Annotated in this window: 32 protein-coding genes and 3 pseudogenes (1 of these 35 running past the window's edge); 15 read left to right on the forward strand and 20 right to left on the reverse strand. The window is 43.3% G+C overall.

What is annotated here, in order from left to right; translation table 11 throughout:
* Window positions 1-134: 134 nt before the first annotated feature.
* Together AACQ83_RS05465 and AACQ83_RS05470 are read left to right on the forward strand one after the other, a co-directional pair.
* The gene (locus AACQ83_RS05465) at window positions 135-404 is read left to right on the forward strand and encodes a contact-dependent growth inhibition system immunity protein (RefSeq protein ID WP_112876778.1); all 270 of its coding nucleotides are present in this window, start codon (window positions 135-137) and stop codon (window positions 402-404) included.
* A gap of 45 nt (window positions 405-449) precedes the next feature.
* Complete coding sequence (locus AACQ83_RS05470) at window positions 450-722, forward strand: hypothetical protein (RefSeq protein WP_112876779.1); 273 nt, start codon at window positions 450-452, stop codon at window positions 720-722.
* Window positions 723-939: 217 nt separating this feature from the next.
* Here AACQ83_RS05470 and AACQ83_RS05475 read toward each other — a convergent pair.
* A pseudogene (locus tag AACQ83_RS05475) lies at window positions 940-1215 on the reverse strand (IS30 family transposase); the annotation flags it as partial.
* 185 nt (window positions 1216-1400) lie between these two features.
* Here AACQ83_RS05475 and phoA point away from each other — a divergent pair.
* On the forward strand, window positions 1401-2837 hold the full coding sequence (gene phoA / locus AACQ83_RS05480) for an alkaline phosphatase (protein ID WP_240000702.1): 1437 nt from the start codon (window positions 1401-1403) through the stop codon (window positions 2835-2837).
* Between the two features lie 69 nt (window positions 2838-2906).
* Here the strand turns inward: phoA and AACQ83_RS05485 are convergent, their stop codons facing one another.
* The 17 genes and pseudogenes from AACQ83_RS05485 to AACQ83_RS05565 form a co-directional block, all read right to left on the reverse strand.
* Window positions 2907-3695, reverse strand: a complete 789-nt coding sequence (locus AACQ83_RS05485; RefSeq protein WP_158537754.1) for an ABC transporter permease — start codon at window positions 3693-3695, stop codon at window positions 2907-2909.
* Complete coding sequence (locus AACQ83_RS05490) at window positions 3695-4468, reverse strand: ABC transporter permease (RefSeq protein WP_112876781.1); 774 nt, start codon at window positions 4466-4468, stop codon at window positions 3695-3697. The genes AACQ83_RS05485 and AACQ83_RS05490 overlap by 1 nt, the downstream gene beginning before the upstream one ends.
* A 12-nt stretch (window positions 4469-4480) precedes the next feature.
* Window positions 4481-5485 (reverse strand): ABC transporter ATP-binding protein, encoded by a 1005-nt coding sequence (locus AACQ83_RS05495; RefSeq protein ID WP_112876782.1) that lies wholly within the window; start codon window positions 5483-5485, stop codon window positions 4481-4483.
* Window positions 5486-5487: 2 nt separating this feature from the next.
* The gene (locus AACQ83_RS05500; protein ID WP_158537755.1) at window positions 5488-7035 is read right to left on the reverse strand and encodes a GMC oxidoreductase; all 1548 of its coding nucleotides are present in this window, start codon (window positions 7033-7035) and stop codon (window positions 5488-5490) included.
* 70 nt (window positions 7036-7105) lie between these two features.
* A complete protein-coding gene (locus AACQ83_RS05505) occupies window positions 7106-8128 on the reverse strand; it encodes a glycosyltransferase family 1 protein (protein WP_112876784.1) in 1023 nt (340 codons plus the stop codon).
* Window positions 8118-8825, reverse strand: a complete 708-nt coding sequence (locus AACQ83_RS05510) for a radical SAM/SPASM domain-containing protein (RefSeq protein WP_112876785.1) — start codon at window positions 8823-8825, stop codon at window positions 8118-8120. Before AACQ83_RS05510 ends, AACQ83_RS05505 begins: the two co-directional genes overlap by 11 nt.
* A gap of 37 nt (window positions 8826-8862) precedes the next feature.
* Window positions 8863-10092, reverse strand: a complete 1230-nt coding sequence (locus AACQ83_RS05515; protein ID WP_112876786.1) for a glycosyltransferase — start codon at window positions 10090-10092, stop codon at window positions 8863-8865.
* Between the two features lie 16 nt (window positions 10093-10108).
* Window positions 10109-11020 (reverse strand): radical SAM protein, encoded by a 912-nt coding sequence (locus AACQ83_RS05520; protein ID WP_112876787.1) that lies wholly within the window; start codon window positions 11018-11020, stop codon window positions 10109-10111.
* Between the two features lie 157 nt (window positions 11021-11177).
* Window positions 11178-12410 (reverse strand): 2-deoxy-scyllo-inosose synthase, encoded by a 1233-nt coding sequence (locus tag AACQ83_RS05525; RefSeq protein WP_112876788.1) that lies wholly within the window; start codon window positions 12408-12410, stop codon window positions 11178-11180.
* 14 nt (window positions 12411-12424) lie between these two features.
* Window positions 12425-12700, reverse strand: coding sequence for a DUF6137 domain-containing protein (locus tag AACQ83_RS05530; RefSeq protein WP_112876789.1), 276 nt, complete (start codon window positions 12698-12700; stop codon window positions 12425-12427).
* Window positions 12685-13458, reverse strand: a complete 774-nt coding sequence (locus tag AACQ83_RS05535) for a PIG-L deacetylase family protein (protein WP_112876790.1) — start codon at window positions 13456-13458, stop codon at window positions 12685-12687. The genes AACQ83_RS05530 and AACQ83_RS05535 overlap by 16 nt, the downstream gene beginning before the upstream one ends.
* The gene (locus AACQ83_RS05540) at window positions 13455-14705 is read right to left on the reverse strand and encodes an aminotransferase class III-fold pyridoxal phosphate-dependent enzyme (RefSeq protein ID WP_112876791.1); all 1251 of its coding nucleotides are present in this window, start codon (window positions 14703-14705) and stop codon (window positions 13455-13457) included. Before AACQ83_RS05540 ends, AACQ83_RS05535 begins: the two co-directional genes overlap by 4 nt.
* Window positions 14698-16611: a hypothetical protein gene (locus AACQ83_RS05545; protein ID WP_112876792.1), complete on the reverse strand. Its 1914-nt coding sequence runs from the start codon at window positions 16609-16611 to the stop codon at window positions 14698-14700. The genes AACQ83_RS05540 and AACQ83_RS05545 overlap by 8 nt, the downstream gene beginning before the upstream one ends.
* Before the next feature lie 7 nt (window positions 16612-16618).
* Window positions 16619-20299, reverse strand: a complete 3681-nt coding sequence (locus AACQ83_RS05550) for a hypothetical protein (protein ID WP_112876793.1) — start codon at window positions 20297-20299, stop codon at window positions 16619-16621.
* A gap of 19 nt (window positions 20300-20318) precedes the next feature.
* Window positions 20319-20972 (reverse strand): histidine phosphatase family protein, encoded by a 654-nt coding sequence (locus tag AACQ83_RS05555; RefSeq protein ID WP_146747887.1) that lies wholly within the window; start codon window positions 20970-20972, stop codon window positions 20319-20321.
* Between the two features lie 23 nt (window positions 20973-20995).
* Complete coding sequence (locus tag AACQ83_RS05560; protein ID WP_205068645.1) at window positions 20996-22261, reverse strand: DegT/DnrJ/EryC1/StrS aminotransferase family protein; 1266 nt, start codon at window positions 22259-22261, stop codon at window positions 20996-20998.
* A gap of 607 nt (window positions 22262-22868) precedes the next feature.
* Window positions 22869-22962: pseudogene (locus tag AACQ83_RS05565) on the reverse strand (IS1 family transposase); the annotation flags it as partial.
* A gap of 894 nt (window positions 22963-23856) precedes the next feature.
* On the opposite strand from AACQ83_RS05565, the gene AACQ83_RS05570 reads away from it, so the two are divergent.
* From AACQ83_RS05570 to AACQ83_RS05600, 7 genes and pseudogenes are all read left to right on the forward strand, one after another.
* On the forward strand, window positions 23857-24603 hold the full coding sequence (locus AACQ83_RS05570; protein WP_112876795.1) for an SDR family oxidoreductase: 747 nt from the start codon (window positions 23857-23859) through the stop codon (window positions 24601-24603).
* Window positions 24604-24852: 249 nt separating this feature from the next.
* Window positions 24853-27303, forward strand: coding sequence for an RHS repeat protein (locus AACQ83_RS05575; RefSeq protein WP_240000703.1), 2451 nt, complete (start codon window positions 24853-24855; stop codon window positions 27301-27303).
* Window positions 27304-27350: 47 nt separating this feature from the next.
* Window positions 27351-27812: a hypothetical protein gene (locus AACQ83_RS05580; RefSeq protein WP_112876796.1), complete on the forward strand. Its 462-nt coding sequence runs from the start codon at window positions 27351-27353 to the stop codon at window positions 27810-27812.
* A 360-nt stretch (window positions 27813-28172) separates the two neighbouring features.
* Window positions 28173-29735 (forward strand): 4-hydroxyphenylacetate 3-monooxygenase, oxygenase component, encoded by a 1563-nt coding sequence (gene hpaB / locus AACQ83_RS05585; RefSeq protein ID WP_112876797.1) that lies wholly within the window; start codon window positions 28173-28175, stop codon window positions 29733-29735.
* Between the two features lie 19 nt (window positions 29736-29754).
* The gene (hpaC, locus tag AACQ83_RS05590; protein WP_112876798.1) at window positions 29755-30273 is read left to right on the forward strand and encodes a 4-hydroxyphenylacetate 3-monooxygenase, reductase component; all 519 of its coding nucleotides are present in this window, start codon (window positions 29755-29757) and stop codon (window positions 30271-30273) included.
* A 325-nt stretch (window positions 30274-30598) separates the two neighbouring features.
* Window positions 30599-32068, forward strand: a complete 1470-nt coding sequence (dtpB, locus tag AACQ83_RS05595; RefSeq protein ID WP_112876799.1) for a dipeptide/tripeptide permease DtpB — start codon at window positions 30599-30601, stop codon at window positions 32066-32068.
* A gap of 423 nt (window positions 32069-32491) precedes the next feature.
* Window positions 32492-33281 (forward strand): annotated as a pseudogene (locus AACQ83_RS05600) (type VI immunity family protein).
* A gap of 340 nt (window positions 33282-33621) precedes the next feature.
* Here the strand turns inward: AACQ83_RS05600 and AACQ83_RS05605 are convergent.
* Complete coding sequence (locus AACQ83_RS05605) at window positions 33622-34341, reverse strand: class I SAM-dependent methyltransferase (protein WP_112876800.1); 720 nt, start codon at window positions 34339-34341, stop codon at window positions 33622-33624.
* Between the two features lie 969 nt (window positions 34342-35310).
* Here AACQ83_RS05605 and AACQ83_RS05610 point away from each other — a divergent pair.
* The 5 genes from AACQ83_RS05610 to AACQ83_RS05630 all read left to right on the forward strand — a co-directional run bounded on the left by AACQ83_RS05610 (window position 35311) and on the right by AACQ83_RS05630 (window position 57486).
* The gene (locus AACQ83_RS05610) at window positions 35311-41946 is read left to right on the forward strand and encodes a Tc toxin subunit A-related protein (RefSeq protein WP_112876801.1); all 6636 of its coding nucleotides are present in this window, start codon (window positions 35311-35313) and stop codon (window positions 41944-41946) included.
* Window positions 41947-42515: 569 nt separating this feature from the next.
* Window positions 42516-49583 (forward strand): Tc toxin subunit A-related protein, encoded by a 7068-nt coding sequence (locus AACQ83_RS05615; RefSeq protein WP_112876803.1) that lies wholly within the window; start codon window positions 42516-42518, stop codon window positions 49581-49583.
* Window positions 49584-49639: 56 nt separating this feature from the next.
* Window positions 49640-54064 (forward strand): SpvB/TcaC N-terminal domain-containing protein, encoded by a 4425-nt coding sequence (locus AACQ83_RS05620; protein ID WP_112876804.1) that lies wholly within the window; start codon window positions 49640-49642, stop codon window positions 54062-54064.
* Window positions 54065-54116: 52 nt separating this feature from the next.
* Complete coding sequence (locus AACQ83_RS05625) at window positions 54117-54437, forward strand: phage holin family protein (RefSeq protein WP_112876805.1); 321 nt, start codon at window positions 54117-54119, stop codon at window positions 54435-54437.
* Between the two features lie 136 nt (window positions 54438-54573).
* Complete coding sequence (locus AACQ83_RS05630) at window positions 54574-57486, forward strand: RHS repeat protein (RefSeq protein WP_112876806.1); 2913 nt, start codon at window positions 54574-54576, stop codon at window positions 57484-57486.
* 116 nt (window positions 57487-57602) lie between these two features.
* On the opposite strand, the gene AACQ83_RS05635 is transcribed toward AACQ83_RS05630, so the two are convergent.
* A protein-coding gene (locus tag AACQ83_RS05635) for a helix-turn-helix domain-containing protein (protein ID WP_112876807.1) crosses the window boundary here: on the reverse strand, window positions 57603-57671 show its 3' end. It continues 843 nt past the right edge of the window; the window shows 69 of its 912 coding nt (coding positions 844-912); the start codon falls outside the window, past its right edge; it ends in the stop codon at window positions 57603-57605.

The following is a 57671-nucleotide window of genomic DNA, read 5'->3' on the forward strand; positions in this document are numbered from 1 at the left end:
AATCTGGTATCTTTCTGTTTCGGTCAGTTGTGTATAGGCCATAGTGCATTTTCCTTTGGCGAGAAAGATGCCTACTATAGCAACTGACCGCCCTTCTGAAAAATTGCACTTATTAGTCGAATCTGCCTGATTTAATGATTACTTATTTTCATCAAGATTGTCAGTTATTTGGCGAAACAATAGATGAAATAATAACTGACTATCTAAACCATCAATATCCAATAACCATAATAAGTTTAATAAGAAAAATTAATATTTTCATCCGTAATTCTGATCATGTAGAAAAAGACTTTCATAATTTTAATTACCACGAATTTGTTCCTGAATTATGGGAAACCACTGCGTTAGACTTTTTAAATCATGTATCAAAATTAGCACAAGAATATTTGGATAAAGATGACTAATCATAGTCATTTTTAATGTGATAGTAAATAAAGAGGTAAAATATAATGGAAATGAGAGAAAAATTGCAGTACATAGATAAGATTACAAATGCTGTTGATAGGAATGATTTTGAATCATTTCACAAAATACTCAATGAGCTGCAAGGAAATTATCTTAATGTCGCACCGCTAATGTTATTAGAAAATATTAATCATCTTATCTATGCCGCCCAAAATATAAAAGGATGTTTTAGCATCCGTCATTCTGATGAAGCTGATCCAAAGTTATGGGAAACTATTTCCGCCGTATTAGAACATCTGAATCAGTCATCAAAATAATGCAAAGTTATATAAATAAACAACATGAAAAGGACAAATAAATCAACTTTGTATCCATGAAATTTTCAAGTAAAAAACACTTTTGAAGGTAATTAATTATATATTACATTTCAAAAGCGTCATTTAATGATAACCCACGCCATTTATTAGCCAAACTTTAAAAACATTAATTACATATAAACAAGTTAAACTGTTTCGCATAGCAAGCACAACATAATTATGCTGCGAGTAAACAAATTCGTATTCCTTTAAATAATTCATTGGGATCTTTTCCATTCCGAATCTTTCAGTAGGAAATTATTTAATCGGTTTACGACAAAATTTATCTCTCGATTAGAAACTTTATTGAAGCCTGTTCCTTTGGAAAGTATTGTCTGATTAGCCCACTAATATCCTCATTTACCTCTCTTTCCCTGAGAGCATAAGGAGCCGCAAAGCGGATATTTGTTTCTAATTTTTTCCCGATAATTCAATGACTCGCAAATTCTAAACCATATAGCTGTAGTTCTCGATGATACGGAATATCTACAAATGTAGCAAAACCAAGGTCATGATATAGTAAAATTAAAAGCAGTTATTTAGCTTTTTCAGCTTTATTTTCATTTATCTAAGTAAAGTGTGATAAATTCTTCGCTATCAAACCCTCAAATAAAATTAAATTTTTATAGGAAAAACACGATGACTAATAAAAGATTTAAGAAATTCATTATGTTTCTTGTGACATTATTAACACTAGGAACATGCTTACCTACATTGGCTATCAATAGTAAAGAACAATTCCCGTCTGAATATCGTATATCAAGAGGTGACATAACAAAATTTGGTGGGGCACGCAGATTTACACAAGAACAAACTACAGCGCTTAGAGATTCATTAGATAATAAGAAAGTCAAGAACGTCATCTTGTTTATTGGTGATGGAATGGGAGATTCTGCAATTACATTAGCTCGTAACTACGCAGAAGGTGCAGGAGGATTTTTCAAGGGAATTGATGCAATGCCATTAGTTGGACAATATACACATTACTCATTAAATAAAGACACCAAGAAACCCAATTATGTTTCGGATTCAGCATCTTCAGCCACTGCCTGGGCTACTGGAGTAAAAACTTACAACGGGGCATTATCCATTGATGTTTTTAACCAACCTCATCAAACCTTATTGGAGCTAGCAAAAAAGAACAAAAAAGCAACCGGTAATGTCACTACGGCTGAAGTTCAGGATGCAACATCGGCAGCACTGTATGCGCATGTCACGCAGCGTGAATGCTATGGCCCAACAGAAACGTCGGAAATGTGTCCCACTGATGCCCTCGAAAAGGGGGGAAAAGGTTCTATCACGGAACAACTTCTGGCGGCACGTGCAGATGTCACGTTAGGGGGAGGAATCGATATCTTTTCCCAGCAATCAGTGGCAGGTGTCAATACAGGAAAAACGCTGAAGCAGCAGGCGTTGGAGCAAGGGTATCAATGGGTAACAGATATAACATCATTGAATGCGGTGAAAAAAGCGAATCAAAAAAAACCGCTATTAGGATTATTTAATGAAGAAGTTTTACACGGAATGTGGGAGGGACCGAAAGCGATTTATCATGGAAATCTTAACGAAGCCCCGGTGAAATGCAAATTGAACACCAAACGGAGTTCACAGCAGCCGACATTAGTACAGATGACCGAAAAAGCCATTGATCTACTGAAAGTCAATAAAAATGGCTTCTTCCTGCAAGTGGAAAGTGCGTTGACTGATGATTATGAGCACTCCGCCAATCCTTGCGCACAAATCGGTGAAGTGGTTGCTTTGGATGAAGCAGTACAAGCCGGTTTGAGATTCGCTAAACAACATGGAGATACACTAGTAATTGTTACTGCGGATCATGGACATTCCAGCCAGATTATTGAACCTGATGTTAAAGCCCCCGGTTTGACCCGCTCACTGATTACCAAAGACGGGGCCGTTATCACAGTCAGTTATGGTAATTCAGAAACAACTTCTCAGAAACATACTGGTACACAATTACGTGTAGCAGCTTATGGCCCACACGCCGCAAATATTGTTGGATTAACCGACCAGACCGATCTATTTTTTACCATACGGGATGCGATGGGTTTGAAATAATAGAGATGGAACAGCTTGTTATATGATCAAACTCGCACAGCATAATGTTGCGCGAGTGATCTTATTTATTCAGCTAGAAGCCGAACGATATCCACGCAATGCACGCTTCCAAACTAATCGTGCCACGATAAAGAAAAAGATGGCTATTCCCAGCGATCCCATTGCTAAAGGCAAAGTCAACATCCCTAACAACGCCATAACCGGGGAACTGGTCATGACACCAATGGGGATCAGAAAACTAAAGATTAACCGCCAAGGCATACCAAATAGATGAATAGGCCAGCGAGCAAAACCCAATAACGAAGAGAGAACGTTGGTCAAATTTTGTACCCTGACTAATGCAAAAGAGGTCGCAATAGCGAGAACGAACAACGCGTAAGCCGTGGCAAGCCCACCAAGCGATAAGATGACTGTCATCATGATATCCATGAACGAAGGTTGAATATCAAGCTGTATAAAAGCGTAAATAGCCAAGCCAAGTCCGAAGAAAAAATCAATACTTTTCCATAACCTGATATCGACGAGTGAACAGAGAAAAAGTGAATCGACGGGCCGCATTAAAATATAATCAAATAAACCTGTTCGAATACCTGAAACAGCGGCGGCAAGACTGGGAGCAATCAGACCTTCAACAATAGCATATAGCATCATATACCAGCCCATTAATACCAGCATTTGCTCGAATGACCAGCCGGCGACGGCACCACGTTCATTAAACAAAATGAAAAGCGGTAACAGTTGTAGTATCGCCATGATGAATGAAAGTAAACCATCTACCATGAAGTCCCAACGGTATTGTATCGAGCGTTTTATACTCAAGATAAACGCCATACGAATGACTACAAGAGAGTGCATCATTATCCAAACGCCAAGTAACAGCGGACACCTCGCCGCCAGACAAAAAATGCGGCAGCAAACAACAAAGCCACCAGTGCGAACTGACAGGCCACCCATTGAGCAGCGACAAGCAGGGAATGCTTTCCGATTAATATTTCTACTGGCAGTGAAATCACAAACCGGAATGGCAGCCAGTTTGCTATCTGACCTGCCCAATCTGGTAATAAGGCCAACGGAAACATATATCCTGATAGTACACTACTGGCAGCAACATATATTTTATGTACAACTAATGAGCGCTCGATCCAGAAGGTCAGACTCCCGATCAGCAAGTGGATGCTTTGATTAATAAGGAAGGCACCTGATAACGCCAGCGCCAGCAAACCTAGTTGCGGTAAATTTAGCGGCTGGCTCTGTAAGCTCATGATCAGTGCCAATATAAAAATAGGTAAGGCAACAATTAGGCTTAATCCCAGTTCGGCAATAGTAATTGCCAAGTAGTTGATAAAAGGATGAATGGGGCGCATTAACCAAAAAGAAAGTTCACCAAGGCGGATATTTTCGTTAATTTCCCAGACGTTGTTACAGCTGGTTAATATGGTGGTCACGAGAACGGCAACATAGTAAAGATTAAAATCCTCTGCGGTATAACCTTGAAAAGAGCCATCTTGAGTTACCGAACGCCAAAAAACCAGCATGATTAACGGCATACTGAGTGTGACAAGCCAAAGCAGAAATTCGGCTCGGAATGAGAATGTTTCAAATAATCGGACTTTTATAAGAGCGAAAAACATGTCGGTTCGCCTCTATTCAGGAATTTGTTTTAGTTCGGTTTTATTCTGGTTGGGATGACCAAAAATCTGGCGCAGTATTTCCTCCAATGGAAGATCTTCTATGGTGAGGTCAACTACCAATTGTTGTTCAACCAGAAAATGTACGAGTCTAGGGACATGATCGCGGTGAACTCGAATTTGGGAACGTTCTTCGGTTTGTGAAATGAGCGCGCCAAAGCGTGAAAAATCGGGAATATTGATCTGGCGATTCATCGAGAACGAGACGATTTTTTCAGGGTTTTGTTTCGCCGTGAAGGTTCGCAGATCGCCGTCATAGAAAATCGTTCCACGGTCAACAATGATAATGCGTTGACACAATACCCGCACATCTTCCATATAGTGTGATGTCAGCAGAATAGTAGCATTGTGGCGGCGATTATATTCAGCAACAAAATCACGCAGAGCAGCTTGCATGGCAACATCAAGCCCAATCGTCGGCTCATCAAGAAAGAGAACCTTGGGTTGATGGATCAGCGAGGCAGCCACTTCACACCGCATACGTTCCCCTAATGAGAGCTGGCGGGTGGGTTTGGTCATGATGGTGTTCAGTTGCAGTAAGTCGCCCAACTCCTTCAGAGTCTGTTTATGTACGGCCAAGGGAATCTCGAACAGGACCCGGATCATTTCAAACGTATCAATTGGGGGCAAATCCCAGATCAATTGCCCCTTATTACCCATTACAAGACCAACACTGTGTAAAAAAGTTTTTTCGCGCAGATAGGGCGTATATCTTTCGACGGTGATTCGGCCACTACTGGGATGCAATAACCCACTAAGTAACTTGACCAATGTGGTTTTGCCGGCACCATTGGGGCCGAGTATCCCTACCCTTTCACCATTTTCTATCTGGAAGCTGACATTTTTTAGTGCGACGACGGTTTCATACTTCCTTTTCCAGAGTGAATTGAGCGCGGAACGGAAACTTTCGTTACGTTGATGCACCTGATAAATTCTGGAAACTTCTTCTGCTCGGATCATGCTCAGTCAACTCCAACAACATGTTGTGCTACACGTAATGCATTTGCCTGAATGGTGAGTGTGGGATTGAGCCCACCGGGGAAAGGCATAAAGCTACCATCTACAATATAAAGGTTTTCGAGTTCGTGAACCCGGCAGTTAGGATCTAAAACAGAACGTACCGGATCTGTACCACTGCGGCATGTGCCATGCAGGTGAGTACTCCCTTCTTCAGAACGTGTACGCTTAGAATGAATTTGTGTGGCACCTGCGGCGTGAAGAATATCGACAGCGCGTTCAGCCATATAGGACAGGCGTGCCAAATCATGGGGAGCTGTCTGATAGTCGATCATGATTTTAGGTATCCCCCAGACATCACGACGGGAAGAGAGTTTCACCCGGTTTTCATAGGCAGGGGTATCTGCAATGATGGTTTCTAATTCTAAGGGTAGTAGTTCAGGGAACTCATCGGGGACAGGGATAGTACGAGCTTCGTAAATTAATCCTCCCATTCCACTAGGGCAACGAGCATCAAGATAGTGGTCCAAAATCGCCAACGTAGAGAAAGGGCCACGAAGCCCAACGGCATGATTACGCATGGCATCAGTTACTGGCACTACACCACGTATACGCTGGCTGAGTTTCATACATAGCCCACGACCGACGAGATCATGCCGATTACCAATACCATTGGGTGCAAAAGGGGTGACTGATCGCAATAAAAGCGCCGCACTCTGTATTGCGTTACAGGCAACGAAAAAATACCGTGCTTTCACATGGCGAATACTGCCATCTTCCAGATCCAGACAGCGCAGCGTACTGATTTGCCCTGAGCGTTCTTGTTCCAGCGCCACGCCACGGATACCTGAAAGGAGGGTAAAATTGCAGTGGTTGACCAAATGCTTGATATAGATATTCAGGACATCACTTTTAGCACCGCTGGGGCATTGAAAATCAATACAGCGTTTTTCCTGTGTGCAGAGTTTAGGATCAATCGCCATCGGCGTTGTGAACGGATAATAACCGAGCTGTTTTGCCGCCGCTGCCATGATATCCGCAGGCAGCGACCTTGGGAGGGCATTGCCTCCCTCTTTTGCGGGTGCTGTGTGTGGCCCACCACTGACACGCAATTGTTTCTCAACAATAGCATAGTATTTTTCTAAATCAGTCAGATGAATTGGCCAAGCAATATCAAGCCCAATACCTGATAACCAGGAGCGAGCATCAAAATCGCAATCCTGATAACGGAAAGATGCACCGCCATAAAAGAGTGTCCCCCCGCCTACATTTCGCGTACTCCAAGACCATCCCCGCTCTTCCCAGCCATTTTCCCCTTTAATTTCTGCCATGGGAGACGAACTATCCACCTCTTCTTGTGTTACTTTAGGCGCAAGTAGGTCTCCTTCTTCAACCATAATGACCGACCAACCACATGCTTGCAGGGCATTCGCAACTACCGCACCACTAGCACCGCTACCTATCACACAAGCGTCGGCAACTAACTCAGCAGGCGCCTGTTTTAATCCATGAAAATGACGTGCACCTAACTGTAATTTTTCTTGAATTAACATCTTATGATTTTCTCCAGGGTCCATTATCACCACTTCTTTTCATCACTAAAAAGGTCTAAGGAGGTTGTTTTCATCGGTGGCGCACTGCCATGTGGTGTAACAATTGGCTATAAGCGGCTCCCACGTCATTCCATGACCAATGAGATCGGGGAACTGGGGTCAGCCCCGCAATACCCTCTTCTTTCAACCAATCAAGTAAGGCGTTGTTATCTTCAACAAGATGAGCGGCAAAACGGCGTGTAGCACCCGAATGGGCATAAGCCACAACCGGTATACCCAGTTGTACGGCTTCAGCGGACAGAAAGTTAAATGTCTCATGATAATCACTTAATACTAGTGCAGCACTGGCTCCGCCAAAAATCAGCTCGTGATCGTGTTCCAGATCGTAATAATCGAAAACCTTATGTCGTTCACCCAAATTTAAGCCATTAAAATAGTGCCTGGCTTCTTTGCTCCGTTTCGACCAGTTGTTAAACAGGATATGCAGATGCAATCCCTTCTCCAGACAAGCCTCGACAACCGGAGAGAGCTTCTCAAGCGTTACTTTACCCGCTAATAAGACCACCGGACCGTTGGGGGAATGGTAATCACGGGCGGGGATATGATCCGCCGCCCAGGGAATGTAATGTCGTTTGGGAAAACAATATGTCCATGGCGCCTCATAAAAAAAGACATCGGCAGCATAGGCGTCTGGCGCAGCAGCAATGGCGACGCAATCAGCGGCATTTGCTCCGGGCTGATGAGCATGGCAGGCAGACAAATTAGTATGGGAGTCGGTGAGCAACGAGACATCATGCCAGACCCGGATAGTACGCTGTCTCAGCGATTCTGGCACTTGTTGGCCTGCGCGAAATAACTCGCTTTCCATTAAAGGAATGATAGCCGTGATATTTTGGGATGAGACTCGCTCTGCTAAATTATCAAAGGTTGGGTATTCCTGCGCAGAATACCAGATGACCTCAACGTCATAGCTGGGCAGGATATGCGCAAGATTCCAATAGGCCGTTTCTATTCCCCCCCACCCCCGACGATCAAAATTGTCTGGATACCGTTCTATCAATACCACATATTGTGACGTTTTTTTAAAGGACATAATCGAACGCCTCACTTTTTTGATGTGAACGATTATTGCAACGACGGCAAATGTCCGTTGCATTTCGATTTCCACATGAGAGTGCTTCACGGGCCCGACGAAACTGAGGTGAATTCCAGATTCCCATGATAGGCGTGTCAAAGACGTTGCCAAGAACCACTTCTTCTTTGTTATCCTCATAGCAAAGCACTACATTCCCTGTGATCGTGATAATCAACATGTCTGATGGCGCAAAACAGGGAAGATTCGAGACGATTTCTGGGCCGGCGATCACATTGCCTGCACGATTGGTCAACTGTAACTGATCAGGAATAAGCCAGATAAGATCAGGCTTGGGCGCTCCAGGTTTGCTGTCGTGCTGAGTGATAATAAACTGTTTAATGCCATTTTTATGTAACAGTTGATATTTTCCATCCGTCAGATAATCGCCATTGCTATACAGTATTTGTCTGACTTCCGGCAGCCGTTCAGTGACCCGGGCGACAAATTGCGGTAACTTAGGATGCAGCAGCGGTTCATTATAAAAATGATAAGAAAGTCTCCCGGTAAAATTTGCTTCTTCCAATCTGTCGATAATACGCTCAAATTGCTCAGGCTTCATTCTGTTAGGGGCATCGCGTGGCGCTATTACATTAGGACAATACACACAACGTCGATTGCATCGTGAATTGATTTCAATCTCTACCATAGAAAACATATACGTTATCCTTATAGTGTTATCTGGTTGGATACTGTTATTTGGTAACAGATTGCTCGACTAGCTCGTGATAGATACTCTTTAATCGAGGCAATACAGCGTCTGGTGCAAAGATTTCTATCGGATTTTTGTTGTTATCACTCTCTTCTACGATGGGAGACTGTTGAGGCTGGGTCAGAGCACGGTTAATGCAGTTAACCAATTGGTTCATGTCTCCAGCAGGAGCGAGCAGTTCAGGCGAAATTTTCCCCAGTATTTCGTTAATACCGCCAACGGCATAGGCAGCCACCGGCACTCCTACCGCAGTAGCTTCAATGGATACACCACCAAACTCTTCATGTTCTGACGGCATGACAATGACATGACAGGCCGCAATCGCGGTTGCCACCTGATCATTGGGGATAAATCCCGTGATAGTAAATTGGGACTCTAGCTGATATTGAGCAATAGTCTCTTCGAGCCTATGCCGTTGCGGGCCATCTCCCACGACTAAAAAATGCAGGTCAAGATGACGCAGACGATCAGCCACAGCAACAAAATGTGTCCAGCCTTTTTCTTTTGCTATACGCCCAATAAAGCCAATGTTTTTTGTTTTTAATCCATATTTCTGTCGAAAAGCCTGAATTGCTGATTCACCGGGATGCCGGAATTGTTTGGGATCGACAACATCAGGAACGATTTCCACACGACGAGCATATGGACGAATAACAGAGGCGGTACGTTCGGTCAGTGCGATGGTTGTTGCGGCAATATTTACCGCCTTACGCTCCAGATAGCGAGCCAGTTTATGTGTCATACGATCCCAAATTGACATCGGCTGATAAACTGACAGTCGTGAACAGTGGATAGTGAGTATCAATGGACAAGACAGCAACTTAGGAACCAGATAAGCGACTAACAGCGCAGGGATTTGCCCATCAAGATGGAGATGAATCAGATCAAAAGGTTCCTGTCGCATTTTTGGGCGGATAGCTAACAACGTTGCCAGTGCCCAGGACTGGGTTAATCCTTTTAATCCAGTCAACTCCGAACGTAATTCAGGTAACCGGAGATAAGTTCTTTCTACACAGAGATTAGTGTGTAAATTACGCTGGTGTGGCAGACCAGGAAAACCGATAGTCATCACATGCTGTTGTACTCCTCGCTCCGCCAGCCACATAGCCTGCCGCCAAATCTGGATCTGCATTCCACCGACAGAGTCATATTCAGCAGGCCAACTCTTTACATCAGGGTGATGAAAAAAAGGCGTTAATCGCAATACACGCATATCTTGTCCTCTTTTCCTATTTATTAAGTGTCATACGATCACGCTGGTTGTTGAACTCCTGGTGAGAAAGACAAGTACCACAAGGAAAGTGGTCGTATTCCTGCTCTTCTTGCAATCCTTCAATTTCCAGATACTTGGGAACGGGAGAGTAACAATCACACTTCACCATTGAGATATTTTCGCCATCAATGTAATAGTTGAAACCATTCTTAATCTGGTCACAGACGAAATCACCACGTCGCCCATGTTGGTAGATATAATCCCAACGGTCGAAGAAAGCCTTACATTCCAAAAAAGGGGATTTATGAAGCTGTTCATAATTCAGATGCACTGTCAGTGGTCGCCCTTTAGTTGCTAGCAGGGGTAAAAAATGCAGTCGACCAGTGAAACCACGAGCCTGTAAGGTATCGATAAAATCATTAATTTCTTCGATGGATTGGCCGTGGTAGACACATTGCAGTTCGGCAGAAAGGCTCACAGCATGGTCTAAAATGATATCTATCTGTTTTTGTTTTAAACCCCGTGCCTTATTCATTTGTTCAGTATGCCCATCAATAGAAATGACCCAGAGCAAACCAGGACGAAGACAGGCGGGAAGACGTGTGCCATTGGTGAGTACTTCGATGGAATAATCTTTTTTCTGAACACATTCAGCCAAAAAATCGAGTATTTTTGGATAAAGTGTAATTTCCCCATCGGCTTCAACCCGAAGGAAAACATCATGCGGATTAAAGCGCTCCAAAATGCGTGTTAATGAACTAATAACAGCTTCAGTGTTCACTCTAGCCCGCTTTATCTCACAATAGCTGCAACGTAGATTACAGGATGTTTTTATCCCGATATTACGATAACGACGCACCCGGCGAGTCACGGGGGGCCAAGATGAAGGTGGTTGAATAGTATGAATGATATTGATTAAGTCTGACATAATACCCCCTAAGAACCTGATTACTGCGTATAGTTCGACATTTATAAGCACCTCTAGAAACTGAGAACTCTCATATTAGTACCAGTAGGTTTTATTTCTTTGCTGCGCTACGTTGAACAATTGTCATGACAGATTGTAATCAGATTCTGATTAAATTTTAGGTTGTTTGAAAAATATGCTGGCGCAACATTGATTCGACTAAATCAACAGGCACAAGCGTTAAGGGATGCCCTTCACCACTCCAAAGGGGGGTTCCCAATTCATTTAACAGAATCATCGGAATTTCATTGGGCTTAGCACGCAGATAACCACGTTTATTATCAGATTGCAGTATCTGCATAATGGCTTCCGGGGTTGCTCCTACAGGTGCCTTAATATCGACGCCGTTAAGGTGAATCAGGCGGTAGTGCATATCACGTGCTTGTGATGTCAATAAACCAAGGGTGTGAGAAATTTCAGCTGCGACTATCATGCCAAGCGCCACGGATTCACCATGAGTCAGTCTTCCATTACAGCTTAATTCGATAGCGTGCCCTACAGTGTGACCATATTCGAATACAAGGGCATGATGTCTCTCCCGCTTATCGTTAACCATGACTTTTTGTTTGGTGAGAGCCCCCGCCTGAACGATGCATGCAAGTGTTTGTTCGTCGTAATGCGCTTCTGTATTCAGTGTCCTGGTTAAAAATGGGATATTTTCGGTTTCTAATATCAGCACATTTTTAATGATTTCACATAATCCAGATCGCAAGTGTTGGGACGGCAACGTCAGCAAGAAAGCAGTATCAGCAAAAACCGCTTCTGGCGTATGAAAACAGCCCATCAGATTTTTGCCTTGTGGCATGTTCACCGCTTGTTTAAGAGAAATAACAGAATCACTCATTGCAATCAGGCTAGTGGGGATATGCACGAAACGAATACCACGAAATAGTAGCGCGGCCAGCAGCCCTGCTATATTGCCGATAACCCCCCCTCCCATCGCAACAATAACACTTTTGCGATCAACATCCGCATTAAGCAATTGATTTGCCAGATAATCCAATGTATTGAGCGATTTGTTTGCTTCTCCTTCTGGAATTGACCAGACCCAAACCGGCACTTTTGTTTTTAGAGTTAGCCGTTGTACGAAAGGAGCAGCATGAAGCCGGTTTACGATATCGTCAGTAATGATGTGCAGAGAAGACGCCGACATCTCAGCTAAATGCTCCGAAATTTCCTCTGTACAGTGGCTCCCTATCCAAAAAGGATAAGCAACATCTTCAAAACGCAATTCAATTTTATGCATAGAATGCGCATTATCTTGAAGTAAACAGGATGACACATTGCTTTTTTCATGTAACATATTGTTATTAAAAGGTATATCAATACCATTTTTTTCGGTATTTATCATTTTTTTACCTATAATTAAGGTGATAATGGCATTGGTTCATCAGATGATTGTGCATTAAGCTTCTTGTTTATTATTTCCGCGAGGTTATTAATTTCCATTGACAGATGTTCGTATTTCGACCAACCCAGAGTGCAGTCAAGGAGTGCTTCCAGACGTACCATAAATTCAATGGCATCCCGTGCAGGGATCTCTAACCGTCCTCGCTTGATTAGTTCTTCTGTGTCATCTCCCGTTGTCTCACAGGCGATTTTGATAATTAATTGACGAATATAACCTACTGATATTGACATGATTTCTCCCAAAATCTTTCTGCATGGTAAACTGCTTGCCCGGTATGGAAACATGTCTGCGCCAGACGTTGTGCATGGACAATAATTGCATCAATCGTTTCCTGATCGGTTTGGCTGGCATAATTAGATAGTGCTGCGTATTTATCTGCTAATGTTTGATCGATACTGATGGCTTCTAGTATGCTGAATTTTCGCTCTGTCAATTGTTTTTCCAAAATATCCAGTGTAAATTCAGCTGCATAGGGCAGGTCTTCGTAAAAAGCGAGCTGCCATTGATGATTATGTAGTGAACAAATGGCGTGATGGACAATCTGATGGTCGATATGATGACCAATGGCGGCTGGCGCAATCACAACATCAGGGCTGGACTCTGCCAAGACCTGCTGTAGCTTCTCCAATACGATTGAAGTTCGTATGTCATTAGTAAGTTGTCCCTGAGTAAATTGCAATTGGCGCTCACTCCCATCGTCATAGCCGGACAGGCTGGAATCTGAGAGCCCAAGAGGGTATAACTTCATCTTAAAATTTTGACAAAAAGTTTGCTCTTCTTTTACCCGTACTTTACTGATAACGGCGGAACCCTCATCACGCAGGGATTTAGGGAGCGCCCATCGACTTTGGGTAAATACGGTCACAACCTCTAATGTGGATACAGCCGCCAATTGTGAGACGAAACCACCTATCGAATAAGCAATATCATCGGGATGTGGAGCAATTAAAGTCAGACGTTTACCATACCAGTCTTTTATTCTGCTCATAAGGCATACCTTTGTAACCAATGGATAGCATCGGCAGCAGGCATAATATCACTGGCACCGTCGATCATATTGAATGCGGCTTCCATTTGTCGCTCGATAGAGACATGGATTTGGTGCTGCGTAGAAAAGTGTAGAGCAAGTTCTGAAAATACTTGTTTGAAGTGGATCTCCAATTTCGTTAAAACGGCTTCAGTTGCCAGCGAGACAGCCTGATTATCAAACTTATACAGTAACAGGCCGTGTTTACCGCAAGCAGTATAGAAAGCCTCATCCAATTCTGGCGTCGCACAGATAAATTGCAGTAATGGTCCATCTCCCATGACTTTTATTGGCAGCTCTGCCTGTGCAATCAGTGTGCGTAATGTGTTTGCCAGCATTGACCCACACGTGACCAGACGTTTGTAACCTTGTTCGTCATGCATATATTTCAATGTGGCTAAAGCAGCAACAATAGGCATTGTGTCAAAGTAGGCGGTATAGGTCATGTGCTTAGTTTTTTGCATCATTTCAGTTGGCCCGACGAGGCAGGATAAGCGTTGACCATTGCATAGTCCTTTAGCAAAGGTATAAAAATCAGCCTGTTCGCCAATAACCTGTGGTAACGCAGAACCAGTCACTGAACGATAGCCATTTTTGACTTCATCACTGCAAAATAGAACGCCATATTCACGGGCAAGATGGGCTATTTTTTTTAATGTTTCTGGTTTGAGATGTACATAGTCGGGAGAAATCATCACCATTGCGACTTCGCCATGATAGTTTTCTAATACATCAGCCAGTAATTCGGGGATGAAGTAGAAATCGATAATGCCTCTTTCATTTGGCTGCAAAAAATGGGAAGGCGAAGCCCATAAATCCCCCCAGCCGTGGTAACCTGCGCTGGCGATGATTTTTTTACCTGTTATCTTCCGGGCACACTGGACAACAGCACGGCAGGCTTCAGTTCCTGAGCTGAAAAAAGCAACTTGCCCATTGGAAATACCACTATCAGCAACAATGATTTCTGCAAGAGCTTCAAAAGGTTCTGACCAACAGGTGGAAGACCCCAGTTTATTATTTAAACTGGCGATTATTGCTTCTGTAACTACCGGATGATGGTGTCCCAACGTGATGCTACCTTTGCCATTCATCAGGTCAATATAGTCTCTTCCATCACTCAGTCTGACGATAGCACCACTTGCGGATAGAGCACGTAAGTTTGGTACTGGTACGCCGACAGCAGAGGCGATTTTTTCAGGTTTACTCATAGACACTCCTCGATATTTCAGTCGGTTGCATATTTGCGATGCTTTCGATAATCAAGTTGTGGTACTGGATAAAAGTTTGGAATAACAAGGTGAGATCTTCACATGCGCGCATCTTACCTATAGGGCTAAATTGACGTACTTCCCGGCGGAAACCGTCGAGTAGTAAAAGCAGCGCAACAGGTAAAGAGGTGAATATCACTGGTGAATTATCATTCTCTGTCTGGTTACTGTTGCACATCAGCTGTAATGTGGCGGGCGGCAGTTGATATACCAACAGAAAAACAGCTATCTCCAATTCTGTCCAACTTATCCCTCCCCAGTTAGCCTCCTGATGAAAACGGTAGAGATGCCCGTCATTGCCAACTTGCCAGTGCCAATCACCAAAGGCATAGCTAAGGGAAGAGCGTATTGGTCGGGTACTTCCTGCAAAAGGAGGAATATTGAGCGAATCGAGCCAAATGGGTAAGTCAGGTAATTTGTGTTCACTCAATTTACTTTTACCCATTTTGTGTTGCAGACGTTCCCATGCATTACGAATGGCTGCGCCTATTGGAATCTGAGGTAGCTGACCAACAATATCTATTAATGGCGATTGGCTGATAGACTGAATAATAGCGTTGCACTGTGTAAGCCAAACCTGATGATTTTCATGAGGTGTTTCGGCCATAAGATCCCGTAATGGCCGCAATCCTGGAAGATGTTGAGCAATATGATAACCATCAAGAAACCACGCCTTAGGATGGGCAGTATTGACTTGCTTCACCCGATTGAATTCCGTGAGTCCATAGGTGCTTTCCCCGATAAATCTCAGGTGCAACAATGGCGTTTCATGTTTATCCGTGACCAACAAGGGGGTTTTCTTGGGGTTAATCAACCTTCTTGCATATTTTTCCATTGCTGGCGAGTTCCAAGGCAACCAAGCCTCACCCAAGCCATATCTTTTTTCCATTGTTGGGCAATGAATAAAGATCTGTGTATCAGCGTCATTTATTATTGTCGAATTCAGTAAATCCGACGCTGGTATCGCGGAAGTCAATGTAGAAAGAAAATGGCGGTGATCATTTTTTAACAACGATTGCCAGAGTGGACGCCGTTCACGTGTCATCAGAGGTGATCGCACAAATACAGTTGACCATGAAGCTGATGTTGTGATTTTTCTCACATGCCCAATGCTGGCAAACCATATGTTTTCTGCTTTGACAGCTAACCATTCCGCAAGTTTTTCAACGGTATTGCCAGTATCGGGTTGATCATCAACAATCACGACGTCTGGACGTTCAGATTGTGCGTCAAGAAGACGAAATAGAGTATCTAACTCTGAAGGATGATACTGACAATAGGCGTTAATATGCCTTAAAGGACGCAGTGTTAGCCATGCAGGGGGCACACCATTAATCTGAGTTAACCCTGCAACCCAACGTGGAGTAAGAAAACTCCCACCACTGCGGAGACCGACAACCACGATGGAACGCCCGGAGGCAAACTGGCGGGCGAAACGGATTGCATCATCCACACAGACTTCGGTATCCCCTAAATCATAGCCATAACACTCTGGCAAGGGGAGTGCCAAAATACGAGTCAGTAGATCCATCCAGGGAGAAAATTGACCTTGCAATACAAGGCCTATTTGTTGGGAAGACTCCGTTTCAGCCGTGATTTTGTGGCCACAAGCGATAGACAAAGCGGCCTGCTGCGCATGTGTAGCAGAACATTTGGCCTGACGGCGGACTGATAACGGCTGTTGGCTGGCTTCAGTAAGAAGACTCAGGTCACTCCATATTTGCCCCAGAGCGCAGGCTGATACATAACCATCACCGTTTTGAGCATATTCGGTGGCGAATAACTTCGCCACTAACTCTGAGGGTGTAATCTGCATTCTGGCGACCTTGCCAAAGTATTTGGTCATTCTGCTCTCATTTTGTCCGCATAGTGCTAATAATCGCAATTGGATCAACTTCAGACAATTTAAAACGGCCTTTCTCCTCTATGGCCATAGGGGCCAGAGCACATTGAATATACGTTTCAATTTCCTCTGTGACGCCATAAGGGATAAGACTAAGTTGTCTGACAAATTGTTGACATTGGCCCTCAGAGAGTACATTTGCATGATAGGCAAGCAAGTACTCTTTACAGCGTTTAAACTGACTTTGCCAAATCGCGATTTCATCTGCGATTGAGGCAGCAGAATCTGCATTTACTGCGATTTCAGGAACGTGGTGCAAAACTAAATTACGCAATTCGGCATTTTCTGGAGCAGTAACCAACTGCTGCAATGTGGCCGACAAATCACGACGATGTAACAAGCTGACCGCGATCCGTTCGGCCCCAACCGGGGAGAGTGGTTTTTGTACCATTCGCATCAGAGTCTGCTCTGGCCATATTGCTGAAAGGAGTAATCCCATCTGCCCTGCGGTGGTGTGAAGACATTCCCACTGTTCTTGGTCATCCTCTGTGTTTTCCAGCTTCTCAATAATTCGGTGGAAAGCATCCCAGGCATGGTTAAAACCAGCAAGGCAAGCGCTGGTGACCTCATCACGTATAGATTCATTCAGGCAGAGTGCAGCGAGCGTTGAGGCAAAGGGCAACGAATAAACCGTGATACGCTGAACAGAAAAATCAATCACAGCCCGGTAATTGACATAAGCGTGGAATAGATCACACCAAGGAGAATGCCCCAGCATGTCATATACATGGGAAACTTCATCATTAGGCACATAGGAGAAATCATAAGCAGTATCGAATAGCACTCGTAACCAAAGCACCAGTTGCTCGAGATCCTGTCTCTGCCAATGTAAGCCATCAGCACGTTTTAAGCGTAAGAAAAGTGTCCAAGTACCTAATTGACAGACCCGATTTGATGATATCTGCCATTGTGGTTTCCATTCTGAAATACGTGATGCCAATGCATCGAAGACATATAAGCGACCAATATCCTCTTCCGGGGCATTCGGAAGCTCACAGAACTCAACAACTAATTCCTTCTCATTAAAGAGGAAACTGGCCTTGTGTACGACAAAGGGCAGAGAAATCTCAAAGAGGTTATTAGTTAACCTTAAAAGGCAAGAACGGGCATCACCAAAACCATCAGCGATATTGATCAATTTATGTAAAGGCGCAGGCAGATCAGGCCCTGATTCAGCCCGGAAACGAACCAGCATCCATTGATGCAATAGATTGTGTAACTGGTGGGCATTTTCTATCGGTAGTTGTTCCGGTGTCATATTACCGGCGACAGGCATTAAAGCCTGCCAACGTAAGAAATCATCCCCCAAGATTTCTACAACATCTTCTTTTAATTCAAGAAAAAAAGTGTCCGGCATGGGGCTATGACGAACATGTTCTACCCACCCCTGGAAAGCGCATAATGCCGATTTTTCTGTGGCGGAAAGCATTGATAGCTGTGCAAATTCCATCCAATCGCGGAGTAGATCTAGATAATTTTGATACGTGATCAGCTCGTGTCTATCAACAACATCGGCTAATACCGCCTTGAGTACCTGATCGTAAGTATCCACTAAATCTATGCGACAAAGTGCCCTCAAAGTGGGTAATTTCGCATGATGTAACTCTTTCATCAGACTATCCGTAGCTTGTAGCAAATCAGCGGCTTCACTCGCTCCTGCCAGTGCTGCGGCTGCTTTAAAGCGCTTAAGTGGAGACAAGAAAGCCACATAGTCAGCAAACGCTTTAGGCGCACAAACCAGATTCGCCAGTGCAGTCGGTGACAATTGGCGATGATGGATAACTTCAAACAGTTCGTGAACAGAAAGCGTAGAACCTGCTGCCTGGGTTAAAGCATGTAAAATGTTAATCCGGTCTGCATCTTCATAAATGGGAATAATGTCTGTATCTGCGAACACATGAAGTAGACATTCCAGTAGCAGACGCCCATCCCCACTTGGGGACGTTATCGCAGCATCAACCCATTGCGCCAATGGCATCGCGGGAATTCTCTCAATCCACGATTCGGCTTTGATAAATAACATCAGCAGGCGCAGGTCATTAAGTTGCCTGACCTTGTCTGCCAATGTTGGGATAGCCTTACATAAGTGCGGTAATGTCGATTGCGGATCGGTTTTGGCTCTGAAAGCACAGAGATAATCTGTTGTTGCATCGGTTGCCGACCAATGAGCAGGGTAGAGCGTCATCGCCTTCTCACCTACTTGTGCAAGGAGCCAACCTGTTAAACTTGGGCTTCGGACAATGTCACCATGCTGTAACCACGTCCCCGTTGGGAAAAGAGTACGTTGCCTGAGTGAGGCACCGATTTTTTCCTCTAATACCGGTAAGCCAGCCAGCGCACGTTGCAAAACATCCGAAAGATCTTGAGAAGATAGCGCCGTAGTGGGCAGAGATTCTCTATCGTCAAAAATATGCTGTACAGCCGCAGGCAAATTAACCGATTCAATGGTTTCCGTTTCCAATTCGATAAGTGGTTTTTGCGCACTAAAGTAGGCTTGCTCTCCCACACTATTAATAATGACCAAGGGAACTGCGGGGATATTGGTTAACTGGGTAAGAAAAACGGGCAATTTTTGTTGACGGAACATGATGCCAGCATGTTCACTGGCAACGCCTGATTCAACGAAGACAGCCACAAGAGTGGATCGCACTGGCAAAGGAAGACGCAGGTAACGAGACCAGGCATCGTCTAATGTGGACGCCGAAAGGAAAATGCCTAAATTGGGCTTTGCCGGATGCAGCAATGTTGTTACGGGAACCACCCGCATACTACGTGCCAGCTCTTCTTTCACTTCAGTGGTTAACTGTTCAACCTGACGCTCAAGTACATAACCCGGAGCGGGGCGTGCCTGTACTAACCAAATCTTATCCACGCGAACCTGACATAATTGAGCGCCATACCACAAAGGCGCAGCTAACGTCGGCCAATGATAGGCTACAGAGTTTGCCCTTGAGCCAGGGGATTGTGCAGACGCAAAACCAAAACCAAACGCCAGTTCTCCCCGGATACCTTCAGAGGCATGTAAAGTCAATCCGGTCACGGAAACCAGGCCATGATCCGTTTCCAAAACCCACTCAGTGTCTAACGCAATTTCAGAGAAATATTGATGTAATTGATTGATAATTTTATTCAAATCATGGCATGCATCGGCTGTCAGATACGGAGCCTGTAAGGCGTCCACTGTAGATGGCGTACCTTCAATCAATTTTTGAACAAAACAGGTGATTGGCTGCGGTTGATAACCCGGATCACTTAACCGTTGCTGTTCAATGGATTGAGGTTCAAATCCACTGAAAGCCACCATAGAAAGCGTATCACTAAAATCTGCCGGACAATGACAGACGATACTGGCATAGCCTCCAGCATTCACGAAAGTATCACCATCCTCTAAACCCGCACTGCGAATAATCCAGGGGGCTGGGCCACAAACTTTCTCAACCTGTTTTATCCAGTCGGGGTGCTCAGTGATGTACTGACTGTAGAGGGTGCAGAGCAGCGCGGTATCTGCTTGCGGATAATGCTTTACAATGGCAAGCGCTTTATCAGCCGCAAATCCCACTAAAGGTGGAACCAATGCTGAAAAATCGGTGTGCCGGGAAAGTTGTTGTAATCGTTCAAATTTTGCAGCCATACGTTTTATCTTCTTACCTTTAAAGCCATAATCTCAAATGATTTTTCGCGTTAACAAGGACAAGCCTCGATTTTCCACCTATCTCTTCATTCTCTATAACGTGCAATGCCGTATTACTGATACGCATATGCCAGCGTTGTAATAGGGAGATTTCCAGCCCTAACAACACAAACATTGCTAGCTCTATAGTGAATGCATGGGAAACGATCACAGTGACCTTTTCCCGGCCACGCTGTTGGTGTCGTTGACGCAAAAAATCGGTCACTCGTGCGCGTTGTTCAATAACAGTTTCTACTTCAGGTCTTACTTTAGTTGTGGGACTATTCAAACGTTCTTCCAGCATTGCATCCCATTCCGACAAACTTAATGGCGGTATCAGTGAAGGTGCTATACGCACTTCTTCCAAACGCTCATCAGGTATCAACGGTAAGTTGTACCGTGCAGTGAGAAATTTGGCCGTTTGCATTGTTCGAACCATTGGGCTGCTAAATATCTTGTCTCCGATTAACTCCTTGGGAAAATTATCCGCCAATAATTGTGCTTGTTGCTGGCCCATTTCCGTCAGTGGCGAATCAGGCAAAACTGAACTGATTAACACATGGTTATCCTGTAGATTACATGTTGCTTCTGCATGTCGGATGAACACAAAACGATGGCAATGTGTTGACGTCATAATAGTTTTGGCCTTTTGGTGATTCACAGATGCCCGGCATGGCTCATTACCTTCTCCAGAGCACGCTGAACATCAAGCATATCTGTTTCTTCTGCAAGTAAAAAATGATGCGGCAAGGCAATGTGGCTATGGGAGAATGCCTCCGCTATTGGCAGGCTAAAACGCTGCGGCTGAACAGATGACTGAAAGTCTTTGCTTAATGCGAAACGCCGCCGACTCGCGGGTTGGTATAACGTACATTGATTTAATGCGGCGTACATAGGCTTACAAGGTAAATTCAGCTCTGCTGACAGGGCTTCTGCCAGTTTTTCTACTGAAGCCTTCCCTAAGACAGATTCAGGTAAACCAATGACATAGTTATAATAGACACGCTCAGTGGTACCCAGAGTGGTTTGCTGAGGAAAACAGCCAATTTGCAGCATCAATTCATCCAAATATTCGGCATTACAGCGCCGGATAGCATTCTCGGTATCAAGTTTTTCTAATTGAGCTAACAAAATTGCGGCATGAAATTCAGACAAGCAATAGTTCGAACCCATTAGCTCAGCGGTTTCTAATAACTCCATATGATCTAACGGTGGTGGTACACTGCTTAATGTGCGTCCATCGGCGCGTAGATGGGCTAATCGTCTAGCAATTTGCTCATCTTGAGTTAGTACCGCTCCACCTTCTCCACTGGTCAACAGCTTACTGTGTTGCATGCTGAACGTTCCAGCAATACCAAATGTCCCCACATGTTGACCGGCAAAACGAGCACCATGCGCTTGAGAGCAATCTTCAATGAGTGACAAATTATTTTTTTCTGCGATATGCATTAAGGCATTCAGATCCGCAACCGCAGAACCGAGGTGTACAACTGTAATCGCACGACAGCGAGAAGTAATTGCTTTTTCAACCGCATTTGGATCTAAGCATCCTGTCTGAGGATTCACGTCGGTTAGCATTGGAATAGCATTAATATTAAGAACAGCTGATGCTGAAGCGACCCAAGATAAACCAGGTACAATGACTTCATCCCCAGCTCCGACCCCTACTGCCTCTAAAGCCATAGTCAAGCTAGCAGTACCGCTGGAGGCAGGAACACAATAATTAGCATTTGTGTAACGCGCATAAGCTTCGGCAAAACGCTGTTCAAAAGAAGGTACCCCACGATATGGTCCACTTATTGACCAACGCTGACTATTTAAAACAGAAAGTAGATTATCTACAGTTTCGGAAGAACTTGTAGGCCACCTAGGCCAAGATATTGTTCGAATGGAAGAGCCACCATGTATTGCCAGTTTAGACACGATAAGTAATCTCCTTTTCAAATAAGAAGTGATATTAATCCAGCGAAAAATCCATAGGTATCGTTAAGTTATAGGGGATATGTCTCCCTTTCATTTACATAGAATATCCTATGTGAATTACCACCGGTTTACTAAGTTAAATAACCAATAACACCGCTACACTTAGTCCTTAAACTCAGTTATAGCTATAGGTTTTCACTTTAATACAAGGTGTTACACTATTTTTAAGTTTCATTTAAATAAAATTGCAAGATTTGAAAAATATTAACATTGGGCATTCTGTTTCTTAATAGAAGATGTATTATCTGGTTAGATTTTTTAATTTTTCAATCTATGATTTATTTTAAATTCTGTATAAAAATACAAACCATATGAAAAAAAATCAATAAATTAACAATCTAATTTCCAATATCGTGATTTACGTCATAATTAATTAATCACACGTAAACACCATAAATTCAAATATAATATTACCAATTAGAGCTACACACCAGAAAATATATTTAACCTTAATAATCAAGGTTATACATTAAATAATTAGATGCACATGTCAAATATAGTTTTCACGCTCGATGAAAGTCCCTATGACTTTATCGTGAATTTCTTCTTATTTAGAAAAAAATGGTTTTTCGATTCAATCGCTTGCCTCGAGTTCTGGAATTCAAGTTAGCTAGTTCTATACACTGAGTAAACTGTTTTCCAACTAAATAGCATTTCGTAATACCGATACAGTAGTCAATTTGATTGATGTCTGAGCAGCGAAAGTTTGATACCTGATAACCAACACTAATTCATGGTGTTGCTATATATAGCTTGTCCCCTTGTTGTACAAAGCGTTTTGTAAAGTGATCTACTATTTTGAATAGTTTATTTAGGAGATCACAATAATATGGAAACCCCCAATTAAATGAACGGACAATATCCATTTTTAGACCTCTTAGTAGGTGATTATTTTTTCCAATATTATGATTTATTATATAGAAAAACTTTGGATGAAGTCATAGACTGCTTTTTAATAATGATGTAGAAAAAGACTTTTATATACCCGTCATCTTTCAAGTTGCCTCTTTGTTGGCTGCGCTCGCTCACCCCGGTCACATAGTTTGCTATGCTCCCGGGGATTCACTCCCTTGCCGTCGCGATGCATCTTGAAATCCATAGGGTATAATTAGAATGACGATGAATTTGTTTCTGAATTATGGAAAACCTCTGCGTTAGGTTTTCTAAATCATGTGTCAAAATTAGCACAAGAATATTTGGATATATTATAGCATCTGAATCATTCATCAAAAACAATTCGAGGTTATATAAACAAATATCTTGAAAAGGATAAATAAATCGAACTTCCATCCATAAAATTTTCAAGTAAAATCGCTATTCCATAATAACCCACCAAATTTATAGAAATATTTTATAATATCCACAACATAATACTTAGATTATTTTGTTTTTAATTAAAAATAATAATGTCGACATTATAAACATTCTCATACCATATGCAAAAATTTGCTTTTTATTCAATTTTACTTTATTAATACCGATTCGTTTGATATTTAATTTCTCAATATAAAACTTTCAATGAGAACAAGAATACTATGCAAAAAATCACATTAATTACGGGCGGATCTCGCGGTATTGGTCGCGCAACAGCGCTTTATCTGGCAGAAAAAGGGCATCATATTGGAATTGGTTACCACACCAATCAAGCTCAAGCGCAGGAAGTCACAGAAATTATCCATAAAATGGGAGGTAAAGCTATCGCCATTCAGGTCAATGCCGCTGATGAAAAACAAGTTGTAGAATTCTTCCAAAGAATTGATAAAGAACTCGGATGTATAACCGGTTTGGTGAATAATGCCGGTATTCTCAAACCACAAGCACCAATTGAACAACTCACCGCTGACCGCCTGAATGATATTTTTGCCGTCAATGTTGTAGGCAGTTTTCTCTGTGCACGGGAAGCAGTTAAAAGAATGTCTTTCCGACATGGTGGACAAGGCGGATCAATTGTCAATGTTTCATCCGCAGCATCCCGACTGGGATCACCACACGAATATATAGATTACGCCGCATCGAAAGGTGCAATCGATACTTTGACTATCGGCCTGTCTCTGGAAGTGGCCGATCAGGGAATTCGGGTAAATGCCGTTCGTCCTGGATTCATCTATACCAAGATGCACGCCGATGGCGGCGAGCCAAATCGCGTTGATCGGGTGAAAAACTCCTTACCAATGAAACGCGGTGGACAACCGAAAGAAGTTGCACAGGCTATAGCCTGGTTGCTGTCGGATGAAGCTTCATATGTAACCGGAAATTTTATTGATCTGGCCGGAGGGAAATAGCATTTAAAACAAGTATAGATTGAGCTGAATTTACCAATTCATGGGAAAGAAACCAGAAAATAAAAGATGACCCATATTTTCAATCACTCTGAATCAATATTTAGGATGTATTATTAATTAGTATGGGCTGGCATATTGATAACCGAACTTATTGCTATTTTCTGGAAATAATATGCCCATGAGCCTATTCGGTTGAATGCAGGCCAAACTGCAACAACCAAAATCCTTAATACAGCCAAGAGGTAAATCATGAAAAACATTGATCCAAAACTTTATCAACATACTCCCACGGTTAGCGTCTACGATAACCGTGGCCTGACCATTCGTAACATCGACTTCCACCGTTCTGTCGCAGGAGGTGATACGGATATTCGCATTACCCGCCACCAATATGATGTCCGAGGACACTTGAGCCAAAGCATCGATCCACGCCTGTATGACGCCAAACAGCTCGACAACTCAATAACCCCCAACTTTCTCTGGCAATACAATCTGACCGACGACACTTTGCGAACAGAAAGTGCCGATGCCGGCCGTACCATTGCCCTCAATGATATTGAAGGTCGTCAAGTATTGATTGTAACTGCAACTGGCGTCACTCAGACCCGACAATATGAAGCTAACACCCTGCCCGGCCGCCTATTATCCGTAAGCGAACAAGCTCCCGAAGAAAAGGCTCCCCGCGTTACTGAGTATTTTATTTGGGCAGGTAATACACAGACAGAGAAAGATCATAACCTTGTCGGCCAGTATGTGCGTCACTACGACACCGCAGGCGTGACGCAACTGGAAAGTTTGTCGTTGACAGAAAATATCTTATCTCAGTCCTGCAAGCTGTTGGCCGATGGTCAGGAAGCAGACTGGACGGGTAACGATGAAACCCTCTGGCAGACCAAACTCAATAGCGAAGTTTATACGACACAAAGCACCTTTGATGCTACTGGCGCTTTGCTGACCCAAACCGATGCAAAAGGCAACATACAACGTCTGGCTTACAATGTGGCAGGGCAATTGAAAGGTAGCTGGCTGACATTGAAAAACCAAAGTGAGCAAGTCATTATCAAATCCCTGACCTATTCCGCCGCAGGGCAGAAACTGCGTGAAGAACATGGCAACGGTGTTGTCACCGAATACCGCTATGAGCCAGAAACTTTGCGATTGATTAGCACGACTACCCGTCGTCAAGCCGATAACAAGGTGTTACAAGATCTACGCTATGAACATGATCCGGTCGGAAACATTATCAGTGTTCGTAATGATGCTGAAGCCACTCGTTTCTGGCGTAATCAGAAAATAGTTCCTGAAAATATCTATACCTACGATTCCCTGTACCAGCTCATCAGTGCAACAGGACGTGAGATGGCTAATATCAACCAGCAAAGCAACCAACTTCCTTCACCAATCATCCCTCTTCCTACTGATGACAGCTCATATACCAACTATACTCGCAACTATAATTACGATCGCGGCGGCAATCTGGTTCAAATCCGGCACAGTTCGCCCGCTACCCAAAATAACTACACCACAGATATAGCCGTCTCGAATCGCAGTAATCGAGCAGTGTTGAGTTCACTTGCCACAGATTCAACACAGGTAGATGCGTTGTTTGATGCCGGTGGTCACCAAAGAAAACTACTACCGGGGCAAGATCTGAGCTGGAATGCCCGGGGCGAACTACAACAGGTAACGCCAGTGAGCCGCGAAAATGCCAGTGATCGGGAGTGGTATCGTTATGGCAACGACGGCATGCGGCAGTTAAAAGTCAGTGAACAACAGACAGGCAACAATACGCAGCAACAACGAGTCACTTATCTTCCCGGATTAGAGCTACGTACAACGCAAAGTGGAACCGCGATATCGGAAGACCTGCATGTTATTACCGTAGGGGCAGCAGGTCACGCACAGGTACGGGTTCTTCACTGGGAAACCACACCACCAGCCGGTATCAGCAATAATCAGCTCCGTTATAGCTATGATAATTTGATTGGTTCCAGTCAACTTGAACTGGATAATGAAGGACAAATTATCAGTCAGGAAGAGTATTATCCATTTGGCGGCACAGCGTTATGGGCAGCAAGAAACCAAATAGAAGCCAGCTATAAAACCCTCCGTTATTCAGGTAAAGAACGAGATGCTACCGGGCTCTACTATTACGGCTATCGCTATTATCAACCGTGGGTGGGTAGATGGTTAAGCGCCGATCCGGCTGGAACAATCGATGGGCTGAATCTATACCGAATGGTGAGAAATAATCCGTCAACACTGGTTGATATTTCTGGGCTTAATTCTGAAATTCACAAGATTTTCGGGTTTAATATACAAATAGATAACCCAGAAGAAGAATGGGAATCAACACAGATAAGAGTCAAAAACAAATTCTTGAATTTCGGCTCTGTAGATACTTTAACGGCAGAAAGAAAATATGGGCTCAATGTACCAGAAGAATTATTCGATAGACAGATTGAAAAAGATGAATCGATATTAACTTTCAAAAAAGACCTACCCATAAGCTGTATTAGCAGCACAGAGTATACCCTTGATATCTTATATAACAAAAATGAAACTAAACCATTCCCCTACGAAAGTGAAGCAACAATTGGAGCAGATCTGGAAGTAATAATGTCCGTGGAATTTGGAAATATACCCTATGGATTTCAAGATGCATCGCGACGGCAAGGGAGCGAATCCCCGGGAGCATAGGTAACTATGTGACCGGGGTGAGTGAGTGCAGCCAACAAAGAGGCAACTTGAAAGATAACGGGTATAAATCAATTGAAAACGCATCAGACATAGATTTAAAAGAAGATGTTCTACCATTAAGAAGATCCACGGATAAAACAAACCTGCCAGATTTAAAACAAGGGTTAATGATAGCGGAAAAAGTAACAAGCAAAGGAAAAGCGTATCCTTTTCATTTTGGTGCCGCAATAGCTGTTATATATGGTGAGGATAAAAAAGTAGCCGCTTCAATTCTCACTGATCTATCTGAACCTGAAAGAGGGGAAGGAGAGCATTTACAAAGCACGAAAACAGTAGCGGCAATGTTTCTCAAAAAAGTAGACAAATTTCGAGGCCATGATTACCCAGCAGATAAATATAGCATCGGATTAGTTACAGCTAAAAAACGTCAGCCGGTAGTAACCAAAAAGCGGGCAATCCCAGAAGATGCCCCATCATCATCCAGAAATAAAAAACTGCATGTACATTAATCTCTGTGCCTTAATCAAGGGTCCTGTACATAAGCTCGTATAACTGTTATCTCCCTAAAGGTGATCGTGCAAACGATCACCAAACTCAATAATAAAATCACCATGAATCTGATTAACTCAACCAGCCAAAAATAGACCTTGAAATAACAATCATAAAAATATCGTCTGGATCACACTTTAAATAACAAAGCATCCTTTCCAACGAAAAGTACCAGTCAACCTTCCGAAAATCTATTCAAGAAATGCCGTTCTAAAGCTTCAATTAAGAAACACAAAACAAACATTAAATTAACATCCATGTGCCAATATTGATTATATTATATCAAGACAGGCGCTTTTTATGACGACTGTGAGGTAGACATGAAACCAGAAGATTTTCGCGCCGACAAAAAACGTCCTTTCACCAGTGAAGAGTACCTGAAAAGCCTTCAAGATGGCCGCGAAATTTACATTTATGGCGAACGCGTAAAAGATGTCACTACACATCCCGCATTCCGCAATTCTGCTGCTTCAATCGGTCAGTTGTACGATGCCCTGCACGCCCCAGAAACCCATGATACCTTGTGCTGGAATACCGATACCGGCAACGGCGGGTATACTCACAAATTCTTCCGCTTTGCTAGCAGTGCAGATGAGCTGCGCCAACAACGTGATGCTATCGCTGAATGGTCACGTCAAACCTATGGCTGGATGGGTCGTTCACCTGACTATAAAGCGGCCTTCGGTAACGTACTCGGCGCATTTCCTGAATATTATGGTCAGTTTGCTGATAACGCCCGTACCTGGTACAAACGTATTCAGGAAACAGGCGTTTACTTTAACCATGCCATTGTCAATCCACCAATCGATCGCCATAAACCCGCCGATCAGACACGTGATGTCTATATTAAGCTAGAAAAAGAAACTGATGCCGGTATTATCGTCAGCGGCGCAAAAGTGGTAGCAACTAATTCAGCCCTGACTCACTATAACTTTATCGGTTTTGGCTCCGCACAAGTAATGGGGGATAACCCTGATTTCGCCCTGATGTTTGTCGCGCCAATGGATGCAGAAGGCGTGAAACTGATCTCCCGCGGCTCCTATGAATTGGTAGCAGGCGCAACAGGTTCCCCATTCGATTATCCCTTATCCAGCCGTTTCGATGAAAACGATGCAATTCTGGTGATGGATAAGGTCCTTATCCCTTGGGAAAATGTCCTGATTTACCGCGACTTTGACCGTGCACGCAACTGGGCCATCCAAGCGGGTTTCACTAGTCTGTTCCCATTACAGGCTTGTGTACGGCTGGCGGTGAAATTGGATTTTATTACCGCTCTGCTACAAAAGAGCCTGGAATGCACTGGCGTGATAGAATTCCGTGGTGTTCAAGCTAACCTGGGTGAAGTGGTTGCCTGGCGTAACCTGTTTTGGTCACTGAGTGATGCAATGTGGGCAGAAGCCAAGCCGTGGAAAGGCGGCGCTTATCTGCCAGATACTCAGGCAATACAAACTTATCGCGTTATGGCACCAATGGCCTACACGAAAATTAAAAATATTATTGAAAGTAACGTCACCAGCGGCCTAATTTATTTGCCATCCAGTGTACGTGATATGAATAACCCAGAAATTGATAAATATCTCGCCCGGTATGTTCGGGGTTCCAACGGTATCGATCACGTTGAACGCATTAAGATTTTAAAACTGATGTGGGATGCCATTGGTAGTGAATTTGGTGGTCGGCACGAATTGTACGAAATCAACTATGCCGGAAGTCAGGATGAAATTCGGATGCAATGTCTGCGCCATGCTCATGGCTCTGGCAACATGAAAAAAATGATGGATATGGTTGATCGCTGCCTTGCTGATTATGATCAGCATGGCTGGCGTAGGCCACATTTATACAACAATAGCGATATTAACCAGTTAGATAAGCTGCTGAAATAATCGGTAGCAGGAGGCCAATATGTCTGTAGAAAATGAACATCGCCTGCGTTTCAGAGATGCGATGGCGAGCCTATCAGCAGCGGTGAATATCGTCACCACCGATGGTCATGCCGGATGCTGTGGCATCACTGCTACCGCAGTATGCTCAATCACCGATACGCCACCCACGCTGATGGTATGCATTAACCGCAGCAGTGCTATGAATACAGTTTTTCAGGAAAATGGCCGCCTGTGTGTCAATATTTTAAACCACGAACAAGAATTGATGGCACGACACTTTGCCGGTATGACCGGAGTCAGCATGGAAGAGCGTTTTCGCTGGAATATCTGGCAGACAGGGCCATTAGGCCAACCGGTGTTAACCGGCACCCTCGCCAGCCTTGAAGGTGAAATTGAACAGGTTCAAGAAGTGGGAACGCATAACGTGTATCTGGTTCAGATTAAACATATCACGGTGAGCGAACAAGGCCACGGCCTCATCTATTTCAAGCGTAATTTCCGTCCAGTTATGTTGGAAATTGAAGCCGCCACAGTTTAACTGCTTCTCCATCAGGCAGTGATTGTTCTTCCACTATTCAGGCTTTGAACGGCCTGAATAGCGTTTTTTATCAACACTTCCATTAAACTTCTGATTATTTTTGATATTCACCTGATGAATATACTATTAAATTCAATACTAATATCTTTATATTAGTGTGATCGCCCACCAGGAACATATTTTAACCATATAATAATCTACCGTCCTCCGATCACTTGAATAAAGTACATAAAAAAACCACTTTAGCGACAGATCATGTCACTGAATGTCACTGTACATTTCCGAGTGTATTTCAACCAATAATGCTAATCAGAGGCAATCAACTATGAATAAACCCGCATCCATCGGTTTATTACAACAACCCAAACCGTTCTTTATGATTTTCTTCGTCGAGCTTTGGGAACGATTCGGCTACTACGGTGTACAAGGCGTTCTTGCTGTCTATTTTGTACAAAAATTGGGATTTTCCCAGGAACAAGCGTTTATTACCTTCGGTGCATTTGCCGCGTTAGTTTATGGTTTGATCTCGATTGGCGGTTATGTAGGTGACCACTTACTGGGAACTAAACGAACCATTGTGTTGGGTGCCATAGTCCTGGCAATTGGCTACTTTATGACGGGCCTTTCTATTCTACACCCTGATTTAATTTTCTACGCATTGGGAACGATTGCCGTTGGTAACGGCCTGTTCAAAGCTAACCCAGCCAGCCTGCTGTCTAAATGCTATCCACCCAAAGATCCTCGTCTGGATGGAGCTTTTACGCTGTTTTACATGTCAATCAACCTCGGCTCGCTGTTCTCACTCGCTCTCGCTCCTGTTATTGCGGAAAAATTTAGTTATGCCGTTACCTACAATATTTGTGGTATTGGTCTGATTATTGCCTTGTTAGTCTATATTTTCTGTCGCAATACGGTACGTAATATTGGTTCTGAACCCGACCATCAACGAATCAACTATAAAAACCTATTCATGGTATTAGCAGGAAGTGTTGCGATGGTTTACGTCTGTGCATGGCTGATGCACAACGTGAAAATAGCCAATATTGTGCTGATTACCCTATCTGCTATCGTGGTATTTATCTTCTTCCGTGAAGCATTAAAGCAGGATAAAGCTGGCCGTAACAAAATGTTTGTTGCTTTCATTTTGATGCTTCAAGCTATTGTGTTCTTCATTCTGTATGCTCAGATGCCAACTTCTCTCAATTTCTTTGCCATCCATAACGTTCACCATCAGTTGCTTGGTTTTGACATTAATCCGGTCAGTTTCCAGGCGCTTAACCCATTCTGGATCGTTGTTGCCAGCCCGATACTCGCCGCCTTATACACTCACTGGGGCGCTAAAGGTAAAGACCTCACAATGCCAGCTAAGTTTGCAGTTGGTATGTTCCTGTGCTCTTTAGGTTTCCTCACTGCCGCCGCTGCCGGTTTGTGGTTTGCAGATGAACAAGGTTTGACCTCCCCTTGGTTTATTGTTCTAGTTTATTTTTTCCAAAGCATCGGTGAATTGATGATCAGCGCACTGGGCCTGGCAATGATTGCGGCTCTTGTTCCTCAGTACCTAATGGGTTTTATTCTGGGAATGTGGTATTTAACTCAAGCAACTTCCTCCTTACTCGGCGGCCATGTCGCAGCCCTTACGGCCGCACCGAAAGGTATTACGGACCCATTGCAAACATTACCAATCTATACCAGCGTATTCGGCAAAATTGGTATTGCTACCTTTATCGTCGCCATCATCATGTCGGTCACCGTGCCGTGGCTGAACCGTATGATGAATGAAAAACAAAAAATATGATTTGATCCAAAATAAAAAACCTCGCCAAAGGAGAAAATACCGATCGTGTGACTTGCTCCCACCACTCAATCACCCGTGATAGTGGGGGCTTCTTCATGACCCCAATTAACCGTCGCTAATCGTTTTCGTTGTAATTCCCCGCACTACAAATGTTATTATTCAATCATTTATTAAATATTAATTTCAGCTTCCAACATGATAATTTACCGCAATCCAGTAATCCATTTGCCCGGCCTTACTTCGATGGTTCTGTGCATCCTGATAATTTGAAAATGTTTATTTAAGTGAGATTTACGGGCGATAAACTAGCCGAAGATCAAGAAATAGATTACATCCAGATTGCGACCGAAGACTACTTTGGTGTAATGCGTATCATTGGCGAGTGTGACATTCGCCACCGCCTCATAATTCATGGAGAAAATGATGAAAACTTTAGATTACTTTGCCCGGTTAAGATCACAACTGGCCGCGTTTACCTTCCTCAATGGCGATGGGCTGACTGTTTCCCGTCTGGGTCTCTCGATTACTCTGTTTTTTAAACAAGGCTACACCCAGGAAAAAAACAACGCATTCTGGCCTGCTACCGCCGCTTTCGTGAAGAATTTATCATGATTATTTTCCCTTAGAGTATCAATTAGCTTAGCGTTATCCCACCCTGCAAGTTAACTCTACTGTTCATACAACACTGAGAGATTATGCCCATTCCATCCGAAGCATTAACTGGATCACCCTGCTGTCCAAACGATTTGTAAACCGACTGGGTGGGGAATTCTGGATACGTCATATGCTGCGCCGCTACCCGGATGTGGTGATTACTCCTTATTCCAATGGTCTGATTATCCGGGCCGGTCAATACCCGGACTTAACGCCACTACCGGGCAGTGTCCCGGAGAGTTATTTTGCCATTAACCAACTGATACGTCCGATACGTTTTGTTCCGGGAGAAGGTGATTCCCTGCATTTTTATGGAGAGGGTCATTTTGATGATATTTCCACACAAGCCTGGTATGCCCGTTATGACCGGGGACCGCTGCAAGTGACTCCTCTGAGAAGTGACCATCCTGCACTGGTCAGCGGGATCTGGCGAACCGATAGCCTGCCGGGCAAGCAGTACTTCTTTGCTCAGGGTGCGATGGCTTTTGATGTTGAAGGTGCAGAACCGGACACAACCCTCTGGCATCTGATACGGGAAGCGGAAAACAGAGAGGAATAAAGGACGAGAAGCGGTAAGTGAATGAAAAAAGAGACGCAGGAAGAAAAGGATTCACTGGAGTGCCGGTTTTTCAGTGAAACTCTCTCAGATCAGCTTACTTTTCATAAAACACTATTCAAAACAATATTAAATTACCTTCGAAACCAGTCACGTGGAATCCCTCACCGGCATTTTTGTAATAAGCAAGGAATTCCATCGGTCAGATATATACCCGTTATCTTTCAAGTTGCCTCTTAAGTTGGCGGCACTCGCTCACCCCGGTCACAAAGTTAGTTATGTTCCCGGGGATTCGCTCCCTTACCGTCGCGATGCATCTTGAAATCCATAGGGTATAGAGCATCTAGAATTTAGTAGCTTTGAACATGGCAAAAGGGGGGTAACATCGTAAATCTCCAGTATCCTTTAAAGCATCCGCGTCATTGTGTTCAAAAAGCTCAATAGTTTTGAACCCGGCCTTATTCAAGATTTCATAATATGTATCTTTATGCCAATGCGTATCTGAAACCTTAAATATACTTCCATTTGGCAGATCTAAATACACTGGCTTGATTTCTCCATCATTGTATTTTTTATTTAGATCGCCGCTCATAAAAGAGCTGAACTTAATCCCACAAGAATCCGGATTAGTATCCAATACGTAAAAAATACCACCAGGTTTTAATGTTCTATGAACTTCCTTGGCGATTTTTAAAAGATCAGACTTTTTATTGCTACCGATGAACACGTAACAGCATATAGCTGCGTCGAAAGTATTATCATTGAAGTTAAGGACACCAGTTTTGATTTGATGATAAGAGCTATTGCCACGATTGATATTGCTGGCGGCTTTGTCCACCATAGTTTGTGAGATATCTACTCCCGTTACCGTCTTTATGCCTCCAGCAATTAGCCGACGTGACACTTTCCCACCACCACAACCGTAATCAAGAACCGATATATTTTGCCCCAAGCTCTCCTTAAGGTTATCAATCAACGGTGTGTACCCAAGTCTCTCTTCCAAATAATCATCATATTGATCGAATAAGTTTGAAACCTCTTCATTCATCCAGTCAGTATTCATTTGTCATCTCATATTCATATATGTGTAGTAATAACCAAAAATTGCTCTTTAAAGCCCTTCGGACTTTTCGCCTGATATCCCCGCCCGCACGGGGCAAGGGTTTACGGCGGTTTTTGCTAAGAAAAAACATAACTGAGTTAAATAAAAGGTCTAACAGAACCTAAAATAATAAATTGGTTTTTGCAATATCTAAGTCATATTTAACAATATTGCTTTTTCTTTAAATTGATCACGCTCCTCCAGACCCCCATTGTGAAAAAAATTCAATATCAAAATGACACAAATACAACTATGTGTATATGAGTATTATCTATATATTGAGTCCAGTCACAATATTCCTTTTTTTACAGGAGGTTTCTTGTATATATACTCAATCAATTTGAATCCTGCATTTTAAAATTAATTGGGTATATTATCATTCTAAAAATAGTTTTTAAAAATAATAATCATATTCATTGAAAATAACTACTTTATACAGATTAATATACAGTCGCGATAATTACCATAATGATAACCAAAAAGAAAAAAACTCACTGAATGCCATCTGACAATTACCTAAAAACAGCCCAAAAACGAGGCCATAAAACAGTCGAAATAATGTTTTTTATCATTATTCTCTGCGCTCATCACAAAATATTAATCACTTTACTTTCCATAAAACACCATTCAAAACAATTGTAATTATTTCATAACTTTATCATTAACAATGTAATTATTATTTATGTAATTATAATTTTTATTATTGCATTGCCGCAAGAATTTAGAGAAACAATAGATGATAACGTTATGAAATAGTCAACGACCGAATGGTACCGTTTTATCTACCCGTTATTTTCATCCTATTTCAGCACGTTATCAGACACCCTATTTGCTGCCTTCTTTTAATGAACATTAAGAATCTCTTTACGTATTCATGGAGTGCAAGTCAGCATAAATATTTTATTTATTAAATAGTTAAAAGGAATAAACATGAGCACAATCACACCAGAACACCCTGAAATGACACAACAGGCACAAAAAGCTAACCGACTGCATGAAGCGAGTATCCTCAAACGTGCTAATCCTCAATTGCAAAATGCGGTACATCTTGCTTTAACCTCGCCTCACGCCGATCAACAAGGTTATAACAGTAAATTTGGTGGCCGTGCCAGCCAATATGTCGCCCCCGGTGCAGTTGCCTCCATGTTCTCTCCCGCTGCTTATCTGACTGAACTTTACCGTCAGGCACGGGATTTACACGCAGAAAATACCATTTATCATCTGGATAAACGCCGCCCGGATCTAAAATCACTGACGCTCAGCCAGCAAAATATGAATGATGAAGTTTCTACACTTTCTCTATCTAATAAAGTACTGCTGGAAGGGATTAAGACGCTGACTGGGCTAGAAAGCCATACTGATGTGATGAAAGCGCTATCAACCTTTCGCCATTCTGGTTCGACGCCGTATCACGATGCTTATGAAAATATATGCAAAGCTATTCAATTACAGGCTCCGACATTCGACCAATTTAGTCCATCCCCAGAAACAGATATCGCTAAACTGAAATATCAAGCTTCCCTGTTGGGGATGAATATTTCCATCTCGCCAGAACTATTTAATATCCTAACAGAGCAGATTACAGATGACGAAGAAGAGATTAAAAAGTTCTATAAAGAAAACTTTGACAATATTCAGCCCTCTTTAATGGCAACGCTAGAATACCTAAAAAGCTATTATAATTTGACTGATGAGGAAGTTAACCAGTTTATTGACCAACGAAATATTAGGCTAATACATGAGGAAATGAATTCCAAATATGGCAGCCAACAACCCGCTCAATATTATTTGCTCAGACTCAATAAGATTATTCGTTTGTCCCAAGCAACAGGGCTGGCACCAACAACCCTTAAAAATATTATCTCCAGTAGCACCTATCAGGAGATATCTACACCTCCAGAGATAACCCTGGAAGCTGTAATTACCGTATACGATGAACTTAGTGATGGACCGGATATTGACGCAAGAATATTAAAGAAAATCTTTCGCGTTAAATACTATATGCAGCGTTACAATATTGATGCTGAAACTGCATTAATCCTGTGTAATGCACCCATTTCACAAAATTATTATAGCCGTAGTTCCGATCAATTTAGTCGTTTATTTAATACCCCACCATTGAATGGTCAGGATTTTCACGTTTGGGATGAAGAGATTAATTTAAGCCCAAACAATACAAATAGCTGGCAAAAAGAAGTGCTTAAACGGGCTTTTAATGTCGATGATATTTCACTTTATCAATTACTAAAGATGACTCATTGTGATAATGACAATGGAAAAATAATCAATAATTTAACTAATATTTCTTATCTCTATTTAGCCAAATTACTGGCAGATATTCATCAGTTAACTGTTAATGAACTGAATTTACTGTTGGTTGCCATAGATGAAGGATCAACCAGCTTATCAGGGATAAGTGATGACAATCTGGCTATTCTGATCGATAAACTTTATAGCGTTACCCAGTGGTTGCGTACACAGAAATGGAATACGTACCTGCTGTTTATGATGACCACCACCAGCTATAACAAAAACCTGACTCCAGAAATCCAGAACCTGCTAGATGCTGTCTACAATGGTTTGCAAGGCTTTAACAGCGAAAATGAGACAAATCTTCTGTTGAAAATGTCTCCTTATCTCGCCGCCGCTCTGCAATTGCCGTCTGAAAATGCCGCTCACTATGTACTCGCTTGGGCAGATCAACTAAAACCTGGCGCTGGTGTAATGACAGCAACAAAATTCTGGGGATGGTTGCAATCTCAACACAATTCAGAACAATCAACTACTGTAACAGAAGAACAAGCAGTCCAATATTGCCAATGCCTGGCACAACTGGCGCTGATTTATCGCTCCATCGGCCTTAGTGAAAACACCTTACGTCTGTTTGTCACACAACCGCAGCTCTTTGACCTTACCGCAGGAACAGCATCGACACACAATGCATTATCACTGGTAAAGCTGACGCATTTTACTAACTGGGTTAACTCTCTAGGTAAAAACGCCTCTTCTGTACTGGCCGAATTTGAAAAGGGAACATTAGAAGCCAAACAGTTGGCTGATGCCATGAGCCTTGATAAAAATCTACTGGAGCAAGCCAGTACCCAAGCACAAGCTAATTTCGCCAACTGGACATCTATCAATACTATCCTGCAATGGGTTAATATCGCGCATCAATTGAACGTTTCTCCGCAGAGCGTTTCAGATCTAGTGAAATTACAGGCTGAAAAATCCACTTATGTTCATTGGGAAAACGTAGCTACGACATTAACCGCAGGACTAGACACCCAAAAGGCCGATGCCTTGCATATTTTTCTGGATGAGTCTCGTAGCGCCGCATTGAGTAAATACTATATCGGTAAAATTGCTAGTCAAAATCCAGCGATTAAAAACCGTGATGATCTATACCAGTATTTATTGATCGATAACCAAGTTTCTGCTGCCATCAAAACCACGCCAATTGCAGAAGCTATCGCCAGCATCCAACTGTATGTCAACCGGGCATTGAAAAAGATGGAAGGTGATGCAGTCACAAGTGTCGTCTGCCATCCGTTCTTTACCGATTGGGATAAATACAATAAACGCTACAGCACTTGGGCCAGCATTACTAAGCTCATTTACTACCCTGAGAATTACATCGATCCGACGATACGCATCGGGCGAACAAAAATGATGGATACGTTGCTGCAATCCATCAGCCAGAGTCAATTAAATACCGATACGGTAGAAGATGCCTTTATGTCTTATCTGACATCATTCGAACAGGTGGCTAATCTGGAAATCATTAGCGCCTATCATGACAACATCAATAACAATCAGGGATTAACCTACTTTATCGGACACAGTAAAACAGAAGTGAACCAATATTATTGGCGTAGTGTGGATCACAATAAATTCAGCAATGGTAAGTTTCCTGCTAACGCCTGGAGTGAATGGCACAAAATTGACTGTCCAACAAATCCCTATAAAGACACTATCCGCCCGGTAATTTTCCAATCTCGCCTGTATCTGATCTGGCTAGAGCAGAAGAAAATTGCTAAACAGACAGAAAATAATCATCAAACCGTCGTAAGCCATCACTATGAACTAAAACTGGCGCATATCCGTTATGACAGTACCTGGAATACACCAATAGCCTTAGAAGTACATGACAAAATATCCGCTGTTTTAAAAACATCAGATTTATTAGACCAATTGCAAGAGTACCAAAAGCAATTAGAAGATAAACTGAAAGAACAGCAGGAAGAAGTAGAGCGACTAAAACCAATCCTACCACTGAATCCAGTAAGTCCACCAAAACCTATAGAGCCACTAAAATCATTGCAACTATTGCCACCGCTAATAGAACAACGGAAAAAACAACTGGCGCAATGGGAGAGAGAATTGAATGAACAGGGGCAATCAACGACAGAGATAAGCGTAAGGGAAAAACAACTGGAATTGAACCAGCAGGATATTCAGAAGGAACTGGATCGACTGGAACCAGAGCTAATAAGAAAACAACTAGGGTTCTACTGTGCAAATCACCAAGACAATAAGTTGTTAGTCCTGTTTTATCAAAAACAGGACGCACCGGATAAATACACAACAGATGCGCCAATAAAAGGGCTGCGTATCTCCTCAAACATGTTATTTGAAGATATCAATTCTGACGATGATATAATTCACATTCGTAACCAGTTTGATACCAATATTGAGGGCAATCGCATCATACGGGTTAATAATCGACATGAGATCGCTTCATCAGAGACAACTGATGACGATAATATTTTGGTTATTCACCATGATACAAACGGGGCGCAATATATGCAGTGGGGAGGTTATCGTATTCGCCTTAATACGCTGTTTGCCCGTAAATTAATTAGTCGCGCTACAGCCGGGATCGATACTATCTTAAGTACAGAGACACAGAAATTGCCAGAACCTCAGTTAGGGAAAGGATTTTTTACTCATCTCATTCTTCCTAAATATGATCAAAATGTACATGGCAATGAGCGTTGGTTTAAAATTCATATAAGAAATGATAATGGATTGATGAATTTATACTACAAGGGAGTATTAACTGATACCGAAACTAGCATCACTCTTTTTATCCCTTGGTCTAATACACAATCGCGTGTCGAAATAGCCGTAGAATATAAGAAGAAATTCTATTTGGAACAACAAAGATGGGAAACTGCTTTATTTCATTTTGATGAAATTAATAAGAAATTTGTGTTGATTAATGACGCTGATAATAAGAAAGTCGTGATAAACGATACTGACGCGATCGTCAATAAATATAAAGGCTTTCTTGATGTTTCTATTCTTATCGATCAATACACAGAACCAATGGATTTCAACGGCGCGAACAGCCTCTATTTCTGGGAGCTATTCTACTATGCCCCAATGTTGATTGCTCAACGTTTGTTACACGAGCAAAACTTCGATGAAGCCAACCGTTGGCTGAAATATGTCTGGAACCCAGCCGGCTATATTGAACATGGTCAGATTCAGCACTACCACTGGAATGTTCGCCCGTTGTTGGAAGATACTAGCTGGAACGATGATCCATTAAATTCCGTCGATCCCGATGCTATAGCGCAATATGATCCCATGCATTACAAAGTCGTTACTTTTATGCGCACCCTTGATCTGTTGCTGGCCCGTGGAGATTACGCCTATCGTCAGTTAGAACGAGATACGCTCAACGAAGCTAAGATGTGGTATATGCAAGCACTGCATCTATTGGGTGATAAACCTGATTTATCGTTCGGTTCAGAGTGGAGTAAGCCAAGTTTAGGTGACGCGGCCAGAATGGAGAAACAAGAAGAACACGCCCAAGCAATGGTCGCTCTGCGACAAGGTGATGTTAGTCGGCACAACAACCCGACAGATCTTTTCTTGCCACAGGTCAATGAAGTGATGCAAAGCTACTGGCAGAAACTGGAACAACGGCTGTATAACCTGCGCCACAACCTCTCTATTGACGGTCAACCGCTACATCTGCCTATTTACGCTACACCAGCGGATCCAAAAGCGTTACTCAGTGCTGCTATTGCCAACTCACAAGGCGGAAGCAAGTTACCGACGTCATTTATGTCACTGTGGCGTTTCCCACAGATGTTGGAAAACGCACGCGGTATGGTAAGCCAGTTAACACAGTTCGGCTCCACGTTACAAAATATTATCGAACGTCAGGATGCGGAAGCCTTAAACACGCTATTGCAGAATCAAGCGGCAGAATTGATATTGACCAATCTCAGCATACAGGACAAAACCCGAGAAGAACTGGATGCGGAAAAAACCGTACTGGAAAAATCCAAAGCCGGAGCGCAATCACGCTTTGACAGCTACAAAAAGCTATACGATGAAAATATCAATGCGGGTGAAAACCGGGTGATAGCATTGCATGCCTCTGTGGCTGGCCTTAGCACTGCCCTGCAAGCATCGCGTCTGGCAGGCGCTGCCCTTGATCTGGCGCCCAACATTTTCGGCTTCGCTGATGGCGGCAGCCGTTGGGGGGCAATTGCCGAAGCGACAGGTAATGTCATGGAATTTTCCGCGAGTGTTATGAACACCGAAGCGGATAAAATCAGCCAGTCTGAAGCCTATCGCCGTCGCCGTCAGGAGTGGGAAATCCAACGTAACAATGCCGAAGCAGAGATAAAACAAATCGATGCCCAACTTCAATCGTTGGCAGTACGCCGTGAAGCTGCGGTGTTGCAGAAAACCAGCCTGAAAACCCAACAGGAACAGACTCAGGCGCAATTGACTTTCCTACAACGTAAATTCAGTAATCAAGCGTTGTACCACTGGCTACGTGGTCGGCTAGCTGCTATCTACTTCCAATTTTACGATTTGGCCGTAACCCGTTGTCTGATGGCTGAAATGGCTTATCGTTGGGAGACTAATGATACCGCCGCAAGCTTTATCAAACCCGGCGCCTGGCAAGGGACACATGCTGGTCTACTCGCTGGTGAAACCTTGATGTTAAATCTGGCACAAATGGAAGATGCCCATTTGAGATGGGATCAACGCGCTCTGGAAGTAGAACGGACCATTTCACTGGCGCAACTCTATGGAGCACTGCCAGAAAAATCGTTTAATTTGGCAACACGTATTTCTGCCCTGCTAGCAGGTGGTACAACTGAACCCGTTGACGATCATCCCGTTACATTAGAAAACGGCCAACTAGGCGCTAAAATCTCACTGTCTGGTCTGTCACTACATAATGACTACCCAGAAGGCAACGGCGTAGGCAACATTCGACGCATTAAACAGATCAGTGTCACCCTGCCAGCTCTGTTAGGACCGTACCAAGATGTACAAGCCATTCTGTCCTACGGAGGAAGTGAAACCGGATTAGCTGAAGGCTGTAAATCACTGGCGATCTCTCATGGGATCAATGACAGCGGCCAGTTCCAGTTGGATTTTAACAATGGTAAATTTCTGCCGTTTGAAGGGATAGCGATTAACAATACCGGCACATTAACACTCAGTTTCCCGAATGCGACTGGCAAACAGCAGTCCATGTTACAGGCATTGAGCGATATTATTCTGCATATTCGCTACACCATCCGCCAATAACCATCTCAATCAAATAGTAAAAACAGGCTCCTAAACGGGGCCTGAGCCTTTCACGAATATATACCCGTTATCTTTCAAGTTGCCTCTTTGTTGGCTGCACTCGCTCACCCCCTTGCCGTCGCGATGCATCTTGAAATCCATAGGGTATACACCACACTCACAGTCTGCCTTCTTACCTGTCTAACGCTCGTTATAACAGAGATATTTCCTTTTCTCGTGAGTCCGATTGCCTACTATAAAATATCAACCCTCTTCTTTTTCGTAGCATGCAATATGTAACAAATGCAACTATTTCATTCGGTTATTGTTAACCAATTATATTACTTATGATGTAATTATAATTTTTGTTATTGCGTTACAACAGCCATTTAAACAAATAATAACGCTACGAAATAGTTGATAGTTAAATGGTGTTTTTATTTAGCCATTATTTTCAACCTAATTTCAGACTGTTATCAGACGTTACCTGTGTTGACTTTGTTTTGATGGAGATAAATAACCTTATTTATCTCCTCGATATGCAGGCCAGCATAAATGTTTTATTGACTCAACATTTAAAAGGAATAAACATGAACACACTCAAATCCGAATATCAACAAGCGTTAGGAGCAGGTTTTAATAATCTAACCGATATTTGCCATCTCTCTTTTGACGAACTTCGCAAAAAAGTGAAGGACCAACTCTCATGGTCACAGACCCAGAGCTTATATCTTGAAGCACAGCAGGTGCAAAAGGATAACCTTCTGCATGAAGCCCGTATTCTGAAACGCGCCAATCCTCAATTACAAAGTGCGGTACATCTTGCCCTGACAACACCTCATGCTGACCAACAAGGTTATAATAGCCGATTTGGCAACCGCGCTAGCCAATATGCAGCCCCTGGCGCAATTTCTTCCATGTTTTCTCCCGCGGCTTACCTGGCTGAACTTTATCGTCAGGCACGAAATTTACATGACAAAGATTCTATTTATCATTTGGATAAACGCCGTCCAGATCTAAAATCATTGGTACTCAGCCAGAAAAATATGGATACGGAGATTTCCACACTTTCTCTGTCTAATGACATGTTGCTAGAAGGGATTAAAACTCAGCCTAATTTGGACAGCCACACTAAAGTGATGGAAAAATTATCTACTTTCCGCCTTTCCAGTTCGATGCCATATCACGATGCTTATGAAAGTGTACGTAAGGTTATTCAATTACAAGCTCAGGTATTTGAGCAATTAAGCGTATACCCAGAAACAACACTCTCTCAATTGAAGTATCAAGCTTCCCTGTTAGATATTAATGCTTCCGTTTCACCAAAGTTATTTACTATTCTGACAGAAGAAATTACCGAATCTACTGCTGAAACTCTTTATAAGAATAATTTTGGTGATATTAAACCTTCTCTGATAGAAAAACTGGAATATCTGAAAAGTTATTACAATCTGAGTGATGAAGAGTTTAGCGACTTCCTTAAAATAAGAACTATACTTCTCCCAGAAGAAGAAATAACAATTACTGAGCCTGCATCGCGTACTACTAGTACACAACAAACTATCGAAAAGACTAATTATCGTGCTCTGTTGAAAATTAATAAATTTATTCGTCTATTCAAAGCTATAAACTTATCACCAACGGTATTAAGTGGAATCCTCCACAGTATCAGTCCAGAATTCAACATCAATGAAGAAGTGTTAAAAAAAATCTTCTGTATTAAATACTATATGCAACGTTACGGTATTGATGCTGAAACTGCACTAATACTATGCAAGGCACCAATTTCACAACATAGCAATGACGGCCATCCAAGCCAGTTTGATCGTTTATTTAATTCCCCAAAACTGAATGGTCAGGATTTTTCTACCAATGGCACTCCAGAGATTGATTTAAATCTAAGCAGTACCAACAGCTGGCACAAAACAGTACTTAAACGTGCTTTTAATGTCGATGATATCTCATTAAATCGACTACTAAAGGTTACCTATGGAGACAACACTAAAGAAACAATGGTTAATAATAGAGATAATCTCTCTCATCTCTATCGCACAAAATTACTCGCGGATATCCATCAGCTAACTATTGATGAATTAGGGGTACTACTAGTAGTAGTTGCCATAGATGAAGGAAAAACCGATTTATCTAAGATTACTCATGATAATTTAGCGGTTCTAATTAGCAAACTCTATACTGTAACCAATTGGCTGCGTACACGGAAATGGAGTGTATATCAGTTATTTGTGATGACCACCACCGACTATAACCAAACCCTGACACCAGAAATTCAGAACTTACTGGATACTATATATAACGGCCTGCAAGATTTTGACAAGAAAATACTAAAAGCCAAAGAGGAGCTAAAAAAAGCGGAAGAAAGCCAGCAAAAATCGGAAGAAAATTTAAATAAAGCCAAAAAGAATCTGCAAGAGGCCGAGGAGAATCTGAAAAAAACACTGTCTCATTACATAGCCGCCGCTCTGCAATTGCCATCTGAGAATGTTGCTCTCTCCGTGCTGGCCTGGGCAGATAAGCTAAACTATGGCAAAGCAGACAAAATGACGGCAGACACACTCTGGGACTGGTTGCGGAAAAATCCCTTTGGAACTCAATCATCGGAACCAACAGGAACAACTGCATCAGATAACTCAATTCAACAAGCTGTCCACTATTGCCAATGTCTAGCACAACTAGCACTGATTTACCGTTCTACTGGCCTTAGCGAAAGCACTTTACGTCTGTTTGTGACAAATCCACAACTCTTTGGTCTTACCACAACAGCAACGTCAACACACAATGTATTATCACTGATTATGCTGACGCGTTTTACCGACTGGGTTAACTCACTAGGTGAAAACGCCTCTTCTGTACTGACCGAATTTGAAAAAGGAACATTAACAGCAGAAATATTGGCTAAGGCCATGAATCTTGATGAAAATCTACTGGAGCAAGCCAAGACTCAAGCAAAAGCTGATTTCTCCAACTGGTCATCTATCGACACCATCCGGCAATGGATTAACATCGCACGTCAATTGAATATCTCTCCACAAGGTATTTCTGAACTGGAGCAAGTATTAGACATAGAATCTTCCGCTGACTATACCAAATGGGAAAACGTCGCTTCGATATTAACCTCCGGGCTAGACACCCAAAAAGCCAATGCCCTACATGCATTTCTGGATGAGTCTCGCAGTGCTGCGTTAAGTACATACTATATTTATTCTCATAACCAAAAAGATCGAAAAGAAAGAAAACATACGGTAATTAAAGACCGTGATGATCTATATCAATACCTATTGATCGATAACCAGGTCTCCGCCGCCATCAAAACCACGGAAATTGCGGAAGCTATTGCCAGTATCCAACTGTATATTAACCGCGCATTGAAAAATATGGAGGAAGATACCGACACAAGTGTCACCAGCCGTTCATTCTTTACTAACTGGGATAAATACAACAAACGCTACAGCACCTGGGCCGGCATCGCTAAACTCCTTTACTACCCTGAAAATTACATCGATCCAACACTGCGGATCGGCCAGACAAAAATGATGGATGCGCTACTGCAATCCATCAGCCAGAGTCAATTGAATACCGATACCGTAGAAGATGCCTTTAAATCTTATCTAACGTCATTCGAACAGGTGGCTAATCTGGAAGTAATCAGCGCCTATCATGACAACATTAATAATGACCAAGGATTGACCTATTTTATCGGACGCAGTAAAACAGAAGTGAATCAATATTATTGGCGCAGTGTAGATCACAATAAATTCAGCGAAGGTAAATTCCCCGCTAATGCCTGGAGCGAGTGGCACAAAATTGACTGTCCAATTAACCCCTATGAAGATACTATCCGCCCGGTAATCTACCAATCCCGCCTATATATCACCTGGCTGGAACAGAAGAAGGTAACTAATCGATCAGAAGTAGAAGCTCTATCAAAAGTAGAAGCTCTATCAGAAATAAAAACAGACAAACAAAGAAGCAAAACGACCACAAGCTATTATTATGAACTGAAATTGGCACATATTCGTTATGACGGTACCTGGAATACACCAATTACCTTTGATGTAGATAAAAAAATATCTGATCTAAATCTAGAACCGAATAAAGTGTTAGGACTCTATTGTGCAAGCTATCAAGGCAAAGATAAATTACTGGTCATATTTTATCAAAAACGGCCCGAACAAGCAGATTATAGACAGGCTACCATGCAAGGGTTATATATCTCCTCTAATATGTCACAAGAAGAGATGAAGCCTAATGATTATAAACTTAATATTCATGAACAGCTTGATACCCGTACTGAAACCAATAGTGTTATAAGAGTCAATAACCGCTATGCAGAAAGCTACGAAATCCCTTCATCAGTAAACAGTAATAACGGTTATGATTGGGGTGAAGGCTACCTGAGTATGGTATATGGCGGGAGTATTCTGATTACCCGACCTCAATTAAATGGTTCAAAAATCCAAATCTCACCGAAGTTAAGAATTATTCATAATGGATATGAAGGTCGACAACGTAATCAATGCAATTTGATGAAAAAATACGGTAAGCTTGGTGATAAATTTATTATTTATACCACGCTAGGTATTAACCAAAATAATTTATCAAATAAAAAATTTATCTACCCTGTTTATCAATATGGAGACACCCCCGAAAAAGGGAAACTACTGTTTTATCGGGATAGTGCCACTAACTTTGTAAGAGCCTGGCTCCCTAACCTTCCCTCTGGCTCTCAAGAAATGTCCGTAACCACTGGCGGTAACATTAGTGGTAACTATGGTTATATTGATAATAAACATAGTAACAACAATCCATTCAAAGAATATTTCTATATGGATGACCACGGTGGTATTGACACTGATGTTTCTGGACCAATGTTTATTAATACCGATATTAAGTCTTCAAATGTTAAAGTCATAATAAAGGCTACCGGTATCAAAGAAGAAACGTTTATAGCAAGCAAGGACAACAATGTACCTACTGAGCCACCCCCTAACTTCGAAGAAATGTATTATCAATTTAAAGCTCTCAAAGAAATAGATGTCTCCAAGCTGACATATAATAATAATGAAGCAAGTATTGATGTCACCTTTACAGCATCTGCTGAAGCATTTGAAAGTGGTCAGAAAGAACGTAATCTAGGCGAAGAACATTTCAGTATTCGTATTACCAAAAAGGCAGAAACTGATAATGTCTTATCCCTTCACAGCAATCCAAGCGGGGCACAATATATGCAATGGGGAAACAATAGTACCCGCCTTAATACGCTATTTGCCCGTAAATTAATTAGCCGAGCCAACGCTGGTATTGACACTATTTTAAGCATGGAAACTCAGAATATTCAGGAACCTAAATTAGGAGAAGATTCGCTTGATGCTACAGAACCAATGGATTTCAACGGCGCTAACAGCCTCTATTTCTGGGAACTGTTCTACTATACCCCGATGTTGATTGCTCAGCGTTTGCTGCACGAGCAAAACTTCGATGAGGCTAACCGCTGGCTGAAATATGTCTGGAATCCGGCTGGCTATATTGTCAATGGTCAAATGCAGCATTACCGCTGGAATGTCCGCCCATTACAAGAGGATACTAGTTGGAACGATGATCCACTGGATTCGGTCGATCCTGACGCTGTAGCGCAACACGACCCAATGCACTACAAAGTCGCCACCTTTATGCGCACCCTTGATCTGTTGATCGAACAGGGAGATTACGCCTATCGCCAATTGGAGCGAGACACACTCGCCGAAGCCAAAATGTGGTATATGCAAGCACTGCATCTATTAGGTGATAAACCTCATCTACCACTCAGTTCAACATGGAATGATCCAGAGCTAGAAGAAGCCGCAGATCTTGAAAAACAACAGATACACGCCAAAGCAATAGCAGATTTACGACAAGGCCAGTCTACAGATGGAGGCAACACAGATCTTTTCTTGCCACAAGTCAACGAAGTGATGCTGAGCTATTGGCAGAAACTGGAACAACGGCTGTATAACCTGCGCCATAACCTCTCTATTGATGGTCAACCTTTGCATCTGCCTATTTTCGCAACACCAGCCGATCCAAAAGCGTTACTCAGTGCCGCTGTTGCCAGCTCACAGGGCGGAAGCAATATGCCAACGTCATTTATGTCACTGTGGCGTTTCCCACACATGCTGGAAAACGCCCGCGGCATGGTCAGTCAGCTCACTCAATTCGGCTCCACATTACAAAATATTATCGAACGTCAGGATGCAGAGGCATTAAACACACTGTTGCAGAATCATGCGGCGGAACTGGTATTGACCAATCTCAGCATACAGGGCAAAACCATTGAAGAGCTGGATGTTGAAAAAACTGTGCTAGAAAAAACACGCGCCGGAGCTCAATCACGTTTTGATAGCTACAGCAAATTCTACAATGAAGACATCAACGCAGGTGAAAAACAGGCAATGGCATTGCGTGCTTCCGTCGCTGGTATCTCTACTGCCCTTCAAGCATCACATCTGGCGGGCGCGGCACTTGATCTGGCCCCCAACATCTTTGGCTTCGCTGATGGTGGTAGCCATTGGGGTGCGATCGCCCAAGCCACAGGTAATGTCATGGAATTCTCCGCCAGTGTCATGAACACCGAAGCGGATAAAATCAGCCAGTCGGAAGCCTACCGTCGTCGCCGTCAGGAATGGGAAATTCAGCGTAATAACGCCGAGACAGAGCTGAAACAAATCGATGCTCAGCTCCAATCACTAGTAGTACGCCGCGAAGCCGCGGTGTTGCAGAAAACCAGCCTGAAAACGCAACAGGAACAAACCCAAGCACAACTGCTGTTCCTACAACATAAGTTCAGCAATCAAGCTTTGTACAACTGGCTACGTGGTCGGCTGTCCGCCATTTACTTCCAGTTCTATGATTTAACGGTAGCTCGCTGTTTGATGGCTGAAATGGCCTATCGCTGGGAGACTAATGACACCACGGCAAGCTTTATCAAACCCGGTGCCTGGCAAGGAACCCATGCCGGTTTGCTGGCGGGAGAAACCTTAATGCTGAATCTGGCACAAATGGAAGATGCGCATCTGAAACAGGATCAACGCGTACTGGAAGTAGAACGTACCGTTTCACTAGCAAATATCTATAAAGAGAAAAGTCAATTTTCCCTGACTGAGAAAATTGCAGAACTGGTGAAGAATAAATTAGGCACTGCCGGTAGCGGAAATAATGCCCTGAAGTTTGGTACCAAAAGTGCCAAAACTTCTCTGCAAGCGTCTATTTCGTTAGCTGACTTACAAATTTGTCACGATTACCCAGAAGGTAGTGGAGTCGGTAATGTTCGCCGAATTAAACAGATCAGTGTCACCCTGCCAGCACTGTTAGGCCCCTATCAGGATGTGCAAGCGATTCTGTCTTACAGCGGAGATGTCACTGGATTAACTGAAAGTTGCAAATCGTTGGCGGTTTCTCATGGGATGAATGACAGCGGCCAGTTCCAACTGGATTTCAACGATGGAAAATTCCTGCCGTTTGAAGGAATCGACATCGATAAAGGTACGCTGACATTGAGCTTCCCAAATGCAATTGGTGAAGGAAGCAAAGAGGGCAAACAACAAACCATGCTGGAGAGTCTAAGCGACATCATTCTGCATATTCGCTACACCATTCGCCAATAACGATTTCAATTAAGTGCTAAAACAGGCCCCTAAATGGGGCCTGCAAGGAGTCTTTCATGCAAAATTCACAAGATTTTAGTATTACAGAACTATCATTGCCCAAAGGGGGAGGCGCTATCACGGGAATGGGGGAAGCGTTAACCCCCACCGGACCGGATGGTATGGCCGCGCTATCTCTACCATTGCCTATTTCTGCCGGGCGCGGTTATGCCCCGTCACTCGCCTTAAACTACAACAGTGGCGCCGGTAACAGTCCATTTGGTCTGGGTTGGGATTGCAATGTTATGACCATCCGCCGACGCACCCATTTTGGCGTTCCCCATTATAACGAAACCGATACTTTCCTTGGGCCGGAAGGCGAAGTACTGGTAGTAGCGGATCAACTGCGTGATGAATCGACATTACAGGGTATCAACCTAGGCGCTACCTTCACCGTTACCGAATACCGTTCCCGTCTGGAAAGTCATTTCAGCCGATTGGAATATTGGCAGCCCAAGACAACAGACAAAACAGACTTTTGGTTGATATATAGCCCAGATGGACAGATACATCTACTGGGTAAATCATCTCAAGCGCGGATCAGCAACCCGTCAGACATCACACAAACAGCACAATGGTTGCTAGAAGCTTCCGTATCACCACATGGTGAGCAAATTTATTATCAGTACCGAGCCGAAGATAACTTAGATTGTGAAACTAATGAAACTACGCTCCATCCACAGGCCACAGCACAACGTTATTTACACATAGTGTATTACGGCAACCGGACAGCCAGCGAAACGTTACCCGGTCTGGATGGTCGCGGCCCATCACAAACAGACTGGTTGTTCTACCTGGTATTTGATTACGGCGAACGCAGTAACAACCTGAAAATGCCACCAGCATTTACAGCAACGGGTAACTGGCTTTGTCGTCAGGACCGTTTTTCCCGTTATGAATATGGCTTTGGGATTCGTACCCGCCGTTTATGCCGTCAGATACTGATGTATCACTGCCTGCAAGCGCTGGATAATAAGATAAAAGAACACAACGGACCAACGCTGGTTTCACGCCTGATACTCAATTATAACGAAAGCGAAATCGCCAGCACGCTGGCATTTGTTCGTCGAGTGGGACACGAGCAAGACGGTACTGCCGTCACCCTGCCACCATTAGAATTGGCGTATCAGGATTTTTCACCGCAACATAACGCTCACTGGCAGCCGATGGACGTTCTGTCTAATTTCAACTCTATTCAGCGCTGGCAACTAGTTGATCTAAAAGGCGAAGGATTACCGGGCCTGCTATATCAGGATAAAAACGCCTGGTGGTACCGTTCCGCACAGCGCTTGGGTGAAATTGGCTCAGATACCGTCACTTGGGAAAAAATGCAGCCTTTGTCTGTTATCCCTTCCTTGCAAAGTAACGCCTCGCTGGTGGATATCAACGGAGACGGCCAACTTGACTGGGTTATCACCGGACCGGGATTACGGGGATATCATAGTCAACGCCCGGATGGCAGTTGGACACGTTTTACCCCGCTCAACGCTCTGCCGGTGGAATATACTCATCCACGCGCGCAACTCGCCGACTTAATGGGAGCCGGACTCTCTGATTTAGTGCTGATCGGCCCTAACAGTGTGCGTTTATATGCCAATACTCGTGACGGCTTTGCCAAAGGGCAAGATGTGGTGCAATCCGGTGATGTCACGCTGCCAGTACCGGGTGCCGATCCGCGTAAGTTGGTGGCGTTTAGTGATGTATTGGGTTCCGGTCAGACGCATCTGGTTGAAGTGAGCGCAACTAAAGTCACCTGCTGGCCTAATCTGGGGCACGGACGTTTTGGTCAACCCATTACCCTTACCCTACCGGGATTCAGCCAGCCGGAGGCCATATTTAACCCTGCTCAAGTTTATCTGGCCGATCTGGATGGCAGCGGTCCAACTGATCTGATTTATGTTCACACCAACCGTCTGGATATCTTCCTGAATAAAAGCGGCAACGGTTTTGCCGCACCAGTGACATTGCACTTCCCAGAAGGCTTGCGTTTTGATCATACCTGTCAGTTACAAGTGGCCGATGTACAAGGGTTAGGCGTCGCCAGCCTGATACTGAGCGTGCCACATATGGCTCCCCATCACTGGCGTTGTGATCTAACCAGCGCAAAACCGTGGTTACTCAGTGAAATAAATAACAATATGGGGGCCCATCACACCTTGCGTTACCGCAGTTCCACCCAGTTTTGGCTGGATGAAAAATCCGCGGCGTTGGCTGCCGGACAAACACCGGTTTGTTATCTCCCCTTCCCGGTACACACCCTATGGCAAACGGAAACAGAGGATGAAATCAGCGGCAACAAATTAGTCACAACACTACGTTATGCTCGTGGTGCCTGGGATGGGCGTGAGCGGGAATTTCGCGGATTTGGTTATGTAGAGCAGACAGACAGCCATCAACTGGCTCAAGGCAACGCGCCAGAACGCACACCACCCGCACTGACCAAAAACTGGTATGCCACCGGGCTGCCCGTAATAGATAACACATTATCGACAGAGTATTGGCGTGGTGATAATCAGGCTTTTGCCGGTTTTTCACCACGCTTTACGACCTGGCAAGATGGTCAAGATGTTCAGCTAACACCGGAAGATGATAACAGCCAGTATTGGCTAAATCGGGCGTTGAAAGGCCAACTGCTACGTAGTGAACTATACGGGAAGGATGGCAGTACACAGGAGAAAACTCCCTACACGGTCACTGAATTCCGCCCACAAGTACGTCGATTACAGCATACCGATAACCGATATCCGGTGCTGTGGTCATCTGTAGTTGAAAGCCGCAACTATCATTACGAGCGTATCGCCAGCGACCCGCAATGCAGCCAAGATATTACGCTATCCAGTGATCTATTTGGTCAACCGCTAAAACAGGTTTCGGTACAGTATCCACGCCGACAGCAACCGGCAATCAGTCCGTATCCTGATACGCTGCCTGATAAGTTGTTAGCCAACAGCTATGATGACCAGCAACGCCAATTACGGTTCACTTATCAACAGTTCAGTTGGCATCATCTGACTGGTAATGCCGTTCGGGTATTGGGATTACCGGATAGTACCCGCAGTGATATCTTTACTTATGGCGCTGAAAATGTGCCTGCTGATGGTTTAAATCTGGAACTACTGAGCGATAAAAATAGTCTGATTGCGGATAATAAACCGCGTGAATACCTCGGCCAGAAAAAAACCGTTTATACCAATGGGAAAAATGCAACGCCATTGCAAACGCCAACGCGACAAGCGCTGGTTGCCTTTACCGAGACAACGGTATTTAGTCAATCCACACTATCAGCGTTTGATGGGAGTATCCCATCTGCTCAATTATCAACGACGCTGGAACAAGCCGGATACCAACAAACAAATTATCTATTCCCTCGCACTGGAGAAGACAAAATCTGGGTAGCTCATCATGGCTATACCGATTACGGTACAGCTGCACAGTTCTGGCGCCCACAAAAACAGAGCAACACCCAACTCACGGGCAAAATTACACTCACTTGGGATGCAAGCTATTGCGTTGTCACACAAACCCGAGATGCTGCTGGACTGACAACCTCAACCAGATATGACTGGCGTTTTCTGACTCCTGTACAACTCACGGATATCAATGACAATCAGCACCTTATCACGCTAGATGCACTAGGCCGACCAATCACACTGCGCTTTTGGGGAACTGAAAACGGTAAGATGACCGGTTACTCTTCACCGGAAAAAACATCGTTTTCTCCACCATCCGATGTAGACGCCGCTATTGAGTTAAAAAAACCGCTCCCTGTAGTACAGTGTCAGGTTTACGCACCAGAAAGCTGGATGCCAGTACTAAGTCAGAAAGCCCTCAATAGACTGGCAGAGCAAGACCGGCAAAAGTTATACAACGCCAGAATCATCACCGAAGATGGGCGCATATGTACACTGGCCTATCGCCACTGGGCACAAAGTCAAAAGGCACCCCCTCAACTCATTAGCCTGTTAAACAACGTTCGCCGTTTACCGCCTCACAGCCTGACATTAACTACGGATCGTTACGACCACGATCCTGAGCAACAGATCCGTCAACAGGTGGTATTTAGTGATGGCTTTGGCCGCTTGCTGCAAGCTGCTGCCCGACATGAGGCAGGCATGGCCTGGCAACGCAATGAAGACGGTTCTCTAATTATAAATGTCCAGCATACTGAGAATCGTTGGGCAGTGACTGGACGAACGGAATATGACAATAAGGGACAACCGATACGCACCTATCAGCCCTATTTCCTCAATGACTGGCGATACATTAGCAATGACAGTGCCCGGCAGGAAAAAGAAGCTTATGCAGATACCCATGTCTATGATCCCGTTGGTCGAGAAATCAAGGTTATCACCGCAAAAGGTTGGTTACGCCGAACCTTGTTCACTCCCTGGTTTACTGTCAATGAGGATGAAAATGACACAGCTGCTGAGGTGAATATGTAACTTGATCAACCCCGCCTGGCTGACAGGCGGGAAACATAGATAGAGGTGAAAGGTGTTGTTCATAATACCGTCAGATACTCAACTTATTATCTGGTTGATCATTGGTTTTATTGCGGCCTGGGGCGGGTTAGTAAGGTACCTCATTGATATGCAAAACAAACAATATAAATGGAGTTGGATCAACGTATTCTGTCAACTCATCATCTCCTGTTTTACCGGTGTACTGGGAGGACTGCTGAGTTTTGAAAGTGGCAGCAGTATCTATATGACTTTTGCGATTGCAGGTTTATTCGGCACAACAGGAAGTACCGGACTGAATTGGCTCTGGCGCCGCCTCGTTATGCATCATCATGATCATGGAAGGAAGCAATAAGGTATGCCCACTGCCACAGCAAACCATCTGTCTCCAGCTAAACTGGGAAATTATCTACTACACTATCGTAAGAAAACTAACATGCAGACAAAAATTGCGATTGCAGAAAGGATTACACACAACAACGAGGTAAATCATGAAAAATATTGATCCCAAACTTTATCAAAAAACCCCTATCGTCAACGTCCAAGACAACCGTGGTTTGACGATCCGTAATATCGATTTTCACCGTACCACCGCAAACGGTGATACCGATACCCGTATTACCCGCCATCAATACAATGCTCACGGACACCTAAGTCAAAGCATCGATCCGCGCCTATATGAGGTCAGACAAACCAACAGTACGATCAAACCCAATTTTCTTTGGCAGTATGACTTGACCGGTAATCCCCTACGTACAGAGAGCATTGATGCAGGTCGCACTGTCACCTTGAATGATATTGAAGGCCGTCCGCTGCTGACAGTGACTGCAACAGGTGTCATACAAACCCGGCAATATGAAATTTCTTCTCTGCCCGGTCGTCTGTTATCTGTTACCGAACAAATACCAGAGGAAAAAACATCCCGTATCACCGAACGCTTGATTTGGGCTGGCAATAGCGAAGCAGAGAAAAACCATAACCTTGCCGGCCAGTGTGTGCGCCACTATGACACGGCGGGAGTTACCCGGTTGGAGAGTTTATCACTGACCGGTACTGTTTTATCTCAATCCAGCCAACTATTGATCGACACTCAAGAGGCAAACTGGACAGGTGATAACGAAACTGTCTGGCAAAACATGCTGGCTGATGACATCTACACCATCCTGAGCACCTTCGATACCACCGGCGCTTTATTGACTCAGACCGATGCGAAAGGGAACATTCAGAGGCTAGCCTATGATGTGGCCGGGCAGCTAAACGGGAGCGGGTTAACAGTAAAAGGCCAGACGGAACAAGTGATTATTAAATCCCTGACCTATTCCGCTGCCGGACAAAAATTACGCGAGGAACACGGCAATGGTGTTATTACTGAATATAGTTATGAACCGGAAACCCAATGGCTTATCGGTATCAAAACCCGCCGTCCGTCAAACACCAATCCGTTAGACAGCAAAGTGTTGCAAGACCTACGCTATCAATATGACCCGGTCGGCAATGTCATCAGTATCCGTAACGATGCGGAAGCTACCCGCTTTTGGCACAATCAAAAAGTGGTGCCGGAAAACACCTACACTTACGATTCCCTATATCAGCTTACCAGCGCCACCGGGCGCGAGATGGCGAATATAGGTCAACAAAGTCACCAATTTCCCTCCCCCGCTCTACCTTCTGATAACAACACTTATACCAACTATACCCGTACTTATATTTATGACCGTGGCGGCAATCTGACTAAAATCCAGCACAGTTCACCGGCTACGCAAAACAACTACACCACAGATATCACGGTTTCTAACCGGAGCAATCGCGCAGTGCTAAGCACACTGACCGAAGATCCGGCGCAAGTAGATGCTTTGTTTGATGCAGGCGGGCATCAGAACATCTTAACATCAGGACAAAGCCTGAACTGGAATACTCGCGGTGAACTACAACAAGTAACATTGGTGAAACGGGACAAGGGCACCAATGATGATCGGGAGTGGTATCGTTATAGTGGTGATGGGAAAAGGACATTAAAAGTCAACGAACAACGGGCCAGCAACAACGCTCAAATACAGCGAATAACTTATTTGTCGAGCTTAGAACTCCGTTTAACACAAAACAACACGACCACAACCGAAGATTTGCAAATTATCACAGTAGGAGAAGCGGGCCGGGCACAGGTACGAGTATTACATTGGGAGAGTGGCAAGCCTGCGGATATCAGCAATAATCAGCTACGTTATAGCTACGATAATCTTATTGGCTCTAGTCAGCTTGAATTAGACAGCGAAGGACAGATTATCAGTGAGGAAGAGTACTATCCCTATGGTGGCACGGCATTATGGGCAGCAAGGAATCAGACAGAAGCCAGTTATAAAACCATCCGTTATTCAGGCAAAGAGCGGGATGCGACCGGGTTGTATTACTACGGCTATCGGTATTACCAACCGTGGGTAGGACGGTGGTTAAGTGCCGATCCGGCGGGAACAGTAGATGGGCTGAATTTATATCGCATGGTGAGGAATAATCCCATTAAATATCATGATACTGATGGTAGAGCACCTGAAATTAAAGATGTCGAACACACTGTGATATATGGTTTCAGCCATCACCGCGGATCAGAAATGGGGAAGGCATTCGCGGCTAATAAGAATCCTGTTACCATCGATGAGTATAATGCCGGGCTTGGTATCATGGGTGAATTAAGTCTGTCTGATTATTTTAGAATTTCTCAAAATCTTAAAGAAGACAGCCCGCCTAAATTGAATGAGGGAAATATAAGAGCTAACTCACTTAAATATCTGGATGCTATAGGTATAAAGGCGGATTCAGCTACGGATAAAACTAAACAGGAAGCCTATGAACAACAATATGCTTACACTGCGTCATGGAGTTTTCATATGGTAGAAAATAAAGGAAAATTAGATATTCAAAGTAAGATAAAGAGTCTTCTACCCAAAAAGAGTCTCTTTAGCGGATTTTCCGGCAAAGAGCGATACCAGAAATTAGATGCATTTATTTTAAAAAATAGTGATGGTAGCGATTTCACTATTCAAAGGCAGAGAGATATATTAACGAAATTTGCTTCCGCAGGAAATGCAGGAGAACTTGAAAGCACCTTATCAACAGCAGACCAATCATGGCTAAAAAATACTATTGCAACGGCATTCTTTAGACAAACAAGTAAATTAGGTATGGATTGGTTTATAAAACAACTAGCATCACCTGATTTCAGATTTGTTATGGCTGGATATAACGGGGAAAAATTGACTATCGAGCAGCTAAATTCGGATAAACCCTGGAAAACAGGAAAAAGAAGGAAAGAAGGTCCGCATGAATATGCCGAAGCAATAACTTTCTCTGAAATTCGCCACGCCTATAGGAAGGGATACAACAGTAAAATAAACTTTATCCAAAAATAATTAGGGACAAGCCATGAGATAATATTTATCTCATGGCTTGATGACTTTTAACATTCAATATTACATAATTAAAACAATATCTAACCAATTAAAATAACAATACCTTATCTCTCATACTAAAATATCAAATCAGAAATTAATGAATTTAATGGTTCTTTATATTTATTTCTAAGGACATAAACACA

Origin of the sequence: Photorhabdus sp. S10-54 (genome assembly GCF_963878145.1) — a bacterium.
Taxonomy (GTDB): Bacteria; Pseudomonadota; Gammaproteobacteria; order Enterobacterales; family Enterobacteriaceae; genus Photorhabdus; species Photorhabdus kayaii.

What these genes read in the sequence shown, in the direction of transcription:
- AACQ83_RS05545 (WP_112876792.1), bottom strand. Translation starts at nt 16,611, where the DNA reads ATGACCAAATACTTTGGCAAGGTCGCCAGAATGCAGATTACACCCTCA.
- dtpB (WP_112876799.1), top strand. Translation starts at nt 30,599, where the DNA reads ATGAATAAACCCGCATCCATCGGTTTATTACAACAACCCAAACCGTTC.
- AACQ83_RS05515 (WP_112876786.1), bottom strand. Translation starts at nt 10,092, where the DNA reads ATGCGTGTATTGCGATTAACGCCTTTTTTTCATCACCCTGATGTAAAG.
- AACQ83_RS05520 (WP_112876787.1), bottom strand. Translation starts at nt 11,020, where the DNA reads ATGTCAGACTTAATCAATATCATTCATACTATTCAACCACCTTCATCT.
- AACQ83_RS05550 (WP_112876793.1), bottom strand. Translation starts at nt 20,299, where the DNA reads ATGGCTGCAAAATTTGAACGATTACAACAACTTTCCCGGCACACCGAT.
- AACQ83_RS05610 (WP_112876801.1), top strand. Translation starts at nt 35,311, where the DNA reads ATGAGCACAATCACACCAGAACACCCTGAAATGACACAACAGGCACAA.
- AACQ83_RS05575 (WP_240000703.1), top strand. Translation starts at nt 24,853, where the DNA reads ATGAAAAACATTGATCCAAAACTTTATCAACATACTCCCACGGTTAGC.
- AACQ83_RS05525 (WP_112876788.1), bottom strand. Translation starts at nt 12,410, where the DNA reads ATGATAAATACCGAAAAAAATGGTATTGATATACCTTTTAATAACAAT.
- AACQ83_RS05490 (WP_112876781.1), bottom strand. Translation starts at nt 4,468, where the DNA reads ATGTTTTTCGCTCTTATAAAAGTCCGATTATTTGAAACATTCTCATTC.
- AACQ83_RS05500 (WP_158537755.1), bottom strand. Translation starts at nt 7,035, where the DNA reads ATGTTAATTCAAGAAAAATTACAGTTAGGTGCACGTCATTTTCATGGA.
- AACQ83_RS05615 (WP_112876803.1), top strand. Translation starts at nt 42,516, where the DNA reads ATGAACACACTCAAATCCGAATATCAACAAGCGTTAGGAGCAGGTTTT.
- AACQ83_RS05570 (WP_112876795.1), top strand. Translation starts at nt 23,857, where the DNA reads ATGCAAAAAATCACATTAATTACGGGCGGATCTCGCGGTATTGGTCGC.
- AACQ83_RS05470 (WP_112876779.1), top strand. Translation starts at nt 450, where the DNA reads ATGGAAATGAGAGAAAAATTGCAGTACATAGATAAGATTACAAATGCT.
- hpaB (WP_112876797.1), top strand. Translation starts at nt 28,173, where the DNA reads ATGAAACCAGAAGATTTTCGCGCCGACAAAAAACGTCCTTTCACCAGT.
- AACQ83_RS05530 (WP_112876789.1), bottom strand. Translation starts at nt 12,700, where the DNA reads ATGTCAATATCAGTAGGTTATATTCGTCAATTAATTATCAAAATCGCC.
- AACQ83_RS05555 (WP_146747887.1), bottom strand. Translation starts at nt 20,972, where the DNA reads ATGACGTCAACACATTGCCATCGTTTTGTGTTCATCCGACATGCAGAA.
- AACQ83_RS05485 (WP_158537754.1), bottom strand. Translation starts at nt 3,695, where the DNA reads ATGATGCACTCTCTTGTAGTCATTCGTATGGCGTTTATCTTGAGTATA.
- AACQ83_RS05620 (WP_112876804.1), top strand. Translation starts at nt 49,640, where the DNA reads ATGCAAAATTCACAAGATTTTAGTATTACAGAACTATCATTGCCCAAA.
- AACQ83_RS05535 (WP_112876790.1), bottom strand. Translation starts at nt 13,458, where the DNA reads ATGAGCAGAATAAAAGACTGGTATGGTAAACGTCTGACTTTAATTGCT.
- AACQ83_RS05505 (WP_112876784.1), bottom strand. Translation starts at nt 8,128, where the DNA reads ATGTCCTTTAAAAAAACGTCACAATATGTGGTATTGATAGAACGGTAT.
- AACQ83_RS05605 (WP_112876800.1), bottom strand. Translation starts at nt 34,341, where the DNA reads ATGAATACTGACTGGATGAATGAAGAGGTTTCAAACTTATTCGATCAA.
- hpaC (WP_112876798.1), top strand. Translation starts at nt 29,755, where the DNA reads ATGTCTGTAGAAAATGAACATCGCCTGCGTTTCAGAGATGCGATGGCG.
- phoA (WP_240000702.1), top strand. Translation starts at nt 1,401, where the DNA reads ATGACTAATAAAAGATTTAAGAAATTCATTATGTTTCTTGTGACATTA.
- AACQ83_RS05510 (WP_112876785.1), bottom strand. Translation starts at nt 8,825, where the DNA reads ATGTTTTCTATGGTAGAGATTGAAATCAATTCACGATGCAATCGACGT.
- AACQ83_RS05495 (WP_112876782.1), bottom strand. Translation starts at nt 5,485, where the DNA reads ATGATCCGAGCAGAAGAAGTTTCCAGAATTTATCAGGTGCATCAACGT.
- AACQ83_RS05465 (WP_112876778.1), top strand. Translation starts at nt 135, where the DNA reads ATGATTACTTATTTTCATCAAGATTGTCAGTTATTTGGCGAAACAATA.
- AACQ83_RS05630 (WP_112876806.1), top strand. Translation starts at nt 54,574, where the DNA reads ATGAAAAATATTGATCCCAAACTTTATCAAAAAACCCCTATCGTCAAC.
- AACQ83_RS05540 (WP_112876791.1), bottom strand. Translation starts at nt 14,705, where the DNA reads ATGAGTAAACCTGAAAAAATCGCCTCTGCTGTCGGCGTACCAGTACCA.